This is a genomic window from Streptomyces sp. NPDC002795 (assembly GCF_042888725.1).
Classification (GTDB): Bacteria; Actinomycetota; Actinomycetes; order Streptomycetales; family Streptomycetaceae; genus Streptomyces.
The window spans coordinates 838,788-894,984 of record NZ_JBIAQB010000002.1; the positions used below are offsets into that span (position 1 = coordinate 838,788).

Annotated in this window: 50 protein-coding genes, 2 pseudogenes and 1 riboswitch (1 of these 53 running past the window's edge); of the genes and pseudogenes, 29 read left to right on the top strand and 23 right to left on the bottom strand. The window is 70.9% G+C overall.

Annotated elements, in window-relative coordinates; genetic code table 11:
- Positions 1–223 precede the first annotated feature (223 nt).
- From ACFYWS_RS08495 to ACFYWS_RS08505, 3 genes are all read left to right on the top strand, one after another.
- Positions 224–2,677 carry a helicase-associated domain-containing protein gene (locus tag ACFYWS_RS08495; RefSeq protein ID WP_389271253.1) on the top strand — a complete coding sequence of 818 codons (2,454 nt, stop codon included), beginning with the start codon at positions 224–226 and terminating at the stop codon, positions 2,675–2,677.
- Positions 2,678–2,776: 99 nt separating this feature from the next.
- Positions 2,777–3,130: a hypothetical protein gene (locus tag ACFYWS_RS08500; RefSeq protein ID WP_389271256.1), complete on the top strand. Its 354-nt coding sequence runs from the start codon at positions 2,777–2,779 to the stop codon at positions 3,128–3,130.
- Positions 3,127–5,532: a caspase domain-containing protein gene (locus ACFYWS_RS08505; RefSeq protein WP_389271259.1), complete on the top strand. Its 2,406-nt coding sequence runs from the start codon at positions 3,127–3,129 to the stop codon at positions 5,530–5,532. Before ACFYWS_RS08500 ends, ACFYWS_RS08505 begins: the two co-directional genes overlap by 4 nt.
- 212 nt (positions 5,533–5,744) lie before the next feature.
- Here ACFYWS_RS08505 and ACFYWS_RS08510 read toward each other — a convergent pair whose 3' ends face one another.
- Both ACFYWS_RS08510 and ACFYWS_RS08515 read right to left on the bottom strand, forming a co-directional pair.
- Positions 5,745–6,068 carry a helix-turn-helix domain-containing protein gene (locus ACFYWS_RS08510; RefSeq protein WP_389271262.1) on the bottom strand — a complete coding sequence of 108 codons (324 nt, stop codon included), beginning with the start codon at positions 6,066–6,068 and terminating at the stop codon, positions 5,745–5,747.
- Positions 6,068–6,435 (bottom strand): annotated as a pseudogene (locus ACFYWS_RS08515) (type II toxin-antitoxin system RelE/ParE family toxin). Before ACFYWS_RS08515 ends, ACFYWS_RS08510 begins: the two are co-directional and overlap by 1 nt.
- Positions 6,436–6,477: 42 nt before the next feature.
- Here ACFYWS_RS08515 and ACFYWS_RS08520 point away from each other — a divergent pair.
- Both ACFYWS_RS08520 and ACFYWS_RS08525 read left to right on the top strand, forming a co-directional pair.
- Positions 6,478–6,726, top strand: a pseudogene (locus ACFYWS_RS08520) (WYL domain-containing protein); the annotation flags it as partial.
- Between the two features lie 63 nt (positions 6,727–6,789).
- Positions 6,790–8,433 carry a DNA repair helicase XPB gene (locus ACFYWS_RS08525; RefSeq protein WP_389271265.1) on the top strand — a complete coding sequence of 548 codons (1,644 nt, stop codon included), beginning with the start codon at positions 6,790–6,792 and terminating at the stop codon, positions 8,431–8,433.
- Here ACFYWS_RS08525 and ACFYWS_RS08530 read toward each other — a convergent pair.
- On the bottom strand, positions 8,391–9,548 hold the full coding sequence (locus ACFYWS_RS08530; protein WP_389271268.1) for a glycosyltransferase 87 family protein: 1,158 nt from the start codon (positions 9,546–9,548) through the stop codon (positions 8,391–8,393). The genes ACFYWS_RS08525 and ACFYWS_RS08530 overlap by 43 nt on opposite strands.
- 140 nt (positions 9,549–9,688) lie before the next feature.
- Positions 9,689–11,944 carry a heavy metal translocating P-type ATPase gene (locus tag ACFYWS_RS08535; protein WP_389271271.1) on the bottom strand — a complete coding sequence of 752 codons (2,256 nt, stop codon included), beginning with the start codon at positions 11,942–11,944 and terminating at the stop codon, positions 9,689–9,691.
- A gap of 182 nt (positions 11,945–12,126) precedes the next feature.
- On the opposite strand from ACFYWS_RS08535, the gene ACFYWS_RS08540 reads away from it, so the two are divergent.
- Together ACFYWS_RS08540 and ACFYWS_RS08545 are read left to right on the top strand one after the other, a co-directional pair.
- Positions 12,127–12,990: a hypothetical protein gene (locus ACFYWS_RS08540; RefSeq protein WP_389271274.1), complete on the top strand. Its 864-nt coding sequence runs from the start codon at positions 12,127–12,129 to the stop codon at positions 12,988–12,990.
- A gap of 76 nt (positions 12,991–13,066) precedes the next feature.
- A complete protein-coding gene (locus ACFYWS_RS08545; protein WP_389271277.1) occupies positions 13,067–13,756 on the top strand; it encodes a copper homeostasis protein CutC in 690 nt (229 codons plus the stop codon).
- A 208-nt stretch (positions 13,757–13,964) separates the two neighbouring features.
- Here the strand turns inward: ACFYWS_RS08545 and ACFYWS_RS08550 are convergent, their stop codons facing one another.
- Positions 13,965–15,929, bottom strand: coding sequence for a HelD family protein (locus ACFYWS_RS08550; RefSeq protein ID WP_389271819.1), 1,965 nt, complete (start codon positions 15,927–15,929; stop codon positions 13,965–13,967).
- Between the two features lie 356 nt (positions 15,930–16,285).
- Here ACFYWS_RS08550 and ACFYWS_RS08555 point away from each other — a divergent pair, with 356 nt between their 5' ends.
- Positions 16,286–16,942, top strand: coding sequence for a hypothetical protein (locus ACFYWS_RS08555; protein WP_389271280.1), 657 nt, complete (start codon positions 16,286–16,288; stop codon positions 16,940–16,942).
- 112 nt (positions 16,943–17,054) lie between these two features.
- On the top strand, positions 17,055–18,293 hold the full coding sequence (locus ACFYWS_RS08560) for a Cmx/CmrA family chloramphenicol efflux MFS transporter (RefSeq protein WP_389271283.1): 1,239 nt from the start codon (positions 17,055–17,057) through the stop codon (positions 18,291–18,293).
- A gap of 2 nt (positions 18,294–18,295) precedes the next feature.
- On the opposite strand, the gene ACFYWS_RS08565 is transcribed toward ACFYWS_RS08560, so the two are convergent.
- Entirely contained in the window at positions 18,296–18,556 is a 261-nt protein-coding gene (locus ACFYWS_RS08565) for a DUF4031 domain-containing protein (protein ID WP_389271286.1), read from the bottom strand.
- Entirely contained in the window at positions 18,553–18,933 is a 381-nt protein-coding gene (locus tag ACFYWS_RS08570) for a hypothetical protein (RefSeq protein WP_389271290.1), read from the bottom strand. Before ACFYWS_RS08570 ends, ACFYWS_RS08565 begins: the two co-directional genes overlap by 4 nt.
- A 75-nt stretch (positions 18,934–19,008) precedes the next feature.
- On the opposite strand from ACFYWS_RS08570, the gene ACFYWS_RS08575 reads away from it, so the two are divergent.
- From ACFYWS_RS08575 to ACFYWS_RS08585, 3 genes are all read left to right on the top strand, one after another.
- Positions 19,009–19,929, top strand: coding sequence for a MurR/RpiR family transcriptional regulator (locus ACFYWS_RS08575; protein ID WP_389271293.1), 921 nt, complete (start codon positions 19,009–19,011; stop codon positions 19,927–19,929).
- Positions 19,930–20,039: 110 nt separating this feature from the next.
- On the top strand, positions 20,040–20,987 hold the full coding sequence (gene murQ / locus ACFYWS_RS08580; protein ID WP_389271296.1) for an N-acetylmuramic acid 6-phosphate etherase: 948 nt from the start codon (positions 20,040–20,042) through the stop codon (positions 20,985–20,987).
- 70 nt (positions 20,988–21,057) lie between these two features.
- Positions 21,058–22,617, top strand: a complete 1,560-nt coding sequence (locus tag ACFYWS_RS08585) for a PTS transporter subunit EIIC (RefSeq protein WP_389271299.1) — start codon at positions 21,058–21,060, stop codon at positions 22,615–22,617.
- 69 nt (positions 22,618–22,686) lie between these two features.
- Here the strand turns inward: ACFYWS_RS08585 and ACFYWS_RS08590 are convergent, their stop codons facing one another.
- On the bottom strand, positions 22,687–22,890 hold the full coding sequence (locus ACFYWS_RS08590) for a hypothetical protein (protein ID WP_389271302.1): 204 nt from the start codon (positions 22,888–22,890) through the stop codon (positions 22,687–22,689).
- 170 nt (positions 22,891–23,060) lie between these two features.
- Here ACFYWS_RS08590 and ACFYWS_RS08595 point away from each other — a divergent pair, with 170 nt between their 5' ends.
- Complete coding sequence (locus ACFYWS_RS08595) at positions 23,061–23,867, top strand: hypothetical protein (RefSeq protein ID WP_389271305.1); 807 nt, start codon at positions 23,061–23,063, stop codon at positions 23,865–23,867.
- A gap of 69 nt (positions 23,868–23,936) precedes the next feature.
- The gene (locus ACFYWS_RS08600; protein ID WP_389271309.1) at positions 23,937–24,227 is read left to right on the top strand and encodes a hypothetical protein; all 291 of its coding nucleotides are present in this window, start codon (positions 23,937–23,939) and stop codon (positions 24,225–24,227) included.
- 57 nt (positions 24,228–24,284) lie between these two features.
- Here the strand turns inward: ACFYWS_RS08600 and ACFYWS_RS08605 are convergent, their stop codons facing one another.
- On the bottom strand, positions 24,285–24,506 hold the full coding sequence (locus tag ACFYWS_RS08605) for a hypothetical protein (protein WP_389271312.1): 222 nt from the start codon (positions 24,504–24,506) through the stop codon (positions 24,285–24,287).
- Between the two features lie 116 nt (positions 24,507–24,622).
- On the opposite strand from ACFYWS_RS08605, the gene ACFYWS_RS08610 reads away from it, so the two are divergent.
- The 5 genes from ACFYWS_RS08610 to ACFYWS_RS08630 all read left to right on the top strand — a co-directional run bounded on the left by ACFYWS_RS08610 (position 24,623) and on the right by ACFYWS_RS08630 (position 29,209).
- Positions 24,623–25,462 carry a helix-turn-helix domain-containing protein gene (locus tag ACFYWS_RS08610; RefSeq protein WP_389271315.1) on the top strand — a complete coding sequence of 280 codons (840 nt, stop codon included), beginning with the start codon at positions 24,623–24,625 and terminating at the stop codon, positions 25,460–25,462.
- A complete protein-coding gene (locus ACFYWS_RS08615) occupies positions 25,443–25,673 on the top strand; it encodes a DUF397 domain-containing protein (protein WP_389271318.1) in 231 nt (76 codons plus the stop codon). Before ACFYWS_RS08610 ends, ACFYWS_RS08615 begins: the two co-directional genes overlap by 20 nt.
- A 269-nt stretch (positions 25,674–25,942) precedes the next feature.
- Positions 25,943–26,830, top strand: coding sequence for a hypothetical protein (locus ACFYWS_RS08620; RefSeq protein ID WP_389271321.1), 888 nt, complete (start codon positions 25,943–25,945; stop codon positions 26,828–26,830).
- 94 nt (positions 26,831–26,924) lie between these two features.
- Positions 26,925–28,463, top strand: coding sequence for an RNA-guided endonuclease IscB (gene iscB, locus ACFYWS_RS08625; RefSeq protein ID WP_389271324.1), 1,539 nt, complete (start codon positions 26,925–26,927; stop codon positions 28,461–28,463).
- Positions 28,464–28,531: 68 nt separating this feature from the next.
- Positions 28,532–29,209, top strand: a complete 678-nt coding sequence (locus ACFYWS_RS08630) for a Uma2 family endonuclease (RefSeq protein ID WP_389271327.1) — start codon at positions 28,532–28,534, stop codon at positions 29,207–29,209.
- Between the two features lie 98 nt (positions 29,210–29,307).
- On the opposite strand, the gene groL is transcribed toward ACFYWS_RS08630, so the two are convergent.
- The 4 genes from groL to thrC form a co-directional block, all read right to left on the bottom strand.
- Entirely contained in the window at positions 29,308–30,933 is a 1,626-nt protein-coding gene (groL, locus tag ACFYWS_RS08635; RefSeq protein ID WP_266712587.1) for a chaperonin GroEL, read from the bottom strand.
- Between the two features lie 313 nt (positions 30,934–31,246).
- The gene (locus ACFYWS_RS08640) at positions 31,247–31,453 is read right to left on the bottom strand and encodes a cold-shock protein (RefSeq protein WP_030576453.1); all 207 of its coding nucleotides are present in this window, start codon (positions 31,451–31,453) and stop codon (positions 31,247–31,249) included.
- 432 nt (positions 31,454–31,885) lie between these two features.
- On the bottom strand, positions 31,886–32,161 hold the full coding sequence (locus tag ACFYWS_RS08645) for a MoaD/ThiS family protein (RefSeq protein WP_389271331.1): 276 nt from the start codon (positions 32,159–32,161) through the stop codon (positions 31,886–31,888).
- Positions 32,162–32,197: 36 nt separating this feature from the next.
- Positions 32,198–33,499, bottom strand: coding sequence for a threonine synthase (thrC, locus tag ACFYWS_RS08650; protein WP_389271334.1), 1,302 nt, complete (start codon positions 33,497–33,499; stop codon positions 32,198–32,200).
- An 18-nt stretch (positions 33,500–33,517) separates the two neighbouring features.
- Positions 33,518–33,672, bottom strand: a riboswitch (SAM riboswitch).
- A gap of 161 nt (positions 33,673–33,833) precedes the next feature.
- Between thrC and ACFYWS_RS08655 the strand changes: the two genes are divergently transcribed.
- The 3 genes from ACFYWS_RS08655 to ACFYWS_RS08665 all read left to right on the top strand — a co-directional run bounded on the left by ACFYWS_RS08655 (position 33,834) and on the right by ACFYWS_RS08665 (position 38,094).
- A complete protein-coding gene (locus ACFYWS_RS08655) occupies positions 33,834–34,781 on the top strand; it encodes a glucosyl-3-phosphoglycerate synthase (RefSeq protein WP_389271336.1) in 948 nt (315 codons plus the stop codon).
- 37 nt (positions 34,782–34,818) lie between these two features.
- Entirely contained in the window at positions 34,819–36,621 is a 1,803-nt protein-coding gene (locus ACFYWS_RS08660; RefSeq protein WP_389271339.1) for a hypothetical protein, read from the top strand.
- Positions 36,622–36,708: 87 nt separating this feature from the next.
- Positions 36,709–38,094, top strand: coding sequence for a trehalose-6-phosphate synthase (locus tag ACFYWS_RS08665; RefSeq protein ID WP_389271342.1), 1,386 nt, complete (start codon positions 36,709–36,711; stop codon positions 38,092–38,094).
- Here ACFYWS_RS08665 and otsB read toward each other — a convergent pair.
- The 3 genes from otsB to ACFYWS_RS08680 all read right to left on the bottom strand — a co-directional run bounded on the left by otsB (position 38,071) and on the right by ACFYWS_RS08680 (position 40,553).
- The gene (gene otsB / locus ACFYWS_RS08670) at positions 38,071–38,901 is read right to left on the bottom strand and encodes a trehalose-phosphatase (protein WP_389271345.1); all 831 of its coding nucleotides are present in this window, start codon (positions 38,899–38,901) and stop codon (positions 38,071–38,073) included. The two genes, ACFYWS_RS08665 and otsB, sit on opposite strands and share 24 nt — an antisense overlap.
- 145 nt (positions 38,902–39,046) lie before the next feature.
- Positions 39,047–39,274 carry a DUF3263 domain-containing protein gene (locus ACFYWS_RS08675; RefSeq protein WP_389271348.1) on the bottom strand — a complete coding sequence of 76 codons (228 nt, stop codon included), beginning with the start codon at positions 39,272–39,274 and terminating at the stop codon, positions 39,047–39,049.
- 10 nt (positions 39,275–39,284) lie between these two features.
- On the bottom strand, positions 39,285–40,553 hold the full coding sequence (locus ACFYWS_RS08680) for an ABC transporter substrate-binding protein (RefSeq protein ID WP_389271351.1): 1,269 nt from the start codon (positions 40,551–40,553) through the stop codon (positions 39,285–39,287).
- Between the two features lie 140 nt (positions 40,554–40,693).
- Here ACFYWS_RS08680 and ACFYWS_RS08685 point away from each other — a divergent pair, with 140 nt between their 5' ends.
- The 3 genes from ACFYWS_RS08685 to ACFYWS_RS08695 all read left to right on the top strand — a co-directional run bounded on the left by ACFYWS_RS08685 (position 40,694) and on the right by ACFYWS_RS08695 (position 43,793).
- Complete coding sequence (locus tag ACFYWS_RS08685; RefSeq protein WP_389271354.1) at positions 40,694–41,635, top strand: ROK family protein; 942 nt, start codon at positions 40,694–40,696, stop codon at positions 41,633–41,635.
- Positions 41,635–42,771 (top strand): N-acetylglucosamine-6-phosphate deacetylase, encoded by a 1,137-nt coding sequence (gene nagA, locus ACFYWS_RS08690; protein ID WP_389271357.1) that lies wholly within the window; start codon positions 41,635–41,637, stop codon positions 42,769–42,771. Before ACFYWS_RS08685 ends, nagA begins: the two co-directional genes overlap by 1 nt.
- 104 nt (positions 42,772–42,875) lie before the next feature.
- Positions 42,876–43,793, top strand: a complete 918-nt coding sequence (locus ACFYWS_RS08695; protein WP_389271360.1) for a 1-phosphofructokinase family hexose kinase — start codon at positions 42,876–42,878, stop codon at positions 43,791–43,793.
- Positions 43,794–43,938: 145 nt separating this feature from the next.
- Here ACFYWS_RS08695 and ACFYWS_RS08700 read toward each other — a convergent pair whose 3' ends face one another.
- Positions 43,939–44,868 (bottom strand): carbohydrate-binding protein, encoded by a 930-nt coding sequence (locus ACFYWS_RS08700; RefSeq protein WP_389271363.1) that lies wholly within the window; start codon positions 44,866–44,868, stop codon positions 43,939–43,941.
- A gap of 111 nt (positions 44,869–44,979) precedes the next feature.
- Positions 44,980–46,671 (bottom strand): diguanylate cyclase CdgB, encoded by a 1,692-nt coding sequence (cdgB, locus tag ACFYWS_RS08705; protein ID WP_389271366.1) that lies wholly within the window; start codon positions 46,669–46,671, stop codon positions 44,980–44,982.
- Between the two features lie 303 nt (positions 46,672–46,974).
- Between cdgB and ACFYWS_RS08710 the strand changes: the two genes are divergently transcribed.
- Positions 46,975–47,559, top strand: a complete 585-nt coding sequence (locus ACFYWS_RS08710) for a flavin reductase family protein (protein WP_389271369.1) — start codon at positions 46,975–46,977, stop codon at positions 47,557–47,559.
- Positions 47,560–47,818: 259 nt separating this feature from the next.
- Here ACFYWS_RS08710 and arfB read toward each other — a convergent pair whose 3' ends face one another.
- Positions 47,819–48,244 (bottom strand): alternative ribosome rescue aminoacyl-tRNA hydrolase ArfB, encoded by a 426-nt coding sequence (arfB, locus tag ACFYWS_RS08715; protein ID WP_389271372.1) that lies wholly within the window; start codon positions 48,242–48,244, stop codon positions 47,819–47,821.
- 201 nt (positions 48,245–48,445) lie between these two features.
- Here arfB and ACFYWS_RS08720 point away from each other — a divergent pair, with 201 nt between their 5' ends.
- Positions 48,446–49,021, top strand: coding sequence for a TerD family protein (locus ACFYWS_RS08720; protein ID WP_389271375.1), 576 nt, complete (start codon positions 48,446–48,448; stop codon positions 49,019–49,021).
- Positions 49,022–49,300: 279 nt separating this feature from the next.
- Positions 49,301–50,869: a M4 family metallopeptidase gene (locus tag ACFYWS_RS08725; RefSeq protein ID WP_389271823.1), complete on the top strand. Its 1,569-nt coding sequence runs from the start codon at positions 49,301–49,303 to the stop codon at positions 50,867–50,869.
- Here ACFYWS_RS08725 and ACFYWS_RS08730 read toward each other — a convergent pair.
- The 4 genes from ACFYWS_RS08730 to ACFYWS_RS08745 form a co-directional block, all read right to left on the bottom strand.
- Positions 50,862–52,268 carry a M1 family metallopeptidase gene (locus ACFYWS_RS08730; RefSeq protein ID WP_389271378.1) on the bottom strand — a complete coding sequence of 469 codons (1,407 nt, stop codon included), beginning with the start codon at positions 52,266–52,268 and terminating at the stop codon, positions 50,862–50,864. The genes ACFYWS_RS08725 and ACFYWS_RS08730 overlap by 8 nt on opposite strands.
- 73 nt (positions 52,269–52,341) lie before the next feature.
- The gene (locus ACFYWS_RS08735; RefSeq protein WP_389271381.1) at positions 52,342–53,451 is read right to left on the bottom strand and encodes a YncE family protein; all 1,110 of its coding nucleotides are present in this window, start codon (positions 53,449–53,451) and stop codon (positions 52,342–52,344) included.
- Positions 53,448–54,056, bottom strand: a complete 609-nt coding sequence (locus tag ACFYWS_RS08740) for an ankyrin repeat domain-containing protein (RefSeq protein WP_389271384.1) — start codon at positions 54,054–54,056, stop codon at positions 53,448–53,450. Before ACFYWS_RS08740 ends, ACFYWS_RS08735 begins: the two co-directional genes overlap by 4 nt.
- A 172-nt stretch (positions 54,057–54,228) precedes the next feature.
- Positions 54,229–54,795 carry a heme-binding protein gene (locus tag ACFYWS_RS08745; protein WP_389271387.1) on the bottom strand — a complete coding sequence of 189 codons (567 nt, stop codon included), beginning with the start codon at positions 54,793–54,795 and terminating at the stop codon, positions 54,229–54,231.
- A gap of 323 nt (positions 54,796–55,118) precedes the next feature.
- Here ACFYWS_RS08745 and ACFYWS_RS08750 point away from each other — a divergent pair, with 323 nt between their 5' ends.
- Positions 55,119–56,197, top strand: partial view of a sensor histidine kinase gene (locus ACFYWS_RS08750; RefSeq protein ID WP_389271826.1) — the 5' portion only. It continues 175 nt past the right edge of the window; only the first 1,079 of its 1,254 coding nucleotides appear in the window; it begins with the start codon at positions 55,119–55,121; its stop codon lies beyond the right edge, outside the window.

Consider the following 56,197-nt stretch of genomic DNA (forward strand, 5'->3'; position numbering starts at 1 on the left):
TAGCCCCTGCGCCGATTGAGCAGCGCCGCAGGAGTTGAACCATCAAGCCCCTGCACCGATTGACCAGCGCCGCAGGGATTGAACTATCAGGCCCCTGCGGCGATTGAGCAGCGCCGCAGGGGTTGGTCTATCGAGCCCCTGCGGCGATTGAGCAGCGGGGTCCGGGGCGGAGCCCCGGGGCCGTAACGGCGGTGCCGCGCGGTGGGGCCGATAACGTGGGTGGATGAGCGACGAGCAGACGACCGCCGCAGCACCCCGCTCCCTCGCGGAAGCGCTCCGCGCACGCGACGACGGGTCCCTCGCGGCGCTCCTGCGCGCCCGCCCCGACCTGCTCGGCCCCGTGCCGAACGACATGACGCAGCTCGCCACCCGCGCCGGCACCCGCGCCTCGGTGATCCGCGCGCTCGAACGGCTCGACCGGTACACGCAGCAGGTGGCGCAGGCCCTCGCGGTGGCCCCCGACCCGACGACGTACGCAACGCTGCGGACCCTCCTTCCCGGTGAGGGCTCCGCCGCCGCGCTCCCCCGCGCCGTCGCCACGCTGCGCGGCCAGGCCCTCGCCTGGGGCGGCGACGACCAGCTGCGCCTCGTCCGCACCGCCCGCGAACTGCTCGCGCCCACCCCCCAGCACCCGTCGCCGACCGGCCTCGGCCCGACCGTCGCCGAGGTCACGTCCGGGATGTCGCCGGGGCGTGTGCAGGAGATCGTCGCGGCGGCGGGCCTGCCGTCGACGCACGACCCGGTGTCGGCCGTGGCCGCGCTGACCGGCCTGTTCACCGACCCGACCCGGATGTCGGCGCTGCTCGACGAGGCACCGGCCGAATCCATCGACGTGCTGAACCGGCTGGTCTGGGGCCCGCCGTACGGCCAGGTCACGGCCCAACCGGCGGCGCACCTGCGGTGGTTGCTCGACCGCGGTCTGCTCGTGCCGACGAACCCCGGCACCGTGGTGCTGCCGCGCGAGGTGGCGCTGCATCTGCGCGGCGGCCGCGCCCACCGCGCACTCGAACCGCTCGCGCCTCCCGTACGGGAGAAGGCGGCGCACCGTCCACAGGTTGTGGACGCCGCGGCCGCCGCCGAGGCGTACACGGCGGTGTCGACCGTCGAGGAGCTGCTGAAGGACTGGGACGAGGGCGGGCCCGCCGTGCTCCGCGCGGGCGGCCTCAGCGTCCGCGACCTCAAGCGCACCGCCGTGGCCCTCGACAGCACCGAGCAGACCACCGCGTTCTGGGTCGAACTCGCTTACGCGGCAGGCCTGTTGGCCCCCGACGGCGAGGCCGACGAGCGGTACTCCGCGACCCCCGCGTACGACGAGTGGGTGCTGCTGCCGCCCGCCGAGCGCTGGGAGCGGATCGCGGCGGCGTGGCTGCCCGCGACCCGCACCGCGGGCCTGGTGGGCGGCCGCGACAGCAAGGACAGAACGCTGTCCGCGCTCGGCCCGCACCTGGACCGTTCAGCCGCTCCCGAGGTACGGGGCCGGGTCCTCGCCCTGCTGCTCGACGAGCTGCCCGAGGGCGCCTCCCCCGAACCCGACTCCGTGATCGAGCGCCTCACCTGGGAGCGCCCTTCCCCGGCCGCCCTCGACCTGCGCACCCGCCTCGCCCAGTGGACGCTCGCCGAGGCCGAACTGCTGGGCGTCACCGGCCGCGGCGCCCTCTCGGCGCACGGCAGGGCGCTGCTCCAGGCCCCGGACGACGACCACGCCGCCCCGCACCCCCTCACCCCCGCCGAAGCGGCCCTCACCGCGGCCCGCGCCGCGAAGCTCCTCGCCCCGCTGCTCCCCGAGCCGCTCGACCACGTCCTCCTCCAGGCCGACCTCACGGCGGTCGCGCCCGGCCCCTTGGAGCGCCCGCTCGCGGACGCCCTCTCCGTCATCGCGGACGTCGAGTCAAAGGGCGGCGCCACCGTCTACCGCTTCACGCCGGGCTCGGTGCGCCGCGCGCTCGACTCCGGCCGCACGGCATCCGACCTGCAGACCTTCCTCACCGAGCACTCCCGTACGCCCGTCCCGCAGCCCCTCGCCTACCTCATCGACGACGTCGCCCGCCGCCACGGCCACCTGCGGATCGGCGCGGCCTCCGCGTACGTACGCTGCGACGACGACACCGTGCTCGGCGAGATCCTGGCGGACAGGCGGTCCGCGCCGCTGCGCCTGCGCCGCGTGGCACCGACCGTCCTCGCGGCCCAGGCCGACCCGGGCACGCTCCTCGAAGGCCTGCGCTCCATGGGCTTCGCCCCGGCCGCCGAGACCCCCGAGGGCGACGTCATGATCGCCCGCGCGCACGCCCACCGCACCCCGCCCCGCACCGCGCCCGCCCCGGTCCCCGACGGCCCGCCGCTGCCCGACGACACGCTCATCGACGCGGCGCTGCGGGCGATCCGCGCGGGCGACGCCGCCTCCACCGCCCCCCGCAAGCAGGCCCCCGCCCACCCCGGCAACGGCGAGCTGCCGCGCACCGGATCCGCCGAGACCCTCGCCACGATGCAGGCCGCGGTCCTCACCGGCGAGGCCCTCTGGATCGGCTACGTCAACGCGGAGGGCGCCGCGAGCCAGCGCGTCATCGCCCCCGTCCGCGTCGAGGGCGGCTTCGTCACGGCGTACGACCACACGGCCGACGAGGTCCGCACGTATCCGCTGCACCGGGTGACGGGGGTGGCGGAGCTCTCCGAGCAGTAGTCCCGCAAGTGATCCCAACTCCCTTTCCCACCACAGCTTTCCGTCTAAGGTAAGGGGAACGGTCGGCATGGGTGGCAGCGGTGGGCGGGGAGGGCTGCGATGCGGGTGCGCATCAGTTCCGAGAGCAACGAAACACTGCGTGATCTGTACGTCTGGCTGCGCCAGGACGACGACGTCAGACGGACCGCCGACGTACGCTTCGCACCCGTCCCTCCGGGCAGCGGGACCATGGGCGTCACCGATTACATCAACGTTGTCTGCTCAGCACTGAGTGCGCTGCTGACCGCCTACTCGACCTGGCGCGCCACCCGGCCGAGCGCCCCTCCTGTCCAACTCAACGTGAACGACAGCACGGTGGTGCTCGGCAACCTCTCCCCGCAGGAGCTGCGCCGGATTGCCGAGCGACTGGAGGCGGACGAGGCCGCTGGCACACCCCCCGAGCCCGGATCGTGACCGGGCCGTCCGGCCTCCCCTCGCCAGCGGCGTCACGCGCAGTACTGATCGGCGTCAGCGCATACGAACAGCTTGAGCCGCTGCCGGCCGTCGGCAACAACCTCAGAGACCTGAAGCACGCTCTCGGCGACGCCCGGCTGTGGGGGCTGCCGCGGGAGAACTGCACGGTCCTGCACAACCCGCGCTCCGTGGAACAGGTCCTGGACGCCGTGCACACGGCCGCAGCCAAGGCCGAGGACGCGCTCCTGGTGTACTTCGCGGGGCACGGCATCGTCTCCCCCAAGGGCGACCTATGCCTGGCGCTCCCATCGTCCAGTCACGAGCGTCTCTACAGCGCGGTCCGCTACGACCTGGTTCGCCATGAACTCGTGGACGAGTCCAGAGCCCGGCAGCGCCTGGTCGTCCTGGACTGCTGTTACAGCGGACGGGTACTCGAGGGCTACATGGGCGCGGACCTGGCGGAGCACACAGTCGTGGAGGGCGCGAGCGTCCTGACCGCCTCGTCCGCGACCCAACTGGCGCTCGCCCCATTGGGCGAGAAGCACACGGCCTTCACCGGCGAGTTGCTCCGCGCCCTGAGTGAGGGCGTTCCCCACGGGCCCGACCCGCTGACAACGCACGCCCTGTACCGACACCTGGACCTGGAACTGCGCGCACGGGGCTACCCCTCTCCCCAGTACCGGGCACGCAACGGCGGCGCGGACATCGCTCTGACGCACAACCGCTGGACCCCGCCCCCGGAGCGCGCCCAACCCGAGCCAGCGCGGGAGAGGCATTCCATGCGTGGGTGGGACGAGTGGGCACAGTGGCGATGGGCGCCGTCCGCCCGACGGTGGCGGCCGCCGTTGTGGGAACCTCTGGACCGGCTGCTGCCTCAGAACAGGCGCCTGAGGGTGGGCCTGGCGCTGTGCCTCCCCCTGGTCCTGGTGGCCACTCTGCTGACCGCCTACGGCCCGTTCCTGGGCGGACGGTCCTGTCCTGAGTCCATGGAGACCACATCCGGCGGATGCGTCGGCATCTCGGACGGCTCCTACGCCTTTCCCGGGCTGGAGGACATTTCGCGACGGATTCTGGAGGAGAACAAGCGGGTGTCAGTCGGCGCCACTTCCGCCACAGTTTCCCTCGCGCTCGTCACGCCCATGACCTTCGGCGCCGGCGAGAAGACAAACTCCTCGTCCGAGCCCCAGCTGGCGTCGGCCCGGCGCAAACTCGAGGCCGCGTACCTAGCCCAGCTGCGCGCCAACCGGGGCCCCGGAGACCTTCGGTTCCGCCTGCTCCTCGGCAATCCGGGCCCGTCCGCGACGAGCCTGCCCGCGCTGTTCGAGGACCTCACGAACTTGCCCAAGAGCAGGGAGGCCCTGCGCGCGGTCATCGGATTCGATGCGGGCACCTCTTCCGAGCAGGATGCGGTCCGGGCGCTTCTCGGGCGCGGAATCCCGGTGGTCAGCTCCGACCGCCACCCGCTGTACGAGCCGGTGAACACCATCACGCCGGACGGCTACGCCCGTGTACTGCCCAGCTTCGACGAACAGATGCGGGCCATGAGCAAGGCTCTCAACGGCATCCGCTCCGACCGCTCCGTCATGGTGACGGCGCAGGAGTCGCACGACTTGTACTCGGCGGGACTGCGGAAGACGTTCTCGGCGGCCGTGAAGGGCACACCCTTCCCCGAGCAGTTCTACGCTCCCTCCGCCGCCGACGCGTCGAAGGAGCTGGGGCGCCGTCTCGCGACGATCGCGGACTCCGTGTGCAGGCGCGACGACATCGAAACCGTCTACTTCGCGGGCCGGTCGGCACACCTGCGTACGTTCCTGAACTCCGTGGCCGACAGTGTGGAATGCGTGAGCCGGAAGATCCAGGTCGTCAGCGGGCCGAACGCCGCGGAGCTGGCCACGGATGAGCACCTCGACCGCTCCTCCCTGAACCGGCAGGGCACCATCAACGTGACGTACCCGGCGGGCTTCCACCCCGACTCCTGGCGGGGGCCGTCCGCGCCCGCAACCGGCGGGTCCACGGAGCCGCTGGACGGACTGCTCTCCTTCGCCCGTGAAACCTACGACCGGTCGTACAGCACGGCCGAGCTGGCCGACAGCACCTTGGCCGGCACGTACGACGCGGTGCTCACGGCGATCACAGGCATCGGCTCCGCCGAGGCACCCGCGGGCGGCCGGCCCCGGATCGACGCGGTCACCAGGGCCTGGACCCGCCTGCACGGTGCGTCGAAGGTCACCGGGGTCACCGGCTGGATCTGTCTCGACGCGCACGGCCTCCCGTGGAACAAGGCGGTCCCCGTGGTCCGCCTCGACTTCTCAAAAGGACGGCCGATGCCCCGCCTGACCACGGTGGCCTGGCCCGAGGGAAAGCCGCCCGCCGCGTCCTGTACTGCGCCCGCGCAGCGGTGAGCCGTGCGGAGCTTGAAGTGATGGACGCCCGGGTGTCCACCGAGCTGCGGCGTCCGCTGCGGGCGGGCACGGGTCGTGGTGCTGCGTCACCTCCTGGAGTTCGAAGCCGTCGGGAGGTACGGGAGTTGCTGCACGATCACGGGTACCTACTCAGCACATGACCGGGCGAGCGGTGAGTACCTCTGAGCCGACGCACGGAAACTGATCCAGCGCTACGCGGCGCGCGGCGTGAACGTGACGCGGGAGTCACTCTCGTCGATCGCAAGATTCAGCGAACCTTCCAGCGCCTTAGCCAGGCGCCGCAGGAGCGGAAGCGTGGGTACCGTGTCGCCGCCTTCCGTCCGGGACACCTGCGGCTGCGTCATCCCCGCCCGCTCGGCCAGCTCGGCCTGGGAGAGACCGAGCTCGACGCGGCGGTCGTAGACCGCCTGCCCCAGGTCGCCTGCCAGCCGCGCGTCGACGTACTCCTGGTCGAACTCCACCGCCTCTCCGGCAAGCTGCCGAGCCCGGCGCGTCTTCCACGTGCTGTGATTCATCAGATCTCCCTGCGCCGCTCGTAGGTGTGCTCTGCCCTGCCGTGCTCGTCCTCACAAACCTTCTGCGCATGGTGAGCTCGCTCGACTTCCGCGGCCTCGCGCATCTTCGTCTTCCGGAACACCGTCAACAACACGATCCGCTTCGCCGGAGCGAGCCAGTACGGGATCCGTACAGCCTCGCCGTCCAGTTCGAACCGCAGCTCGCGCAGCTTGCCGCCGAGGTGGCGGGAGTACGGCTCTCCCAGTGTCGTCGGGGCATCAAGCAGACGGTCCGTCTTGTCCTCCACCCGCCGGTACAGCCGGAACGGCAGCAGGTCCAACCAGCCCCTTACTTCGGCTCGATCTCGATCTCCCACTGCCCCGTCATGCAATCAAAGGTATATGCACTCGATTGCATGGGCAAGGCTCTCCCCCCGGCAACGGCGAGCTGCCGCGCACCGGATCCGCCGAGACCCTCGCCACGATGCAGGCCGCGGTCCTCACCGGCGAGGCCCTCTGGATCGGCTACGTCAACGCGGAGGGCGCCGCGAGCCAGCGCGTCATCGCCCCCGTCCGCGTCGAGGGCGGCTTCGTCACGGCGTACGACCACACGGCCGACGAGGTCCGCACGTATCCGCTGCACCGGGTGACGGGGGTGGCGGAGCTCTCCGAGCAGTGACGCCACCCGCCTGCCGGGATGCGGCACACTGGACGTTTGGCCCGTGCGGAAGGAAGTGCGTACGTGAACGGTCCACTCATCGTCCAGAGCGACAAGACCCTGCTCCTTGAGGTCGATCACGAGAAGGCCGACGCCTGCCGCCGGGCCATCGCCTCGTTCGCCGAGCTGGAGCGGGCTCCCGAGCACATCCACACCTACCGGGTGACGCCGCTCGGGCTGTGGAACGCGCGGGCCGCCGGGCACGACGCGGAGCAGGTCGTGGACGCGCTGGTGGAGTTCAGCCGGTACCCCGTGCCGCACGCGCTGCTCGTCGACATCGCCGAGACGATGGACCGCTACGGCCGCCTCACACTGAGCAAGCACCCGGCGCACGGGCTTGTGCTCACGTCCACGGACCGCCCGGTCCTTGAGGAGATCCTCCGCTCGAAGCGGGTCCAGCCGCTGGTCGGCGCCCGCCTCGACGCGGACACCGTCGCCGTGCACCCCTCCGAGCGCGGCCAGATCAAGCAGACGCTGCTGAAGCTGGGCTGGCCGGCCGAGGACCTCGCCGGGTACGTGGACGGCGAGGCGCACGAGATCGCGCTCGACGAGGCGGAGTGGTCCCTGCGCCCGTACCAGAAGCAGGCCGTGGAGAACTTCTGGCACGGCGGGTCCGGTGTCGTCGTCCTCCCCTGCGGCGCGGGCAAGACGCTCGTCGGCGCCGGGGCGATGGCCGAGGCGAAGGCGACCACGCTCATCCTCGTCACGAACACCGTCTCGGCCCGCCAGTGGAAGCACGAGCTGGTGAGGCGGACGTCGCTGACCGAGGAGGAGATCGGCGAGTACAGCGGTACGCGCAAGGAGATCCGCCCGGTCACCATCGCCACGTACCAGGTCCTGACGACGAAGCGGAAGGGTGTGTACCCGCACCTGGAGCTGTTCGACTCCCGCGACTGGGGCCTCGTCGTCTACGACGAGGTGCACCTGCTGCCCGCGCCGGTCTTCAAGTTCACCGCCGACCTTCAGGCGCGGCGGCGTCTCGGTCTGACCGCGACGCTGGTGCGCGAGGACGGGCGCGAGTCGGATGTCTTCTCGCTCATCGGCCCGAAGCGGTTCGACGCTCCGTGGAAGGAGATCGAGGCGCAGGGGTACATCGCGCCCGCGGACTGTGTCGAGGTCCGCGTGAACCTCACGGACTCCGAGCGGCTCGCGTACGCCACCGCGGAGGCCGAGGAGAAGTACCGCTTCTGCGCGACGACCGCGACGAAGCGGAAGGTCACGGAGGCGCTGGTCCGCAAGCACCAGGGCGAGCAGACCCTGGTCATCGGCCAGTACATCGACCAGCTCGACGAGCTGGGCGAGCACTTGGACGCGCCGGTCATCAAGGGCGAGACGACGAACGCGGTGCGCGAGAAGCTCTTCGAGGCGTTCCGGCAGGGCGAGATCAACGTTTTGGTCGTCTCCAAGGTCGCGAACTTCTCCATCGACCTGCCGGAGGCGACGGTCGCGATCCAGGTGTCCGGTACGTTCGGCTCGCGCCAGGAGGAGGCGCAGCGGCTCGGCCGGGTGCTGCGGCCGAAGGCGGACGGGCACGAGGCGCGCTTCTACTCGGTCGTCGCCCGGGACACCATCGACCAGGACTTCGCGGCGCACCGGCAGCGGTTTCTGGCGGAGCAGGGGTATGCCTACCGGATCGTCGACGCGGACGAGCTCCTGGCGGAGAGCTGACCCGTCGTCCTGCCGGGTACCGGTGCCGCGTGAGCATGGCCGTAGGCCCAGAGCATGGTGCAGGCGAGCAGGGCGTACGGGGCGGCCAGTGGCTGTTGCCACCAGGCGAGGTGGAGGTCCAGGTTCCCCTGGTGCGGCAGCAGCCACATGGTGCGGGCCGTGAAGAGGGCTCCGAGCAACCAGGCCGTACGGCGCCGCCCCTCCGCCCACACCACCGCGATCAGCGGCACGCACCACACCCAGTGGTGCGACCAGCTGATGGGTGAGACGAGCAGTGCCGTGAACGCCGTGAGCACCACCCCGTGGGACTCGCTGCGCGCCCGCCGCACCGCCACGTACAGCCCCGCCACCGCGACGAACCCGGCCAGCACGGCCCACAGCAACCCCGGTTCGGCGTCGTGCAGCACCCGCGCGATCAGCCCCTGCAAGGACTGGTTGTCGACGATCCACGCCTTGCCGACCCGCCCCGTCTCGTAGAGCCGCCGCGTCCAGAACTCCCCACTGGCGTACGGCAGTACGAGCGCGCCCACCACGACGGTGCCGACGAACCCGGCCACCGCGTGCGCCACCTCCCGGCGCCGGCCCGCCAGGAACAGGTACACGATGAAGACGGCGGGCGTGAGCTTGATGCCGGTCGCGATGCCGAGCGCGAGGCCCTTGCGGGACGCGCCGGGCGGCCGCCCCAGGTCCCACAGGATCAGGCACGCCAGCGCGAGGTTGATCTGCCCGAACAGCACCGTCTGGAAGACCGGTTCGAGCCACAGCGCGAGCGCGGCGACCACGCACACCGCCGCCCACGACACCCGCAGCCCCGCGAACCGGCACGACAGCCGGACCAGGACCACGACCAGCGCGAGGTTGCCGACGAGGAAGACACCCTTGAGCACGGCCACCGGCACCCACGCCGCCGGCACGAACAGCAGCGCCGCGAACGGCGGGTAGGTGGCCGGGAGTTGCCACTCAGTGACAGTGAACCCATACAGATCGCCTCCGCCGGCGAGCACGGCGGCGCCCTCGGCCCGATAGACGAGAACGTCCGCTATGGGAGCGGACTGGAGGCCACAGAGGGCGAGGAACGCGGTCACGGAGACGACGAGAAGGACACGGGCAGTCACGCCACATGACGCTACGTCACCCCCCTGCGCAACCACGCCATTCAAGCGCCTGCGGCGGGTGAGCCGATCAAGCCCCTGCGGCGATTGAGCAGCGGGGTCCGGGGCGGAGCCCCGTGGGTGTGACCCCGCTGCGGCGCAACTCAGAAACCCGCCCGGAACCCCCGTAGCCGCAGGCTGTTCCCCACCACGAACACCGACGAGAACGCCATCGCCGCCCCCGCGATCATCGGATTCAACAACCCCGCCGCGGCCAGCGGAACCGCCGCCACGTTGTACGCGAACGCCCAGAACAGGTTCGACCGAATCGTGCCCAGGGTCCTCCGCGACAAGCGGATCGCGTCGACCGCCGCCCGCAGATCACCCCGTACGAGCGTGAGGTCACCCGCCTCGATCGCCGCATCCGTCCCCGTGCCCATCGCGAGCCCGAGGTCCGCCTGCGCGAGCGCCGCCGCGTCGTTGACGCCGTCGCCGACCATGGCCACCGAACGCCCCTCGCCCTGAAGGCGCTTGACGACGTCGACCTTGTCCTGCGGAAGGACCTCCGCGATGACGTCCGCCGGATCCGTGATGCCGACCTCCGCCGCCACGGAACGGGCCACCGCCTCGTTGTCCCCGGTCAGCAGCACCGGCCGAAGGCCGAGTCCGCGCAGCCGCCGGACGGCCTCCGCACTGGTCTCCTTCACCGCGTCCGCGACCTCCAGAACCGCGCGCGCCTCACCGTCCCAGGCGACCGCGATCGCCGTACGCCCGGCCTCCTCGGCCTCGGCCTTCGCCTGCGCGAGCGCCTCCGGGAGGTGGATCTCCCACTCCTTGAGCAGCTGCTCCCGCCCGACCAGCACCGCGTGCCCGTCCACGACACCTTGGACGCCGAGCCCCGCGACGTTGACGAAGTCCTCGGGTGTCGGCAGCGCGCCGACCTCCTCCGCCGCCCCCGCCGCCACGGCCCGCGCGATCGGGTGCTCTGACGCGTGCTCCAACGCCCCGGCGAGGCGCAGCACTTCGGCCCGCTCCACGCCCTCCGCGGTGTGCGCGCCGAGCAGTGTCATACGTCCGGTGGTGACGGTCCCGGTCTTGTCGAGGACGATCGTGTCGACCTTGCGGGTGGTCTCCAGGACCTCCGGGCCCTTGATGAGGATGCCGAGCTGGGCCCCGCGGCCCGTGCCCACCATCAGCGCGGTCGGCGTCGCGAGGCCGAGGGCGCACGGGCAGGCAATGATCAGTACGGCGACGGCAGCGGTGAACGCGGCCGTCCACCCCTCCCCGTTGCCCAGCCAGAAGCCGAGCGTGGCGACGGCGAGGGCGATGACGACCGGGACGAAGACCGCGGAGATGCGGTCGGCGAGACGCTGCGCGGCGGCCTTGCCGTTCTGCGCGTCCTCCACCAGCCGTGCCATCCGGGCGAGTTGGGTGTCTGCGCCGACCCGGGTGGCCTCGACGACGAGGCGTCCGCCGACGTTCAGCGTGGCCCCGGTGACCGCGTCGCCCGCCGCGACCTCGACCGGCACGGACTCGCCGGTGAGCATGGAGGCGTCCACCGCGGAGGTGCCGTCGACGACGGTGCCGTCCGTGGCGATCTTCTCTCCGGGTCGTACGAGGAAGAGGTCGCCGGTCTTCAGCTCGGCCACGGGGACGGTCTCTTCGCGCTTGCCGTCACGGATGACAGTGACGTCCTTCGCGCCGAGTTCGAGGAGCGCCTTGAGCGCGGCGCCCGCCTTCCGCTTCGAGCGCGCCTCGAAGTAGCGGCCCGCGAGGATGAAGGCAGTCACTCCGGCGGCGGCCTCCAGGTAGATGTTCCCGGCTCCGTCGCTGCGCCCGATCGTCAGCTCGAAGGGGTGCGTCATGCCGGGCTCGCCGGCCGTGCCGAAGAACAGTGCCCACAGGGACCACAGGAACGCGGCCGACGTGCCGACCGAGATCAGCGTGTCCATCGTCGCGGCCCCGTGCCGCGCGTTCGTGAACGCCGCCTTGTGGAAGGGCCAGGCCGCGTACGTGACGACGGGCGCGGTGAGCGTCAGAGACAGCCACTGCCAGTACTCGAACTGGAGGGCGGGGATCATCGCCATGGCGACGACCGGGGCGGCGAGCACGACGGCGGTGATCAGCCGCTGGCGCAGCGGCCGGAGTTCGTCGTCCTCCTCGGGCGCCTTTGCCTCCTGGGCGGGCGGGGCGGGTTCTTGTGCCGTGTAGCCGGTGGCCTCGACGGTGGCGATCAGGTCCGCGACCTCGACGCCGCCGTCGAAGCTGACCTTGGCCTTCTCGGTCGCGTAGTTGACGGTCGCCTCGACGCCGTCCATCCGGTTCAGCTTCTTCTCGATGCGGGCGGCGCACGACGCGCAGGTCATGCCGCCGATGGCGAGTTCCACCTGCGCGGGTGGGGCGACGGTGTGCGCCGACATGATGCCTCCTCGGTGAACGGGTACCCGGGGCGGGTACCCCTCAATGAGATCCATTTATACCCCTAGGGGGTACCAATCGCAAGGTTGGTCCCGGCTTGACTTTATACCCCTCGGGGGTATGTTCATGAGCACGGAGACCTACGGAGACGCCTACAGGGCTCACGGAGACTCAAGGAGTCGTCATGCGTACCGGACTGAAGATCACCGCCTTCGCCGCCGCCGTCGCCGCCACGTTCGGGACCGCTTACGGAGTGGGCAGCGGCGTCTCGCCCGTGACCGCCGAGAAGCAGCCGGCTGCGGAGCACGGCGGGCACGCGGAGCCGGCGGAGGCACCGAAGACGGATGTCGTGCCCGGCGGGCTACAGGTGTCCGAGCGCGGCTACTCGCTCGACCTGGAGAAGGACCGGCTGCCCGGCAAGAGCGGCGAGCTGCGCTTCACCATCCGCAAGGACGCCACCGGCAAGCCCGTGACCTCGTACAAGGAGGAGAACACCAAGGAACTGCACCTGATCGTCGCCTCGCGGGACCTGACCGCGTACCGGCATCTGCATCCCGTGCGCGCCGCCGACGGGACGTGGTCCACACCCGTCTCGCTGCCGAAGGCGGGTGACTACCGCGTCTTCGCGGACTTCACGCCGCAGGGCGAGAAGAAGGGGCTCACGCTCGGCGCGGGCCTGGGGGTCGCCGGGACGTACGCGCCCGAGCCGCTGCCCGAGCACGCGGCGCGGGCGAGCGTGGACGGCGGCTACGAGGTGCGGATCGAGGGGGCGCTGCGGCCGGGCGCCTCGCGCGAGCTGACGCTCGACGTCTACAAGGACGGGCGGCCCGTCACCGATCTGGAGCCCTACCTCGGCGCGTACGGGCACCTGGTCGCGCTGCGCTCCGGCGACCTGGCGTACCTTCACGTTCACCCGCACGACGGCAGGCCGGGGCCGGAGATTTCCTTCACCGCGACCGCGCCGAGCGCGGGGACCTACCGGCTCTTCCTGGACTTCAAGCACGACGGGGAGGTCAGGACGGCTGCGTTCACGGTGCACGCGGCGTAAAGTGAGCCCGATATTGGACTAGACCTGTCTGGGCCCATCGCCGGGGCCCCGGGCAGGTCGATGGGACAGGAGCCTCATGAGCAAGCGTGCAGTCCTGGAGGTGATCGCCCTCGACGCCGAGGACGCGATCGCCGCTCAGGCCGGGGGTGCGGACCGCCTTGAGCTGGTCACCGACATGGCGGCGGACGGACTGACGCCGTCGGTGGACACGTTCACGGCGATCCGCCGCGCGGTCGACATCCGGCTGCGCGTGATGCTGCGGCTCGCGGACGGCTTCGACGCGGGCGACGTGTCGGCGCTCGTACGGGCGGCTCGGGAGATGCGGGCTGCCGGGGCGGACGAGTTCGTGCTCGGGTTCCTGGACGAGCACGGTGGCCCCGACCTCGCGGCCGTCGAACGGATCGTGGCGGAGCTCGACGGCTGCCGGTGGACGTTCCACCGGGCGATCGACCGGGCCGCGGACCGCGATGCGCTCCGCAAGCAGCTCGCCGATCTGCCGGGTCTCGACACGTACCTCACCGCCGGTTCGGCGGACGGGGTGGACGCCGGGCTCGACGTCCTGCTCGCGGAGGCGGCCGCCTCCGGCGAGCCGGGGTACGAGCAGCAGATCCTGGTCGGCGGGGGGCTCCGCCTGGACCATGTGCCGGGGTTGCGGGCGGCGGGGGTCTCGGCCTTCCACATCGGCGGGGCGAGTCGTCCCGAGGGGTGGGGGGCTCCGGTTTCGGCGGAGGCGGTGGGGGTGTGGCGGGCGGCGTTGGACGGTTAGCCCGCCGGTCCCTGGCCCCCCCGTCCTTACGCCACGGGGCTCCGCCCCGGACCCCGCGCCTCAATCGCCGGCGGGGCTTGATATGCCCACCCGCCGCCGGGGCATGCGGGCTGCCGCAACCGCCTTGGGCAATCTGCCGCCTTGGGCGGCAGGGTGGGCAAGGCGGCGCCCCGGTGCCGCGCGGCAGGTGCGGCGGCCCCTGCCACGGTTAGACCAGTTGCCCCGGCAGGGGTGTCGTGTGGGTCACCACGAGGCCGGACACCGCGCGGGTCAGTGTGACGTACAGGCGCCGCAGGCCCGTGCGCTCGTCCGGTTCCCCGTCGACCACGGCGGCCGGTTCGTCCAGGACCACGTAGTCGTATTCGAGACCCTTGGCGAGCGACGCCGGGACCAGCGTCAGCCGCGCCTCGGCCGTCGTCTCCTCGCCCGGGGCGAGATACGCGAGCCCTGCCCCCGCCAGCGCCGCGCCGAGCGCCCCGCACCGCGCGTCCGCCGCGATGAGCCCGACCGAACCCTCGCTGCGCAGCGCCTCGACGCACGCCGCCACCACGTCCCCGGCCCCGGCCACCGGCCGCACCTCGAACGCCCCCGGGTTCTCCCGGACCGACGCCACCGGCGTGAGCCCCGGCGCGATGTCCGGCAGCAGCAGGGACGCGTACGTGATGACATCCGTCGGTACGCGGAAGCCCGCCGTCAGCTCCTCCACCACCGCGTCCGACTTGCCGAGGTGGGACAGCGCCTCGTCCCAGCTCCGCGTCGCCCACGGCGTCGTACCCTGCGCGAGATCCCCGAGGACCGTCACCGAGCCCGTCGTCGCGCGCCGCCCGACCGCCCGGTACTGCATGGGTGACAGGTCCTGCGCCTCGTCGAGCACCACATGGCCCAGCGAGTGCGTCCGCTCGATCAGATCGATCGCCTCGTCGATCAACACCGTGTCCGCGGCAGCCCACTTGGCGCTCTTCACGCTGCGCGCCGGCTTCTCCCAGAGGATCGTCTTCTGCTCGTCGGCGTCGAGCAGCCCCTCCGCGTGCTCGGCCAGGAAGTCACCGTCCGACAGCAGGCGCAGCACCAGCTTCGCCGGATCGACGGCCGGCCAGACCTCCTTGACCACGGCCTTCACCGCGGCGTTGCGCGCCACCGCGTTCTGCACCCGGTCGTCGGGCGCCTCGCCCGCGCGCTCCATCTGGACGAGCACGGCGTGCGCGATCCGCTGCGGCAGCGCCTCCCGCGCCGCCCCGTACCGCATGTCGCGCGCCATCAACTCCCGGACCATCTCCTCCAGTTCGTACGACGGAACCCGCCAGCGGCGCGAGCCCCGCACCACCACGACCCCTTCGCCCGGCAGCGCGATGTGCGAGCGCAGCGCCCGCCGCAGCACCTCGGCCATGCGCGCGTCGCCCTTCACCAGGGCGGCGGCGGGGTCGTCGACGCCCCGCACCTCCACATGCGCGACAAGGTCGTCCACCGTCGCCTGCTTGACCTCCAACTCGCCCAACGCGGGCAGCACTTGCTCGATGTAGTGGAGGAAGGACGCGTTCGGCCCGATGACCAGCGTCCCGGTACGGGCGAGCCGCTCCCGGTGCGCGTACAGCAGATACGCGACACGGTGCAGGCCGACGGCCGTCTTCCCGGTCCCCGGACCGCCCTGTACGCATACGGACCCGGCGAGCCCGGCCCTGACGATCTCGTCCTGCTCCGGCTGAATGGTGGCGACGATGTCGCGCATCGGGCCGACGCGCGGCCGCTCGATCTCCTGCTGGAGCAACTGACTGGCCCGCTCGGCCTCTGACGGGTCGGTGAGGTGCTCGTCCTCGTACGCGGTGAGCTCGCCGGCCGTGTAACCGAAGCGGCGGCGCAGCGCGACGTCCATCGGGTTCTTCTTGGAGGCCCGGTAGAAGGGCTGGGACACGGGCGCACGCCAGTCGATGACCATCGGGTCGCCGTCGGCGTCGTGCACGTGCCGCCGCCCGATGTAGAACTTCTCGCCCTCGGCGCCCTCGGCGACGTCCGCCCCCGGGGCGTGCAGATAGTCGAGGCGACCGAAGAACAGCGGGGTGTGGCTGAGGTCGGCGAGCGCCTTGATCCGCTCGTCGATCTGGTGCTGGAGCACCTCGGCGTTCACCCAGTTCGCGGTGACGTCGCGGATGTCGAGCGCCTCCGCGTCCTCGCGCATCGCGCGCAGCGCGGAGCGGGAGGAGACCAGGTGCGTGCGCTCGCGCTCCAGCGGTGAGGACGGTGCGGACGAGGGCGCGGACGACGGCGGTGACGTGCTCACGGGGTTCTGCCTCCGGATCCAGGTACGTGTATAGAACGTTCCCGGCCGGTTTCCGTCCGGTCGGCGGCGCTCCGGCTGGCCGCCGGTGGGGGCGGGTACAGGGAGGCGGGCAGACGGGCGAGTGTACGGGACGGGTACCTGCCGGTGCCAACGGTTTTCCCCGGCCGCGCCGTCCACCGGCCACGGGGCTCCGCCCCGGACCCCGCTGCTCAATCGCCGCAGGGGCTCGGACGGACGGGGCTAGGGTCGACCCCATGACGTACGACGACCACACGGCCACCCCGGACCTTCGTGAGCGCTGGGCCCGCAGTCTGCGCGCCGCGACCGCGGACAAGGACCTCGACCCGTATCCGTACGCCGACAACCTCCTCGCCCGGTGGTCCGAGCCGCAGCGCAAGTACCACACGGTCGACCACCTCACGGCGGTGCTCGACCACATCGACGTGCTGGAGGAGCACGCGGAGCGTCCCGAGCTCGTCCGGCTCGCGGCCTGGTTCCACGACGCGGTGTACCGGCCCGACCGCTCGGAGAACGAGGAGCGGTCCGCAGCGCTGGCCGAACTCGCCCTGTCGGAAGCCGGGTTGAGCCCCGAGGACATCGCCGAGGTGGCCCGTCTCGTCCGCCTCACCGTCACCCACGACCCGGCCGAAGGCGACACCGACGGCGAGGCGCTCTGCGATGCCGACCTGGCGATCCTGGCCGCGCCGACACCCGCCTACGCCGCGTACACCAAGGCCGTCCGCGCGGAGTACGCCTTCGTGCCGGACGAGGCGTTCCGCGAGGGCCGGGCCGGGGTCCTGCGGCAACTCCTCGACCTGCCACGTCTGTTCCGGACCCCGCACGGCAGGTCCCACTGGGAGTCCGCCGCCCGCGAGAACCTGACGGCCGAACTGGACCTGCTCACACCCTGACCCGCCGGCCCGTCCGGGAATGCCACCCGTCACGCCCCGGTTGGCTCCTTACATGTCCCCACAGCCCAATCCGCCCAGCCCAGGCTCCCCGGTCCCCCGCTCCAACACCCGCATGCCCCTTGCCGTCTACATCCTCGGCCTCAGCGTCTTCGCCCTCGGCACCAGCGAGTTCATGCTCTCGGGCATCCTCCCCGCGGTCGCCGACGACATGGACGTCACGATCCCGCAGGCCGGGCTGCTGATCTCGGCCTTCGCGATCGGCATGGTCGTCGGCGCCCCGCTGCTCGCGGTGGCGACGCTGCGCCTGCCGCGCCGGACCACCCTGATCTCGCTCATCACGGTGTTCGGCCTGGGCCAGATCGCGGGCGCGCTCGCCCCGACCTACGCGATCCTGTTCGCCTCCCGCATCGTCTCGGCCCTCGCCTGCGCCGGCTTCTGGGCGGTCGGCGCGGCCGTCGCCATCGCGATGGTGCCGGTGAACCAGCGGGCCCGCGCCATGGCCGTCATGATCGGCGGCCTGTCCATCGCGAACGTGCTCGGCGTCCCGGCGGGCGCGTTCCTCGGTGAAGGGCTCGGCTGGCGCGCCGCGTTCTGGGCGGTCGGCGCCGCCTCCGCGATAGCCCTCGTCGGCATCGTGACGCTCGTGCCGAAGATCCCGCTGCCCGCCGAACGGCCGCGCCTCAAGCGGGAGTTGAGCATCTACGCCGACCGCCAGGTGTGGCTGTCCATCGCCGTCACCGCGCTCGCCGCGGGCGGCGTCTTCTGCGCGTTCAGCTACCTCTCACCGCTCCTGACGGACGTCGCGGGCCTGCCCGAGAGCTGGGTCCCGGCCGTGCTCGCCCTGTTCGGATTCGGCGCTCTCGCCGGTACGACGCTGGGCGGGCGGATCGCCGACGCGCACCTCTTCGGGGTCCTGCTGACCGGCATCACCGCGTCCACCGTCTTCCTCGCGGCGCTCGCCGTGCTCGGCCACTTCGCGGTCGCGGCGGTGGCCCTGTCGTTCCTGCTCGGCTTCTCCGCCTTCTTCACGGCGCCGGCCCTCAACGCCCGGATGTTCAACGTCGCGGGCGCCGCGCCCACCCTGGCGGGCGCCACCACGACCGCCGCCTTCAACCTCGGCAACACGGGTGGCCCCTGGCTCGGCGGCACGGTCATCGACGCGGATCTCGGCTATCCGGCGACGGCGTGGGCCGGCGGCGCGATGACGGTTATCGCCCTGGCGCTGACCGTGGTGTCGGTGCGGTTGCACCGGCGTACGACTTCTAGGGTCGTCGCAGGTTCCGGCGGTACCGTGCCCGACGTCGCGGGGCTCCGCCCCGAACCCCGCGCCTCAAACGCCGGCGGGGCTTAATATCACCGCCCCTTCCGCCTCCGCAGGCCCGCCTCCGTAAGCCTGCGCACCAGCTCCTTCGAGCCGATCTCGACCGCCCCCGCGCGCACCGCGTCCACGTACCGGTGCGACGGGAGGTCGTAATGGTCGCGCTCGAAGGCGCGCGGCGGGACGCCCAACCGCTCGGCGAACGCGTGGAGTTCGTCGTACGAGACATCGCTGACCAGGTGTGACCACATACGGCCGTGGCCCGGCCAGTCCGGCGGGTCTATGTAGACCGTCACCCCGTCACCGACCCGAGGCCACCGACCGGCGCCACGGTCACGCCCGCCTCCGAGCACACCCAGTGCGGATCCGCGCCCAGCTCCGGCTCGACGTCCAGCGCGTGCGGGGCCTGCGCGCCCGAGCCGGGTCCGCACACCGGGCACAGCGGCCAGCGGCCGTGCCGCTCCAGGATCCCGTCCTGGACGTCCTGGGCGACGAGCCCGGTCACGAACTCCACCCCCTCCGGCCACTGCTCCACCCACCAGCGCCGCGAGACGATCGACTCCTCCACCAGCGAGACGATGTCCGGATCCGCGACGTCGCCCGTCTTCAGGTCCGCGAGCACGAGCGCGCGGGCCGCGTGCAGGGCCTGCTCCAGGGGGCTGATGGTGTCCATGGACCCAATTGTGTGCCATACGGCACGGTCGAAGGACTCTTGACCGGACCCGCCCTCGAAAATATCTTTCATTACGTGAGCAATGACGTGAAGGAAAGTTTCGCCGGGGACGCGCCGCCGGCCCCCGCGGCCCTCGCCGCCAAGGTGCGCACCCTCGCGCCGTCCATGACCCGCTCCATGCAGCGGGTCGCCGAGGCGGTCGCAGCGGACCCGGCGGGCTGCGCCGCCCTGACCGTCACCGGACTCGCCGAGCTCACCGGCACCAGCGAGGCCACGGTGGTGCGCACCGCCCGCATCCTCGGCTACCCCGGCTACCGGGACCTGCGCCTGGCGCTCGCCGGGCTCGCCGCCCAGCAGCAGTCGGGCCGGGCGCCCGCCGTCACCGCGGACATCGCCGTCGACGACCCGCTGACCGACGTCGTCGCCAAGCTCGCCTACGACGAGCAGCAGACCCTCGCCGACACCGCCGCCGCGCTCGACATGACGCAGCTCGGCGCCGCCGTGACCGCCATGGCGGCCGCGGGCCGCGTCGAGATCTACGGCATGGCGGCCTCCGGCCTCGTGGCCCAGGACCTCGCGCAGAAGCTGCTGCGCATCGGGCGGCACGCGTACGCGCACTCCGACCCGCACCTGGCCGTCCACAACGCGGTGACGCTCCGCTCGGGGGACGTGGCGGTGGCGATCACCCACTCCGGCACCACCGGCGACGTGATCGAGCCCCTGCGGGTCGCCTTCGAGCGCGGCGCCACCACGATCGCGATCACCGGGCGGCCCGGCAGCCCGGTCTCCCAGTACGCGGACCACATACTGACCACGTCCATCGCCCGCGAGAGCGAGCTGCGCCCCGCGGCGATGTCCTCCCGCACCAGCCAGCTCCTGGTCGTGGACTGCCTGTTCGTAGGCATCGCCCAACGCACCTACGAAACGGCGGCGCCCGCGCTCTCCGCGTCCTACGAGGCCCTGGCCCACCGCCATCGAGCGACGCAACGCAAGTAGTTCAAGCCCCGCCGGCGATTGAGGCGCGGGGTCCGGGGCAGAGCCCCGCGACCGTAACGCCGCCCCAGCGCAACAGCACCCTCCCTCCCGCACAGAGAGCCGACCCCCTCATGACCGCCACCCCAGACGCCCCCTACGCCGACCTCCGCGCCCAACTGGCCACGCTCACGACGGAGGCGTTCCGTCCGGAACTCGCCGAGATCGACCAGCTCTCCACGCTGGAGATCGCGAAGCTGATGAACGGCGAGGACGCCTCCGTCCCCACCGCCGTCGCCGCCCAGCTCCCCCAGATCGCCGCCGCGATCGACGGCATCGCCGAGCGCATGGCCCGCGGCGGCCGCCTCATCTACGCGGGCGCCGGCACCGCGGGCCGGATGGGCGTCCTCGACGCCTCCGAGTGCCCGCCCACCTTCAACACGTGGGACGGCCAGGTCGTCGGCCTGATCGCGGGCGGCCCTCCCGCCATGGTCAAGGCCGTCGAGGGCGCCGAGGACTCCAAGGAGCTCGCGGCCGCCGACCTGGACGGCATCGACCTCACCGCGAACGACATCGTCGTCGGCATCTCGGCCTCGGGCCGCACCCCGTACGCGATCGGCGCCGTCGAGCACGCCCGCACCCGCTACGGCGCGCTCACCGTCGGCCTGTCCTGCAACGCGGACAGCGCGCTCGCGGGCGCCGCGGACCACGGCATCGAGGTCGTCGTCGGCCCCGAGCTGCTCACCGGCTCCACCCGCCTGAAGGCGGGCACCGCCCAGAAGCTCGTGCTCAACATGCTGTCGACGATCTCCATGATCCGGCTCGGCAAGACGTACGGAAACCTCATGGTCGACGTACGCGCCTCCAACGAGAAGCTGCGGGCCCGCTCCCGCCGCATCGTCTCCCTCGCCACCGGCGCCGACGACGCCGCCATCGAGGCCGCTCTCGCCGCGACCGACGGCGAGGTCAAGAGCGCCATCCTCGTCATCCTCGGTGACGTCGAAGGCCCCACCGCCGACCGCCTCCTCACGGAGTCCGACGGCCACCTGCGCGCCGCGCTCGCGGCCGCCGCCACCCAGTAAGCCCCCAGCCCCCACACCCCAGCACCCACCCGTCCCCGAGCACCACCTGCACAGCAAGGCAAGACGCACCATGGCCGATAACGCCGAGAACAAGAACCGCGCCGTCGCCGCCGCGATCCTCCCGCTCGTCGGCGGCGCAGCGAACGTCACCTCCGTGGTCCACTGCATGACCCGCCTCCGGCTGGGTCTCGCGGACCGTTCGCTCGTCCAGGACGAAGCGCTCAAGGCGCTGCCCGACGTCATGGGCGTCGTCGAGGACGACACGTACCAGATCGTCCTCGGGCCGGGGAAGGTCGCCCGGGTCACGCCCGAGTTCGAGACCCTGGTCGAGGAGGGCAAGGCCGCCGCCCCGGCGCCCGACCCCGCCTCGCCCGGCGCCTCCGCCGACGACCTCGCCGCCCAGGGCGCGGCGATCAGGGCGCAGCAGAAGGCGAAGAACGCCACCCCGTTCAAGCTGTTCCTGCGCAAGATCGCCAACATCTTCGTGCCGCTGATCCCGGCCCTGATCGGCTGCGGCATCATCGCCGGCCTCAACGGCCTGATGGTCAACCTGGGCTGGCTGCCGTCGGTCACCCCGGCGCTCGCCGCGATCGCCTCCGGCTTCATGGCGCTGATCGCCGTGTTCGTCGGCTACAACACCGCCAAGGAGTTCGGCGGTACGCCGATCATCGGCGGCGCCGTCGCGGCGATCATCGTGTACCCGGGGATCGCCGACATCTCGGCGTTCGGCCAGGACCTCTCCCCCGGTCAGGGCGGTGTCCTCGGCGCGCTGGGCGCGGCGGTGCTCGCGGTCTACATCGAGAAGTGGTGCCGCAAGTGGGTGCCCGAGTCGCTCGACGTGCTGGTCACTCCCACCCTCACCATCCTGATCTCCGGCCTGGTCACGATCTTCGGCCTGATGTTCGTGGCGGGCGAGGTGTCCACCGCCATCGGCACGGGCGCCAACTGGCTCCTGGAGAACACCGGCATCTTCGCCGGCGCGGTCCTCGGCGGCCTCTTCCTGCCCCTCGTCATGCTGGGCCTGCACCAGGCACTGATCCCGATCCACACCACGCTCATCGAGCAGCAGGGCTACACGGTCCTCCTCCCGATCCTGGCGATGGCGGGAGCGGGCCAGGTCGGCGCGGCGATCGCCGTCTTCAAGAAGCTCAAGCACAACAAGTCGATCCGCAACACCATCAAGTCGGCGCTCCCCGCGGGCTTCCTGGGCGTCGGCGAGCCCCTGATCTACGGCGTCTCGCTCCCCCTCGGCCGCCCCTTCATCACCGCGTGCGTCGGCGGCGCGGCGGGCGGCGCGTTCATCGGCCTCTTCTCGATGCTCGGCACCCAGGTCGGCTCGACGGCCATCGGCCCGTCCGGCTGGGCCCTGTTCCCGCTCCTCGACGGCAACAAGGGCCTGGGCCTGACCTGCGCGGTCTACCTGGGCGGCCTGCTCGTCGGCTACATCGTCGGCTTCCTGGCGACGTACTACTTCGGCTTCACCGACGAGATGATGGTGGAGTTCAACCAGGACGTCGACGCGGGCGAATCCCCCGAGGCCCGCGCCGAGGAGGGCCCCTCGGCCCCGGTCCTGGAGTCGGACTCCGCGGCCGATGACTCCTGCGAACCGAAGGAACCGGCGAAGGTCTGACCCCGGTCACCACGAAGGGCGGCACCCCACGGCACGGGGCGCCGCCCTTCGCGTACGTACTGCTGCTGCCTAGCCGAGCGGCTCGTAGGAGCCTCGGTGGTACACGCCCGGCTCCAGGGGCACCAGGCCCAGGCCGCTCAGCACCTGCAAGGTCTCCCACTCCTCGTCCGACATGATCACGGTTTTGGAGTCCGGAACCGGATCACGATCGGCGGCGGACGCCACAGGAGCCCCCGCCCCCGCCAGGGCCCCCACCGCGAGAACCGTCGTCATCACACGCATACGCAAGCTGTTCGTCATGCCCGCCCAACGAGCGGCGTCCTCCTCGGGTCACCGGCCCGGTGACGCCGCGGCTCGCCTCCCGTCATATAGTTCGAGCGCCGACATTTCTTTCACAGGCCGCACACATCCTTCGGCCGTTCGACGACCGGAGCACGACCTTCTTGCGCGCCACCGCCCTGCCCCTGATCTCTGTCCTCCTGACCGCCGCCGCCCTGTGCACCGCCTGCTCGGCAGGAACGCGGTCCGACACAGGGAAGAACGGCTCCGCCGAGTCCCCCGCCGATCACGCCGCAACGGTACGAGCCGCGGTCGGGGCCACCCGCTCGACCTCCGCGCACACGGCGCAGCAGGTGGACCTGTCCGCCGGCACCCGGACGTTCCGGATCTCCACGACCGGCGGCTTCGACATGGCCGCCGACCGCGGCGAGCTGACCGTACGAATGCGGGAGCAGCCCGCGATCGAGGTCCGCGAGGTCTTCGCGGGCGACGACGTCCACGTGCGCGGCGCCTCGGCCCTTGACGCAGGCTGGGGCACCGTCCCGCGTGCCAAGGCCACGGCCCACGCCCTGCTGCGCGCGCCGCTCAACGACCCCGAGTACCTCCTCGGTCAGATCGCCGACCTGCGCGAGGTCTCGGACGAGGGCGAGGAGACCGTCGGCGGCGTCCGCGCCACGCACTACCGCGGCACCCTGGACCACACCACGATCACCCGCCGTCTGGCGGCCGACACCCGCAAGAAGACGGACCAGCTCCGCGACTACCTGGGCGAGGACATCCCGGTCTTCGCCGACGTCTGGGTGGATGCCAAGGGCCGCGTCGTCCGCGCCCGTACCGCCCTCGATCTGCCGCAGGCCGGTGCCAAGATGAAGGTCACGCTGAACCTGTCGCGTCTGGGCGCGCCGGTAAAGGTGACCGTGCCCGAGTCGAGCACTCCGGCCGCCGACACCAACGGCACCTTCCTTGGCTGACCTGGCCGCCGTCACCCACTGGTCACCGCTCCACATGCGCCCCGCCCGGCCCTCCCGCATCCTGAGCGCATGGCTGACAGCACCCTTTCGAAGATCTCCTGGACCGAGTTCCGCCCGGACCGACGCCGGCTCGGAGCCGGTGCCGTACTCACCGGCATCGGCACGCTGACCGCGATGGCGGGTGTCGGCGTCCTCGTCTACGAGCTGGCCCGCGCGGGCCGCAGCTGGACCGGCACCTGGGACGTCCCCCCGTCCGAACTGGCCGCCCGCACCCTCCACCAGGCGCAGGCAGCAGCCACGAGCGCCACGCGCGCGGGCCGCGACACCTGGCAGAGCTTCTCCGAGCAGTCCTCGGCCTGACCCGTCCCTTCCGGTCGGCCGAAACCGCGCCCGAGGCTCCCCGCCTCGGGCGCGGCTTCACTCGCGGCCCCGCCCCTCATGCAGGACGGCGACGATCCGCATCGCCGTATCGAAGTTCACGCACCCGAGGTCGACGAGCGGATACCCGACCTCACCTGCGGCCGAGACCGGGTCGACCCTCAGTGACGGCAGCACGATACCCAACGCCCCGGTCTCCGCCCGCAGTTGAGCCACCACGTCCTCGACCACCCGCAACCGCCCCGCGTCCCGCACCGCCATCACGCACTCCTTCACTCCGAGTTTTGCTTTCGCCACACAGAGTGACCGCCCCGGCTCTACGCTGGCCAGGGGCATCGGCCCAACAGACGCCGCTGCTGGACCGGGAGTTGATGCACGTGACCGGACCGAAGGACCTCGACCCGTCATCCCGCCGCGTCATGATCGGCGAAGAGCTGCGCCACGCCCGCGAGAGAGCGAACCTCACTCAGCAGGCCCTGGGTGAGTTGCTGTTCGTCAGCGGTTCCTACGTCGGCCAGATGGAGGCGGGCACGCGACGCATCCTGCCGGACATGGCGGTTCGCCTGGACGAGGAGCTGAATACGGGTGGCTTCTTCGCCCGCAACTGCGAGAAGGCGAACAAGTCCAAGTTCCCCGACCACTTCGCGGAGGCGGCGGAGGCGGAGGCCATAGCGACGGCCATCCGCCAGTACGCCGCGCTGCTCATCCCCGGCCTGCTCCAGGCGCGGGCCTACGCGGAGGCGGTCTTCCGCGCCTACCAGCCCACCGCGCCGGACGAGCGGATCGACGGCCTCGTCGCCGACCGGCTGGCGCGGGCGCGCCTGCTCGAGGACCCAACAACGCCGTTGTTGTGGACGGTCCTCGACGAGGCGGCACTGCGCCGCACGGTCGGCGGACCACAGGTCATGGCGGAGGCGCTGCGCCACGTTGCCGACTTGGCGCAGCGGCATCGCGCGCTCGTGCAGGTCCTGCCGTTCGACGCGGGTGCGCACGCTTCGATGCACGGCCCCGTCAAGCTGATGGAGTTCGAGAACGCCCCGCCGCTCTCGTTCGTCGACGGGCCCGAGACGGGAAGGCTCACCGACGACCCGGCCACGGTCGCCCGCCACACCTTCACGTTCAACCTCCTTCAGGCAGCGGCCCTCTCACCCCGCGACTCCCTGGCCCTGCTCGACTCAGTGGCGCAGGATTACGCCCATGAGGAACCACACCCCTGAGTACGACCTGAACGACGCCGCCGCCTGGAGCTGGCGCAAGTCCAGCTACAGCGGCGGCGACGGCGGCGACTGCCTCGAAGTCGCCGACGCCCACACACCGGTGACGGGAATCGTGCCCGTCCGGGACTCCAAGAACCCGAACGGCCCGAAGCTCGCGCTCCGGGCGGCAGCCTGGTCCGCGTTCATCGCCGACCTGCGCCGCACCCCGTAACCAACGCCCCGAGGCTCAAGCCCCGAGCCACGAGCCCTGCTTTCAAGGATTGGGAGGTGGGTCTCAACCCACCCTCCCTCCCCGCGAGTTGGCGACGCCGACGCGCGTTCGGTAAACCCAGACACTTTCCGGCATCGGCTTGCCACGGAGGGTAATCACGCTCTAGCGTGCCCGATATACGAACGGCCCCCGCCGGTGCGCCAACACCTGCGAGGGCCTGTCCATCAAGATCCCGACCTAGGGAGATCTCGTGGCTGACGCCAACTCTAGTGCTGCCCCCGCCCCGACGCACGCAGCACCGCCCACCCCGCCCCACCCCCAAGGCGAGCCCGGGCTACGGCAAGCGCTCCGCACCGGACCAACTCCCCCGTACGCGCGCCGACTTCGCGGACCTTCCCGCCCGCGAGGCGCACATCGCCGGATACATCGACCGGCTGCCCGACGGTGCGGACATCTCGGTGAAGACGCTCGCCAACCACCTCCCGTACGGCCAGGCGGCGATGCGCACCGCCCTCAACAACCTGCACCGGGCGGGCCACTTGAGGCGCGACCGCGAACACGTACAGGGCTCTGGGAGCGCACGCTGGGTGACGCGCACCTGGTTCTCCCGCACGGCGCGTGGCGACGCGTGGTGGACGGCGTACGTGCGGGGCGACGTACCGGAGACGGGCCGGGACGCCCCGCCCGAAGAACCACCTCCACGCCCCACCCGCAGCCGCGCGCTGCTCCTCCTCACCGCCCTCGGCCGCACGGCGCCCTCGCTGGCCCTGTCCGCCGCCGAGTGCGACCGGCTCGCGCCGGAGGTGGAGCGCTGGTTCGAGCGGGACGCCACCGAGGACACCCTGCTGCACGCCCTGACGGCCGGTCTCCCCACACCTGTGCACAGCCCGGCCGCACTGCTGCTCCGCCGCCTGACCGACAAACTTCCACCGCCGCCCCCACCACCTGCGAACCGCCCGGTCCTGCGCCTTATCGAATGCGCGAACTGCGGCGCTCCCGGCCGCCCAGAAGCCCTGCCGGGCGGCTTCTGCGCCCCATGCAGCGGCACCCGCCCCGCCTCCCCACCCCCAGGCATCCTCACCCCGGAAGCCGTGCGCACCCGCGCCGCGGAGGCCCGCGCGGCGATGCTCCCCCGCTCCGAAAGGGCACGCGTGTAACGGGATCCCCCTCCTGAAGGAGGGGGCTTTGAGCCGTACTGGCTGAAGGCCGCCGTTACCAGCATCAGCCAACACCACATTGGAGGTGAACAAGTTGGCTACGTTCCGCTCACGACAGAAGACCGACCGGGCTGTGCTTCCTCAGCAGCTCGCTCTCGAATTCGAGTCAGCAGACACCCCCCGGATCGGGGACGAAACGGGGCTCGAACGCCGTGAGGCACCGGGTGCGGAACATGTGCGAGAGGAGACCGACAGTGCTTCACCAGGCACTGTCGGCGTCACCCTCCAGCTCTCCGGGGCCGGGGAGAAGCCGCGTGAGCGGCACCCCTGCGTTTTCGTGCTCGACAAGCACCACCGACCGTTGCAGCCCACCACGCCCGCCAGGGCGCGCAAGCTCCTCAAGAAGGGACGGGCAGTTGTCCACCGGCATACACCGTTCGTCATCCGCCTCAAAGACCGCACCACGGCCGAGTCGGAGATCGACGGTGTAGAACTGGGCGTCGATCCCGGCTCTAAGCACACGGGTATCGCCGTGTTCACCGCTTCCGCTGGTGAGCGTCGCGGCCGTTACAGCGTTCAGCTCGGCCATCGTGGCGTAACAATCCGCAAGAAGATGGAGCAGCGTGCCGCCTACCGGCGCGGACGCCGCACCCGAAACCTGCGCTATCGGGCCCCGCGCTTCAACAACCGCGCCCGCCCGGACGGCTGGCTCGCCCCGTCGTTGAAGCACCGGGTCGTCACCACCCTGTCGTGGGCCAGTCGGCTGGCACGGTGGGCCCCCGTACGGGCGGTGCATGTGGAGTGGGTCGCGTTCGACACCCATGCCATCTCCGCCGGGAAGCCGTTGATGGGCGTGGAGTACCAGAGGGGCACCCTCGCGGGGGCGGAGGTGCGCGAATATCTGCTCGCCAAGTTCGGACGGGCCTGTATCTACTGCGGCATCACCGGCGTACCGCTCAACATCGACCACGTCCGCCCCCGCTCGAAGGGCGGGTCGGACCGGGTGTCGAACCTCGTTTTGGCCTGCGTTAAGTGCAACGAGAAGAAGTCGAACCGGCCGGTTGAGGAGTTCGCACCCACGCAGGCTGCCGACATCCTCAAGAGGGCCAAGGCCCCGATGAGGGACGCCGCCGCCGTCAACTCGACTCGCTGGGCTCTATGGCGAGCCCTGGACGCCATGTTCCCCACCCGCACCGCCTCAGGTGGCCGTACAAAGTGGAACCGCACCAGGTGTGGCCTGCCTAAGACCCACACTCTCGACGCCCTCAACGTAGGCAAACTCGACCGCGTCACCGAAACCGTCACCACGGTCCTGGTCGCCGGATGCACCGGACGCGGAACCCACACCCGAACCCGTACGGACAAGCACGGATTCCCCCGCGTGCGCATGCCCAGGCAGAAGCAGTTCTTCGGCTACCAGACCGGAGACCTTGTCCGCGCTGTCGTCCCCACCGGCAAGAAGACTGGTACTCACACCGGCCGGGTCGCTGTCCGCAGCAGTGGCAGCTTCAACATCACCACCGCCCACGGCACCGTCCAGGGCATCCGTTACCAACGCTTCCGTCTGCTCCAGAGAGCAGACGGCTACGCCTACACCACCCAACCCGAAAGCCCGAGTACAGAACGTGGGTAGCGGACAGCGGTCCGCAGGCTTCTTTTCCTTCCCCACCTCAAGGTGGAGGTATCCACGAAGGAGTTCCGATGCCCCCTGGCACCGCCGACCGCCCTCAGATGAGCGTCGAGGACTTCGAGGAACTCAACCGAAGAGCTCCGGAGAACCTGTGCAACAAGCTTGAATTCCTGGACGGACGGCTGCTCGTGAAGCATGGCCCCATCGACGTCGAGGACTTCGAGGAACTGGCCCGCGTCGCCCCCGAGACGGTGACCTTGGACCTGCTCAACGGAAAGTTAGCGGTCAAGCCCATGTCGGACGGCGACCACGGTTCGATCATCATGTGGCTGATCCGCCAGTGCATGATGCAGCGCCCCGAACTGGCCCTTTACCCAGGGCAGGGTCTGCGGATCGACACGTACCGAAAGGGCTGCATCAAACCGGACGGCGCTCTCACCCCCATCGGCTACTTCGCCGGACAGGACGAGTGGGCCTCCCCCGACGGCGTCCTCATGGCTGTCGAAGTCACCTCCAAAGACCGCGACGCCGACCGCCGCGACCGCCAGGAGAAGCCCCGCGCCTACGCGTACGCCGGCATCCCCGTCTACCTCCTCGTCGACCGCGACAACGACACCGTAGTCGTCCACAGTTCCCCGGAGAACGGGGTCTATCAGAGCCGCCGCCCGTACCACTACGGAGCGACGATCCGCATCCCCGCCCCGGTCACCATCACCCTCGAAACAGAGCGGCTCAAGGAGTACGCGTAGCCAGGGCCCGGCCCAACGCCGAAACGCCCGAGGGCGGCACCATCTCGCGAAGAGATGGTGCCGCCCTCGGGTTACGGACGGGCTGAACCGCGAGCGGCTCAGAAGTCCATGTCACCGCCCGGCATGCCGCCACCGGCAGGCGCGGCGCCGGCCTTCTCGGGCTTGTCGGCGATGACGGCCTCGGTCGTGAGGAACAGCGCGGCGATCGACGCGGCGTTCTGCAGGGCAGAGCGCGTGACCTTCGCCGGGTCGATGATGCCCTCGGCGATCATGTCGACGTAGTCACCCGTGGCGGCGTTCAGACCGTGACCGACGGTCAGGTTGCGCACCTTCTCCACGACGACGCCACCCTCGAGACCACCGTTGACGGCGATCTGCTTGAGCGGGGCCTCCAGGGCGAGCTTCACGGCGTTGGCGCCGGTCGCCTCGTCACCCTCGAGCTCCAGCTTCTCGAAGACCGCGGAGGCCTGGAGGAGAGCGACGCCACCACCGGCGACGATGCCCTCTTCGACGGCCGCCTTCGCGTTGCGAACGGCGTCCTCGATGCGGTGCTTGCGCTCCTTGAGCTCGACCTCGGTGGCCGCGCCCGCCTTGATGACGGCCACGCCGCCGGCGAGCTTGGCGAGGCGCTCCTGGAGCTTCTCGCGGTCGTAGTCCGAGTCGCTGTTCTCGATCTCGGCACGGATCTGGTTGACGCGACCCTGGACCTGGTCGCTCTCACCGGAGCCGTCGACGATCGTCGTCTCGTCCTTGGTGATGACGACCTTGCGGGCACGGCCGAGCAGGTCGAGACCGGCGTTCTCCAGCTTGAGGCCGACCTCCTCGGAGATGACGGTGCCGCCCGTGAGGATGGCGATGTCGCCGAGCATGGCCTTGCGGCGGTCACCGAAGCCCGGGGCCTTGACGGCGACGGACTTGAAGGTGCCACGGATCTTGTTGACGACCAGGGTCGACAGGGCCTCGCCCTCGACGTCCTCGGCGATGATCAGCAGCGGCTTGCCGGACTGCATGACCTTCTCGAGCAGCGGAAGGAGGTCCTTCACGTTGCCGATCTTCGAGTTGACGATCAGGATGTACGGGTCCTCGAGCGAGGCCTCCATACGCTCCATGTCGGTGGCAAAGTACGCCGAGATGTAGCCCTTGTCGAAGCGCATACCCTCGGTGAGCTCAAGCTCCAGACCGAAGGTCTGGGACTCCTCGACGGTGATGACGCCTTCCTTGCCGACCTTGTCCATGGCCTCGGCGATGAGCTCGCCGATCTGGGTGTCGGCGGCCGAGATGGAGGCGGTGGAGGCGATCTGCTCCTTGGTCTCCACCTCCTTGGCCTGCTCGAGGAGGGCGGCGGAGACGGCCTCGGTGGCGCGCTCGATGCCGCGCTTGAGGGCCATCGGGTTGGCGCCGGCGGCTACGTTGCGAAGGCCTTCGCGAACGAGCGCCTGGGCCAGGACGGTCGCGGTCGTCGTGCCGTCACCGGCGACGTCGTCCGTCTTCTTCGCGACCTCCTTGACCAGCTCGGCGCCGATCTTCTCGTACGGGTCCTCGAGCTCGATCTCCTTGGCGATGGACACACCATCGTTGGTGATCGTGGGGGCGCCCCACTTCTTCTCGAGGACGACGTTGCGACCCTTGGGGCCCAGGGTCACCTTGACGGCGTCGGCGAGCTGGTTCATGCCGCGCTCGAGGCCGCGCCGTGCCTCCTCGTCGAACGCGATGATCTTGGCCATGTGAAGTGGTCCTCCCGGACGGGGTGGAAATGCAAGCAAACGGACCGTGCTGGTGCCCGCGACGGACGGCCTGCAGGCCGGGCGGTTCCTTGCACCACCCGACCCCCGGACCTCACCGACCCGATCCAAGTTCTGTCACTCTCACTGGGAGAGTGCTAAGCCCAATGATTAGCACTCGACCCCTGCGAGTGCAAGGCTGCACCCGAGAACCCCTGGTGGGCGCGGGCAGCACGAAGGGCCCGCCCCCCGGTCCAACCGGGAGACGAGCCCTCCACGACGTGCGACGTACAAGCGTGCAGTCTGACGCGCGCGTTCAGCCGGCGGCCACGCGGACCATGTCGGCCTGCGGCCCCTTCTGGCCCTGCGAGATCTCGAATTCAACTCGCTGACCCTCTTCGAGGGTGCGGTAGCCGTCCATCTGAATCGCGCTGTAGTGGACGAAAACATCCGCACCACCGTCGACCGCGATGAAGCCGTACCCCTTCTCCGCGTTGAACCACTTGACGGTGCCCTGAGCCATGCCTAACTCCCCTATTACTGGCCCTTGCGCAGGACCGCACTTCGCGGACCCGGGTCAGACCTCACGCCCCACGGGATATGGGGGTGTGCGCCGGAACGCGTCGACCGCGGCTGAATGTATCTGCCCGACTGCCGTCTGCAACAGGTCAATCGGACGAGAATTCTGGGCACGCCAGATCGGGGAAACCGGGCCAACTCACCGGATCCCAGGGCAAGTCGGGCCGCGTAAATGCCGTAAAAGGCCCGAAAGGGCAGAGCACTTTGGCTACTTCTTGTCGGGCCTCGGGCGAGAACTCATATGCGCCCGTCATGCACCGCACAGGGAAAGGCAGCAGCTTCCCCAACTGTACCGCGCTCAACCATGCAGAATTGCCCCCTCCGCTTCTCTTGCGGAGGGGGCAATTCAGGTAACTCCGGGTGGAACTACAAAGGATCAGCCGCCGGCGACGGCCGGAATGATCGAGACGCCGGCGCCGTCCGGCGTCGCCGTCCCGAGGCCCTGCTCGAAGCGGACGTCGTCGTCGTTCACGTAGACGTTCACGAAGCGGCGCAGCTTGCCCTGGTCGTCGAGGACGCGGGCGGCGATGCCGGTGTGGTTCTTCTCGAGGTCGGCGATGACATCGGCCAGGGTGGCGCCCTCGGCGGCCACCTCGGACTTTCCGCCGGTGTAGGTGCGCAGGATGGTGGGGATACGAACGTTGACGCTCATGGCGGTAACTCCTGTTGCTACAAGTGTCGGTCGGACTCAGAGGTCGGCGGCGAGGCCGGCCTCGCGGAACGCGTCCAGGCTCGGCCGGATGGTGGCCGTGGCCTGCGAGGAATCGGCAACCGCGTCCAGCGTCTTGAGCCCGTCACCGGTGTTCAGTACGACGGTGGTGAGCGACGGGTCGATGAGGCCCGCCTCGATGAGCTTCTTCGTGACGCCCAGCGTGACACCGCCCGCCGTCTCGGCGAAGATGCCCTCCGTCTGCGCGAGCAGCTTGATCGCGTCGACGACCTGCTCGTCGTTGACGTCCTCCACGGCGCCGCCGGTGCGGCGCGCGATGTCGAGGACGTACGGGCCGTCGGCCGGGTTGCCGATGGCGAGGGACTTGGCGATCGTCGTCGGCTTCTGCGGGCGGACCACGTCGTGGCCGCCCTTGTAGGCGACGGAGACCGGGGAGCAGCCCTCGGCCTGGGCGCCGAAGAGCTTGTAGGGCTTGTCCTCGACGAGGCCGAGCTTGATCAGCTCCTTCAGGCCCTTGTCGATCTTCGTGAACTGCGAGCCGGACGCGATCGGGATGACCAGCTGGTCCGGGAGCTGCCAGCCGAGCTGCTCGCAGATCTCGTACGCGAGCGTCTTGGAGCCCTCGCCGTAGTACGGGCGGAGGTTGACGTTGACGAAGCCCCAGCCCTCGCCCAGCGGGTCGCCGATGAGCTCGGAGCAGAAGCGGTTCACGTCGTCGTAGTTGCCCTCGATGGCGACGAGGTCACCGCCGTAGACACCGGCCATGACGACCTTGCCCTGCTCCAGGTCGTGCGGGATGAACACGCAGGACCGGAAGCCGGCACGGGCGGCGGCGGCGCCGACGGCGCCGGCCAGGTTGCCGGTGGAGGAGCAGGAGAGCGTGGTGAAGCCGAAGGCGCGGGCGGCCTCGATGGCCTGCGCGACGACGCGGTCCTTGAAGGAGTGCGTCGGGTTTCCGGAGTCGTCCTTGACGAACAACTTGCCCTCGGCGACGCCCAGTTCACGGCCCAGGTTGTCGGCCTTGACGAGCTTGGTCCAGCCGGGGTTCAGGTTCGGCTTCTCGGCGACGTCGGCCGGGACGGGCAGCAGCGGGGCGTAGCGCCAGATGTTGGCGGGACCGGACTCGATCTGCTTGCGGAGCGCCTCGGGGTCACCGACAGGCAGCTCGTACGCGACTTCGAGCGGTCCGAAACACTCGGCGCAGGCGAAGACGGGGCCGAGCGGGACGACGGCGCCGCACTCGCGACAAGAGAGGCCGGAAGCCGGACCGAGATCAACGGTCTTCGCGGTCGTTTCGGTGGCGACAGTCTGTACAGCCATGAGAGGCGAGGCCCTTTCTCCTCATCTTCCTCGCGGCGCATCTCGCCACGAGACGGATTTGGCACCTTCACTAGCCGGGAGCCTCGCGGGCGCACTGCGGTGTGCGGACGAGACCGGCTGGAGGGTTGCCGGGGCTTCAACGGGCCGTATCCCTCTGCCCCTCTGGATGAGCGGTATTCGATTGTGTGGATTCAGTTGTGTACTGCAGGCGACCCCCGACATGCGATGGTCACCGGCCTTGTTCAAGACTGTAACCGAAGGCCCGGGCTCGTGAGACAGGGGTCCGAACCGCGAGATGGATCACATATGGATCCTTAGGGAAGGAACCCAGACCGTGCTGGAAGAGGTCGAGCGCTGGCTGAACAGGCGCTCCTGGTCCGTGACCGAGCACCCCTTGCACCGGCTGGTCGCCGCCAAGCACGCGTCGGGGCAGACGGTGAGTGTCGTGCTGCCCGCGCTGAACGAGGAGGAGACGGTCGGCGAGATCGTCTCCGAGATCCGGCGGACGCTGATGACGGAGGCGGTGCCGCTCGTCGACGAGCTCGTGGTGATCGACTCCGGCTCCACCGACCGCACCTCCGAGGTCGCGGCGGCGGCCGGGGCGCGCGTCGTGCACCGGGACGCGGTCCTGCCGCGGATACCGGTCCGGCCCGGCAAGGGCGAGGTGCTGTGGCGCTCCCTGTTCGTCACGTCCGGTGACATCGTGTGCTTCGTCGACGCCGATCTGCGTGAGTTCTCCGCGGACTTCGTCTCCGGGATCGTCGGCCCGCTGCTCACCGAGCCGGGCGTGGACTTCGTGAAGGCGATGTACGACCGTCCGCTGGCCGGGACCGCCGGGCAGGGCGGCCGGGTGACGGAGCTGATGGCGCGGCCGATACTCAATCTGCACTGGCCCCAACTGGCCGGATTCGTCCAGCCGTTGGGCGGCGAGTACGCGGCCCGGCGCTCGCTGCTCGAACGTCTCCCGTTCCCCGTCGGATACGGCGTGGAGCTCGGCCTGCTCGTGGACGCGCTGCACACCGTGGGCCTCGACGCGCTCGCCCAGGTCGACGTCGGCGTGCGCAAGCACCGGCACCAGGACGGGCAGGCGCTGGGCCGGATGGCGGCGGCGATCTACCGCACCGCCCAGCTCCGTCTCGCGCGCGGGCACCTGATCAGGCCGGTGCTCACACAGTTCGAGCGCGGCGAGGACGGCTTCGAACCGCACACCCACCCGGTGGACACGGAGGAGCGCCCGCCGATGATCGAGATCGGTGAGTACGCGGAGCGCCGCGTGGCGTAAACGCCCCATAATCGTATGTTTGCCTAGATTGCCCTTTATGCTGCTCAGACATCTCAAGGGCAAGGCGGCCTGCGCCGTCACAGCCGCCCTCGCCGCCTGCCTGACGGGCCTGGCACCGGCTCCCGCCTCCGCGGACGTGGTCTCCCCCTTCGCCAAGCGCTACGACGAATCGATCTACGGCGACTTCAAGACCATCGGCAACACGGTCATGGGCTGCCCGACGGACGACGCGAACATGGCCGCGCGCTGCGCCGTCGCCGCGAACGGCGAGGGGAGGGACAACAACAACACCTTTGTCATGCAGCGGATCAACACCGCGGGGACGACGGACGGCTACGGCTCCAGCACCGGCCAGGTCTCCGTCCCGCCCGGCGCCGAGGTCGCCTACGCCCGCCTCTTCTACGGCGGCAACGACGGCACGTTCAAGGGGCCGAGCGGGGCCCAGCTGAAGCGCTGCGACATCTCCGGCGCCGATGTGGACCCCTCGCCCGGCGACCCGCTGGACGCGACCCCCGTGGTCGGCGTGAACGGCGCGGCCCCGGCCAAGGTCTCCCCCGAGAACCTGGTCCAGGACCCCGCCTCCACCAACGGCCCGCACTTCTACACGGGCGAGGCCGACGTGACGAGCCTCTTCAGCGGGGTCACCGGCACGGGCACCCCGGTGCCGGTCTCGGTCGGCGACATCTGGGCGCCCACCGGCAAGGGCTGCGTGGGCGGCTGGTCGATGACGGTCGTCTACAAGTACGACAGCCCGAACGAGACCTACGCGCCGGACCGCCGCAACGTCTACATCTACGGCGGCCACGTCCTGCAGCGCTCCACCTCCCCGGCCACCCGGGTCACCGTGGACGGCTTCTACCGGACCTCGGGCACCCCGCGGGCCAGCGTCACCGCGTACGAGGGCGACTGGAACACGTCGGGCGACAAGTTCACCGTCGGCGGCCAGAACATCACCGAGTCGCACACCGGCAACACCAACAACTTCTTCGTCTCCGAGGACGACGGCGCCCTCGACCCGAGGATGGTCAACAACCTGAGCATCGACGCGAAGGAGTTCGACGTCACGGGCGGCGGCTCCACGCGGGCCGCCGGGGACGAGCCGATCCCGGTCGGCTCGACCTCCACCACGCTCGACTTCTCCACCAAGGGCGACACCTACGTCCCCTCGGCGCTCGCCCTGTCCGTCCCCGTGCCCGACCTGGAGATCACCAAGACGGCGAGCCCTGCGGAGGTGCAGCCCGGCGACACGGTGACGTACACGGTGAAGGCGAAGAACGTCAGCCGACTGCCGTACCCCAACGCCAAGTTCACCGACGACCTCACCGAGAACCTCGACGACGCGACGTACAACAACGACGCGCAGGCGAGCATCGGCGACGTCTCCTACACCGAGCCGAAGGTCGGCTACACCGGTGACATCCCGGCCGGCGAGACGGCGACCGTGACGTACTCCGTGAAGGTCAACGACCCGGTGAGCGGCGACGGGAAGCTCACGAACAGCGTCACCGCCGACACTCCGCGCACCAACTGCGAGGAGGGCTCCACGGACGCGCGGTGCGGCATCTCGCCCACCATCGAGCGGGAGGCGCCGACGCCGACGCCGACGAAGCAGCCGGTCGACCAGCCGTCCGAGACCTCGCCGACCCCACCGGCCCCGTCGACCCCCTCGACGAGCAGCCACAACCCGCAGGCCCGGCCCACCCCGCCCAACCCGCCGAGCGCGGGCGAGATGGCCGAGACCGGCACCGGCTCGAACCTGCCGCTGTACGGCGGGCTCGCCGTCACGCTGTGCGGGCTCGGCGCGCTGGTCCTCGCCGCCGTCCGCGGCCGCAAGCACTGACCTGACCGCAGGTCTTCGTATACGGCCGGGCCCCGGCGGGGCCCGGCCTCACGTTTGAACGTTTCCGGGCCGGGCTAGCGTGCCCGTATGAGTTCCACGACGCATGGTGCTGCTGAGGTTCTCGTCGCGTCCAACCGCGGCCCGGTCTCGTACGCGGTCGACGACACGGGAGGGATCGCGGCGAAGCGCGGCGGGGGCGGTCTGGTGTCGGCGCTGAGCGTCGTCGAGGACAAGCTGTGGGTGTGCTCGGCGCTGAGCGAGGGCGACCGGGAGGCGGTGCGGCGCGGGGTCACCGAGCCGGGTGTGCGGATGCTCGACATCGACGCCGGCGTGCACACGGACGCGTACAACGGGATCGCGAACTCCGTGCTGTGGTTCGTGCACCACATGCTGTACCAGACACCTCTTGAGCCGTCGTTCGGTCCGGAGTTCCGCAGGCAGTGGGCGTCGTACGAGGCGTACAACCGGGCCTTCGCCGAGGCGCTCGCCGAGGAGGCGGCGCCGGGCGCGACGGTGGTCGTGCAGGACTATCACCTGACGTTGGTGCCGGGGATGCTCCGCGAGCTCCGCGGCGACCTGCGCATCGGGCACTTCTCGCACACGCCGTGGGCGCCCGTCGACTACTTCCGGATGCTGCCCGACGACATCGCCGAGCAGGTGCTCAGGGGCATGCTCGGCGCCGACCGCTGTGCGTTCCTGACCCGGCGCTGGGCGGACGCCTTCACCGACTGCTGTACGCATCTCGTCGGCGGCACGTCCGGGACCCGGATCGGGGTGCACGGGCTCGGCGCGGACGCGGACTTCCTGCGCGAGCGGGCCCACCGTGACGACGTGGAGGAGCGGCTCGCGGCGCTGCGCGCGCAGATCGGCGCGGACCGCAAGGTGATCGTGCGGGTGGACAGGACCGAGCTGTCCAAGAACATCGTGCGGGGGCTGCGGGCGTACGAGCTGCTCCTTGAGTCCTCGCCCGAGTGGCGGGAGCGGGTCGTGCACGTCGCGTTCGCCTATCCGTCGCGGCAGGACCTGGCCGTGTACCGGGATTACACGGACGAGGTCCAGCGGGTCGCCGATGCCATCAACTCTCGTTTCGCTACGGAGAGTTGGACGCCGGTCGTACTGCACGTGAAGGACGACTTCGCGCGCTCGCTCGCCGCGTACCGGATCGCCGACGTGGCGCTGGTGAACCCGATCAGGGACGGGATGAACCTGGTCGCCAAGGAGGTGCCGGTCGTCTCCGACGAGGGGTGCGTGCTGGTGCTCTCGCGGGAGGCGGGGGCGTACGAGGAGCTGGCCGAGGACGCGCTGACCGTCAACCCCTATGACGTGAGCGGCACTTCACGGGCCCTCGCGGAGGCGCTCGCCATGCCTCAGGACGAGCGGGCGGAGCGCACGAAGCGGCTCGCCGCGGCGGCGACGGCGCTGCCGCCAGGGGCGTGGTTCCTGGAGCAGCTAGAGGCGCTGCGCCAGGACTGAGAAGAAGGCGGCCAGCTCTGCGGGGCCCTCCACCAACAGATCGGCCCTGTCGGCGAGTTCGGGCACCACCGTGTCCGCGGCCACCAGGAGGCCCGGCACTCCGTCGGAGCGCAGCTTCTCCACCGCCGCGAAGGCCGGGAGGTCGCCGAGGTCGTCGCCCGCGTAGAGGACGGACTCCGCGCCCACCTCCCGTACGTACTCGGTGAGCGCCACGCCCTTGTCGACGCCGGGCGGCCGCAGCTCCAGGACCAGGCGGCCCGGCTCCACGATGAGGCCGTGCCGGGCGGCGAGCTCCGACAGGGGGTCGCGGAGGGTTTCGAAGGCGGCCTGCGGGTCGCGCGCGCGGCGCGTGTGGACCGCGACGGCGCGGCCCTTCTCCTCGATGTACGTGTCGTTCCAGAGGTCGAACCCGGCCAGTACGCCCGGGAGTTCGGCCCTCACGGTGGCCACGCCCGGGTGCGGGGCGGGGGCGCTGACCGTGCCGGTGGCGGCGTCCCAGCGTTCGGCGCCGTAGTGCCCGAGGACGACGAGGTGCTCCAGGCCGGGCACGCCCGCGAAGCCGCCGTGGCGGACCGCGGTGCCCGCCGGGCGGCCCGTGATGACCGCGATCGCGGCGACCTTCGGGGCGAGGGCGGCGAGGGCCGGGACCACGTCGGGGTGGGCGCGGGCGGTGTCGGGGTCCGGGACGATGGGGGCGAGGGTGCCGTCGAAGTCGATGGCGACGACTGCGCTCCGCGGGTGGGCCAGGAGGGCGTCCAGGCCGTCGCGTCCTGCGGTCGTCCGGGGGGCGTACTCATGGCTGACCATACGATTGACGATAGCCGGGGTCGACGCCTCGGGGCTCTGCCCCGGACCCCGCGCCTCAATCGCCGGCGGGGCTTGAAATATCAAGCCCCTGCGGCGATTGAGCAGCGGGGTATGGGGCAGAGCCCCAAGCCCAGCCACGGTGGGGCTAGCGCTCGCCGCGCCGCGCGTCGCGGACCCGCCGCAGGCGGTTCACCGTCACCGGGGCGAACTCCAGGGCCCGAGGGTCGTCGAGGAGCGCGTTGAGGAGCTGGTAGTAGCGGACCGGCGCCAGGTCCAGCTCCTCGCGGATCGCCCGCTCTTTGGCCCCCGGCGAGAGCCACCCACGGCCCTCGAACACAAGCACCGCACGCTCACGGTCACCGAGAGGCTCCATACCGGTCACGCTACTCCGCGGATTCCGCGGCCGCCGCCTCGTTCTGGATCGCGCCGAGGGTGCCCGCCGCGCTGCCCTGCGGCGTGACGGTGGAGCCGATCTGCTTCTTGATCTCGGCGCTGACCTCGGGCCAGGACGTCTTGTTGGCGGGGTAGTACGTGGCGCCCGCGAGTTCGTCGATGAACGGGCGCAGGGCCTTGTCCTTGGCCGAGGACGTCATGGCGTTCGACGCGGAGACCGTGACGGGCGCGACGGTGTACTTGCGGGAGAAGTCGAGGACGTTCTTCTTGTTGTAGGCGTAGTCGAGGAACGCCCCGGTCTCCTTGGGGTGGCCGCCCTGCTTGAACGCCATCATCCAGTCGGTGACGCCCATCGTGGACCTGGGCGTGCCGTCCGGTCCGGGGATCGCCACGTCACCGTAGGAGACGCCCTTCGCCTTGGCCATGTTCATCAGCGTGGGGTGGCCGGACAACATGCCGACCTGGCCCTTGGCGAAGGCCTGGAAGGCGGGCGTGCGGTTGAGCTCGCCGGGGGCGGTCGGGCCGGTGAGGCCCTTGGTGACCAGGTTGTTCTTGAGCCAGGACAGGGCCTCGACGTTCTTCTTGTCGTCGAGGGCGTAGCTGCCGACGTTGTCGGTGTAGCCGCCGCCGTTGCTGAGCATCCAGATCAGCGTCTCGGCCTGCGCCTCTTCGGTGCCGAGCGGCAGCGCGAAGGGGTAGCGCACGCCCTGCGCCTTGAGCGCCTTGGCGGCGGTGACGAGACCGGCCCAGGTCTTCGGCGGCGTGATCCCGGCCTGGGTGAAGAGCTTCTTGTTGTAGAAGAGGCGGCGCGTGGAGGCGGCGAACGGCATGCCGTACTGCGCGCCCTTGATCTCGCCCGCCTGGCTCATCTGGCCGACGAAATCGGCCTGGACCGGCACGGAGAGCAGCTTGTCGACGGAGTACAGCTTGCCCGCCGCCGCGTAGTCGGCGTACGCGCCGATCTGCGCCATGTCGGGCGCGTTGCCCGCGGCGACCATGTCCTTGACCTTCTTGTCGACGACGTCCCAGGAGTGGACGTCGACGTCGACCTTGATGCCCGGGTGCTGCTTCTCGAAGCCGGCGGCGACGTCGTCCCAGTACTCCTGGGAGCTGTTGGCCTCGGAGTCGCCGTAGTCGGCCGCGACCAGCTTCAGCGTGACGTCGTCCGAGTCACCGCTCCCACAGGCCGTGAGCAGCGACGACGCGGCCACCACCCCGAGCGCGGCCGCCACGGTCAGAGCCGTCCTCCCCTTGCGCACGTGCCGCACTCCAACTGTGTCTTCCACGCCACAGGCCTGTCCCATGGTCCCCCGAAGGTCTACACCACATGGCCACCGGAGCGGAAACGAGGGGAGACTGGACTAGACCTCTCGCGGGTGGACGCGCGAGACTGTCCCCCGTGAAACATGTCATCGCCCTGGACGTGGGCGGCACCGGGATGAAGGCCGCCCTGGTCGGGACCGACGGCAACCTGCTGCACCAGGCGCGCCGGGCCACCCGGCGCGAGCGCGGCGCCGACGCGGTCGTGGAGTCGATCCTCGACTTCGCCGCCGAACTGCGCGCGTACGGCGAGCGGCACCTCGGCGAACCCGCGCGGGCCGCCGGGGTCGCGGTGCCCGGCGTCGTGGACGAGACGGACGGCATCGCCCTGTTCGCCGCCAACCTCGGCTGGCGCGACGTCCCCATGCGGGCCCTGCTCAGCGAGCGGCTCGGCGGCATCCCCGTGGCGCTCGGCCACGACGTGCGCACCGGCGGGCTCGGCGAGGGGCGGCTCGGGGCGGGCAAGGACGCCGACCGGTTCCTGTTCATGCCGCTCGGCACCGGGATCGCGGGCGCCATCGGCATCGACGGGCGCATCGAACCCGGCGCGCACGGCTCCGCGGGCGAGATCGGCCATGTGGTCGTACGCCCCGGCGGCGTGGCCTGCGGCTGCGGTCAGCGCGGCTGCCTGGAGCGGTACGCCTCCGCCTCCGCGGTCACCCTGGCCTGGCAGGAGGCGAGCGGCGACGAGAAGGCGACCGCGGCGGACTGCGCGAAGGCCGTCGACGCGGGCGACCCGAGGGCGGCCCAGGTCTGGCGGGACGCGGTGGACGCGCTCGCCGACGGTCTCGTGCTCGCGCTCACTCTGCTGGACCCCCGCACGCTCATCATCGGTGGCGGGCTCGCCGAGGCCGGGGAAACCTTGTTCACACCCCTGCGTGCGGCCGTCGCGGAGCGCGTCACCTTCCAGGCGCTCCCCACGATCGTCCCGGCCGTCCTCGGGGACAGCGCCGGATGCCTGGGCGCGGGACTGCTCGCCTGGGACCTGCTCGCCGTCGACAACACGGAGGTAACCGCCTGATGGCCACAGCAAAGGTGCTCACCGGCGCCAAGGTGGTACTCCCCACCGGGACCGTCACCGACGGCCGCGTCATCGTCGACGGCACGAAGATCGCCGGTGCCGTCCCCGACGGCGCCGAGACCGTCGACCTGACCGGCCACTGGGTGGTGCCCGGCTTCGTCGACATGCACAACCACGGCGGCGGCGGCGCGTCCTTCACCTCCGGAGCGATCGACGAGATCCTCACGGGGGTGCGCACGCACCAGCAGCACGGCACGACCACGGCCGTCGCGTCCTTCGTCACCGGCGACATGGACTTCCTCGTCCAGCGCGCGGGGCTGCTCTCCGAGCTGGCCGAGCACGGCGAGATCGCGGGCATCCACTTCGAGGGCCCCTTCATCTCGCCGTGCCGCAAGGGCGCCCACGACGAGACGCTGCTGCGCGACCCCGACCCGGCCGAGGTCCGCAAGCTGATCGACGCCGCCCGCGGCCAGGCCAGGATGGTCACCCTCGCCACCGAGCGGCCCGGCGGCATCGACTCCGTACGGCTGCTCGCGGAGCACGGCATCATCGCCGCGATCGGCCACACCGACGCGACGTACGAGCAGACGGTGGAGGCCGTCGACGCGGGCGCCACGGTCGCCACGCACCTGTTCAACGCGATGCCCCCGCTCGGCCACCGCGACCCGGGGCCGATCGCGGCGCTCCTGGAGGACGACCGCGTCACCGTCGAGCTGATCAACGACGGCACGCATCTGCACCCGGCCGCCCTGGAGCTGGCGTTCCATCACAAGGGCGCGGACAAGGTCGCGTTCATCACCGACGCGATGGACGCGGCCGGGTTCGGCGACGGGCGTTACATGCTCGGCCCGCTGGAGGTCGAGGTGAGGGACAGCGTGGCGCGGCTCGTGGAGGGCGGCTCCATCGCGGGCTCGACGCTGACCCTCGACCGGGCGTTCAAGCGCGCCGTGACGATCGACGAACTCCCCGTCGAGGACGTCGTCCGCGCCATCTCCGCCAACCCGGCCAGGCTCCTCGGCCTGTACGACAAGGTGGGCTCGCTGGAGCCCGGCAAGGACGCCGACCTGGTGGTCCTGGACGCGGAGTTCGAGGTCAAGGGCGTACTGCGCAAGGGCGAGTGGCTGGTCAAGCCGTAACCCCCGGCACGTCCAAGGCGGTTGGCCCGCGGTCTGGGCCAACCGCCTTGACTTTGACATGATCAGGCCCCGTTACTGGAAGTACGCAAGGGGGGTGGGGTCCTGTGATCCTCACGGTCACGCTGAACACCGCACTCGACATCACGTACCGGGTGCCGTCCCTGCGCCCGCACGCCACGCACCGCGTCACCGAGGTCACCGAGCGGCCCGGCGGCAAGGGTCTCAACGTGGCGCGGGTGCTGGCCGCGCTCGGTCACGAGGTGGCCGTGACGGGATTCGTGGGAGGTGCGACGGGCCGCACGCTCCAGGGCCAGCTGCTCGACACCCCGGGCGTCGCGGACGCGCTGGTGCCCGTCTCCGGCGCGACCCGCCGCACGATCGCCGTCGTCGACGCGTCGAGCGGCGACACGACGCAGCTCAACGAGCCGGGCCCGACCATCACACCCGCCGAGTGGACGGCCTTCCAGGAGGCGTACGCGGATCTGCTGCGCTCGGCGTCCGCGGTGGCCCTGTGCGGCAGCCTCCCGCCGGGGGTGCCGGTGGGTGCCTACGCGACGCTCGTACGGGCCGCGAGGGCCGCCTCGGTGCCCGTCCTCCTCGACACCAGCGGCGAACCGCTGCGCCGCGGCGTCGCGGCCCGCCCCGACCTGGTGAAGCCGAACGCGGACGAGCTGGCCGAACTCACCGGCTCCCACGAGCCGTTGCAGGCCATGAAGGACACACGCCGCCGCGGCGCCCACGCGGTGGTCGCCTCACTCGGCGCGGACGGGCTGTGCGCCCTGACGGCGGACGGCGAGTGGCGCGCGCCTGCCCCCGGACGCCTGCGCGGCAACCCCACGGGGGCGGGCGACTCGGCGGTGGCGGGCCTGCTCTCCGGCCAGGTCGACCACCTGCCGTGGCCCCAGCGGCTCGCTCGCGCGGTGGCGCTGTCCGCGGCGACGGTGGTGGCACCAGTGGCGGGCGAGTTCGACCGCGGCACGTATGAGGACCTGGTGGGCCGGGTCACGGTCGCGGCCGCCTGACCCATTAAGCCTTTCAAGCCCCGCCGGCGATTGAGGCGCGGGGTCCGGGGCAGAGCCCCGAGGCGTCACGACCGGCGCGGGCGTTGCGGTCCTGGGGCGCTGCCCCAGACCCCGCTGCTCAATCGCCGCAGGGGCTTAAACAGGCTCAGCCCTGGGTGAGCCACATCCGGTCGAAGTTGGCATCGCACTTGTTGCCCTGCTCACAGGAGACCGTAATCGCGTTGGTCCCCTTCGTGAGCTGGACGATGGCCCACGTGTTCGTCCAGCCCTTCTCCCAGTCGCCTTCCTCGGCACCGGCGAAGTTCTGCATGTTCAGCGGGCGGGACTGCTTCTTGCCGTTCACGTCGATCGTGGCGTCGGAGTCCTTGCCGGGCACCCCGTAGTCGACGTGCAGCTTGTACGCGCCGTCCTTCGGAATGTTGTTGACGGTCCAGGTCAGGCTCGCGCCCACCTTGTTGAACCCGGCGACGTACACCCCGCCGTCGCCCTTCGCGCCCTGCACGTCCGACGCGGTGGACGTGCCACCCGCCAGCTTCAGCGTCTTCGCGTCGGTCTTGGGCAGGTCGACCTTCGCGGGGGACGCCGACTTCGAGGCCGACTCGCTCGGCTGCACCGACTCCGAGCCACCGGCGGGCTTGCCGCCTGCCTCGCCCTTGTCGTCGCCCGAGTCGTTACTGAGCATGGCGACGCCGATGCCGATGACGACGGCCGCGACCACGGCGACCGCGCCGATCAGCAGCGCCTTCGTGTTGGGGCCCCGGCCCCGGCCGCCACCGCGCATGGGCGCCGTCGGCGGACCCGGCTGGTTGGGAACGCCGCCGGGCATCGTCTCGGGCGCCTGGTAGTGCGCGTTCGGCTGCTGGTACGCCTGGGTCGGCTGGGTCTGCCCGTACTGGCGCTCGCCGACCGTGCGGATCTGGTTGCCCCGGTAGGAGGACCGCGAGCTCGGGTAGCCGTAGCCGTAGCCACCGCCCTCGGGCGGGGTCGCCCCGGCCGCCTGCCCGTCGGCGTACAGATAGCCGAACGGATCGTCGCCCTCGGGCGTGGTGCTCCCGCTGTCGTTGCCGGGCGCCATCCCAGATCACTCCCTACACGTTGCTTACCTCGGCGAGGGTACCCGCTGCGAGTGACCCCACGGCGTGGCCTTGACCTCACCGGGACCGCGGAACCGCGCCCAATGTAGGGGCTAGCCGGCCCGCCTGTGCTGCTTACTACGCGATCTTTTCTCTACGTACATGCGCTGGTCAGCGGATTGCAGCACTTCCTCGGCCGTCATACCGCAGTGGGCCCAGCCGATGCCGAAACTGGCCCCTACCCGGACCGCCCTGCCATCCACTCGAATCGGCGGAATGATGGCGTTCCGCAACCTGACGGCGAGGTCCTGGGCGTCCTCGCGGCCGAGCCCGTCGGCGAGCACCACGAACTCGTCACCGCCGAGCCGGGCGACCGTGTCCCCGTCCCGTACGACGCTGGTCAGCCGGCGGGCGACCTCGATGAGGACGGCGTCGCCCGCGTTGTGCCCGAACCTGTCGTTGATCGACTTGAAGCCGTCGAGGTCGCAGAAGAGGACGGCGAGGCCCTTCGTGCCGTTGTCGGCGCCGGCGTGCTCGGGAGCGGCGACGTGCACATGGTGGTCGAAGCCGTCGAACCCCTCGTAGAGATTCGACTGGTGCGGGACGGGCGCGCCGAAGTCGAAGCCGACCCCGGCCCCGTCATCGCCCGTGGCGGCGGCGCCGCGGTGGTCGCCGTAGGCCGCGTCGAGGGAGTCGATGGCGCTGGGCCCGGGCTCGTACGGGCGACGGCACAGGCGGGCGGAGAGGCGGGCGCGCAGCTCCGCCGAGTTCGGCAGGCCAGTGAGCGAGTCGTGCGAGGCGCGGTGGGCGAGGTGCAGCTCGCGGCGCTTGCGCTCCTCGATGTCCTCGACGTGGGTGAGCAGGAAGCGCGGCCCGTCGGCGGCGTCGGCCACCACCGAGTTCCGCAGGGACACCCAGACGTACGTGCCGTCGCGGCGGGCGAGCCGCAGCTCCGCGCGGCCGCCCTCGGCGGAGGTGCGCAGCAGGGTGCCGATGTCCTCGGGGTGCACGAGGTCGGAGAACGAGTAGCGGCGCATGGCCGACGCCGGGCGGCCGAGGAGGCGGCACAGCGCGTCGTTGGTGCGCAGGAGCCGGCCGTGCTGGTCGCCGCCCATCTCGGCGATGGCCATGCCGGAGGGGGCGTACTCGAAGGCCTGCCGGAAGCTTTCCTCACTGGCCCGCAGCGCCTGCTGCTCGCGCTCCAGGCGGACCAGGGCGCGCTGCATGTTGGACCTGAGGCGTGCGTTGCTGATCGCGATGGCGGCCTGGAAGGCGTACATCTGCAGGGCCTCGCGGCCCCAGGCGCCGGGGATGCGGCCGCCGCGCGGACGGTCGACGGAGATCACGCCGAGGAGTTCGCCGCCGGAGGAGCTCGTCGACCGCATCGGGGCGAAGAGCCGGTCGGCGGGGTGCCACTCGTCCTCGAAGCGGGGCGGCGGTCCCGCGGTGAACCACTGCGGCACGTCGTCCTCGTCGAGCACCCAGCCCTCGGTGTGCGGTATGAAGCGCAGCTCGCCCCACTGCGTTCCCATGGCGAGGCGGCGGTCCCAGGCGGCGCGGGAGCCCACGCGCCCGGTGATCAGGGCCTCGGCCGCGGAGTTGCCCGCGAAGGCGGCGACGACCAGATCACCGTCGGGACGTACGAGGTTCACGCACGCCAGTTCGTAGCCGAGCCCGTTCACGACTCCGTCCGCGACGGTCTGCAGAGTGTCGGCCAGACTGCGGGCGGTGTTCATGTCCGCCATCACCTCGTGCAGCTGACGCAGGGTCGCAAGACGGACGTACGGCTCCGACTCGGTCTCCATGCTCAGTTCTCCCCGAGACCTCGACAGCACTCCAGAATTCGGATCGGTTCGCTTCGCACGTGCAGCAGCACGTTCATTCGCAGTGTCGACGCCACTGAATCACAGCGAGCTGTGCACCCGGTACACAGGGTCAACAAATTATGGCTCCTGTGACTCAAGTCACAGCAGGAGATGAAGGATTGGGGCACCTCAGCGGGTGGGTTCTGTGCGTTTCCTGAACACGAACCGCGACCGTGGTCCTAGGACCGGCCTCGGCCATCGGCCCGATGCGGGGCGCGTGGGAGCGAAGTTAGCGTTAAAGGCGTGTTGAAGACGTCCCCCGCCACTTCGGTCCCTCCCATCCCCTCCCCCTCGACCCCCTCCGGGCATGCTGAGGGGGTGAGCAACGACGAGTTCCGCGCCGCCCTGTCCCGCCTGGCCGCAGGCGTCGTCCTGCTGACCTCGCACGAGCCGCAGCTCGACCCCGACGGGCCGGCCGGCGAGGACGCGGGCATGACGGCGACGGCCTTCATGTCCGTCTCCCTCGACCCGCCCCTGGTGATGGTGTCGCTGCGCAACAGCTCCCGCATGGACGACCTCCTGGACGAGCAGCCGCTGTGGGCGGTCTCGGTCCTCTCCGAGTCCCAGAGCCACATCGCGGGCCGCTTCGCCATGAAGGGCCGGCTCAGCGACCGCCTCCTGTTCCAGGACATCCCGTACGTACGAGGTGAGCACACGGGTGCGCCGCTGGTGGGTGGGGCGCTGGCGACGCTGGAGTGCCGCACGGAGAACGTGGTCGTGGCGGGGGACCACACGTTGGTCATTGGGCGGGTGCTGTCGGCGTCCCTGCCGAGTGCGGAGGGCGGACCGCTGATGTACTTCCGGGGGCGTTATCGGAGCCTGAGCTAACTCAATCCGCCGACCTATCGATCCCTTGCGGCGGGCATTTCAAGCCCCCGATCTGTCGATCCCTTGCGGCGAGCATTTCAAGCCCCTGACCTGTCGATCCCTTGCGGCGGGCATTTCAAGCCCCTGCGGCGATTGAGCAGCGGGGTCTGGGGCAGCGCCCCAGGACCGCAACACCGGCGCCGTGGTTGACGCCTCGGGGCTCCGCCCCGGACCCCGCGCCTCAATCGCCGACGGGGCTGGAATGGCGGGACCGGGATACCTACCAGTCCCGCCCGGAGCGGCCCCGTTTCGTGTCGGAGCGGGCCTTCTTCTGGCGGAGGCGCCGCTCGTTGACGCCACGCGACACCCGCGTAGGACGCCTCGGCTTCGGCGGCGGCGCGGTCGCCTCCGCCAACAGCGCCGCGAGCCGCACCAGGGCCACCTCCCGGTTGCGCCACTGCGACCTGTGCTCCGAAGCCCGTACGGAGATCACGCCGCCCACGAGCCGCGGAGCGAGCCGCTCCAGAGCCCGCTCCTTCCAGACACGCGGCAGCGCCTCCGTCGACGCGAGGTCGAAGCGCACCTCCGCCGCCGAGTCGGACGTGTTCACATGCTGCCCGCCCGGACCGGACGACCGCGAGAAACGCCAAAGGAGCTCGGCCTCCGGGAGGACGACCGAACCGCGGATGGGATGGGGACCGGACATGCGTCCATGGTCGCGCGTCCGTACGGTCCGCGTCACCCGTATTTACCGGGCCCGCGGGCGCCTCGTGGCGTCCGGGTAAAGAAAGTAAAGAGACCTGGAACCTTCCCCACCCCTCACGACGTTCCTACGGATACGAGTAGCTTCGGCTGCACACGTACAACCATGTACGTCCGTATTTCACGAGGGAAGGACTCCCGAACCATGGCTGTAAGCCTGTCCAAGGGTGGCAACGTCTCGCTCACCAAGGAGGCTCCGGGCCTGACCGCTGTCACCGTGGGCCTCGGCTGGGACGTCCGCACCACCACGGGTACCGACTTCGACCTCGACGCCTCGGCCATCGCGGTCAACCCCGAGGGCAAGGTCTACTCGGACGGTCACTTCGTCTTCTTCAACAACAAGGCGACGCCGGACCAGTCCATCGTCCACACCGGCGACAACCGCTCCGGCGAAGGCGCGGGCGACGACGAGGCGATCAACGTCAACCTGGCGACCCTGCCGGCCGACGTCGACAAGATCGTCTTCCCGGTCTCGATCTACGACGCCGAGAACCGCACGCAGAACTTCGGCCAGGTCCGCAACGCGTACATCCGCATTGTGAACCAGACCGGCGGCACCGAGATCGCGCGCTACGACCTCTCCGAGGACGCCGCGACCGAGACGGCGATGGTCTTCGGCGAGCTGTACCGCAACGGCGCGGAGTGGAAGTTCCGCGCCGTGGGCCAGGGCTACGCCTCGGGCCTGGTCGGCATCGCGCAGGACTTCGGCGTGAACGTCTGACGTTCACCCAGCAGTTGGGGCCGGGCCTCGGCGCGCCGCGTACAGCGGTGTGCCGGGGCCCGTTCCTTTCGGCCACAGCCATCGATTAACGGACAATCACCGGCGGCATTCGGACACGAACCGGCAAAGTTTTGACAGGTCTCTGTCACTGGGCTGATCGCAGGTGCCACTCTCCCTCCGAACCCCCCACGCACCCATCCCCACACGGGTACCTAAGGAGTCCGAGTGAGAATCCGCTCTACCGCTCCCCGCCTCGCCGCTCTCGCCGCGTCCGCCGCCATGGTGGTCGTCGGTGTCACGGCCGGCACCTCGGCCAACGCCGCCACGGATCGTGCGGACGGCGCCACGGCGCTCCCGCTCAGCGCCTCCCAGCGGGCCACCGCCCTCAAGGACGCGCAGGCCGAATCCCCCACAACCGCCAAGAAGTTGAAGCTCGCCGACGGCGAGAAGCTGGTGGCCCGCGACGTCGTCAAGGACGCCGACGGAACCACCCACACCCGCTACGAGCGCACCTTCGACGGGCTGCCCGTCCTCGGCGGCGACCTCGTCGTGCACACCGCCAAGGGTGGCGACCTCAAGGGCACCACCAAGGCGCGCGAGGGCTCCATAACCGTGGCGTCCACGGACGCCGCCACCGGCACCGCCGCCGCGAAGAAGTCCGCGAAATCCGCCGCCGGCGACTCGGTCAAGGGCGCCACCGCCGACTCCGCGCACAAGGTCGTCTGGGCCGCCGACGCGGGCAAGGCACCCACCCTCGCGTACGAGACCGCCGTCAAGGGCACCCAACGCGACGGCACCCCCAGCGAGTTGCACGTCGTCACCGACGCCGACAGCGGCAAGGTGCTCTACAAGTACCAGGCCATCGAGAACGGCACCGGCGCCGGCGAGTACAACGGCACCGTCACCGTCGGCTCCACCGCCGCGTCCGGCGGCTACGACCTGGTCGACGGCGAGCGCGGCGGCCACAAGACGTACGACCTGAAGGGCGGCACGTCCGGCACCGGCACCCTCTTCCACGACGCCGACGACAAATGGGGCGACGGCACCGCCGCCGACCCGCAGACCGCCGCCGTCGACGCCGCCTACGGGGCCGCCGAGACCTGGGACTTCTACCAGGAGTCCCTGAACCGCAGCGGCATCGCCGGGGACGGCAAGGCCGCGTACTCCCGCGTCCACTACGGCAACGCGTACGTCAACGCGTTCTGGGACGACAGCTGCTTCTGCATGACGTACGGCGACGGGATCGACAACAAGAACCCGCTCACCTCGCTCGACGTCGCCGCGCACGAGATGAGCCACGGCCTGACCGCCGCCACGGCGAACCTCAACTACAGCAAGGAGTCCGGCGGCCTCAACGAGGCGACGTCCGACATCCTCGGCACGGCGGTGGAGTTCCACGCCGCCAACTCCGCAGACGCCGGCGACTACCTCATCGGCGAGAAGATCGACATCAACGGCGACGGCACCCCGCTGCGCTACATGGACAAGCCCAGCAAGGACGGCAACTCCGTCGACTCCTGGTCGCGCTCCACGGGCGGCCTCGACGTGCACTACTCGTCCGGCGTCGCCAACCACTTCTTCTACCTGCTCAGCGAGGGCAGCGGGAAGAAGACCATCAACGGGGTGGACTACGACTCGCCCACGTCCGACGGCTCCACCGTCACCGGCATCGGCCGGGACAAGGCCGTGCAGATCTGGTACAAGGCGCTCTCGACGTACATGACGTCCACGACCGACTACGCGGCGGCGCGCGCGGCCACGCTCAAGGCGGCCGCCGACCTGTACGGCGCGAGCGGCGCGGAGTCCACCGCGGTCGCCGCCGCCTGGAAGGCCGTGAACGTCAACTAGCCTTCTCCGGCTTGCCGTTCCCGTACAGCCAGGTCTCCCAGACCCCGGCGAGGGCCTCGCCCTTGCCGGGGTTCTGGCGTTCCACGTAGGACGTGAAGTCCTCCGTGTCGGCGCATCCGTACTTGTGGTCCGTCGGCCAACTCTTCAGCAGGGCGAAGAAGTTGGTGTCGCCGATCGTTCTGCGGATCCGGTGCAGCACCATCGCGCCGCGCTCGTAGACCGGGGTGTCGGAGAGGTGTGCGGCGTTCGGCGGCCGCGCGGGCGGGAAGGACCAGACGCCGTCGCTCGCGGGCCGCTTCATGACCGCCTCGAAGGTCCGCTGCGCCGTGTCCCCGCCGTGGCCCTCGTCCCACAGCCACTGCGCGTACGTCGCGAACCCTTCGTTGAGCCACATGTCGCGCCATGACTTCGGGGTGACCGAGTCGCCGTACCACTGGTGCGCCAGCTCGTGGACGAGCAGGCCGAGATCGGGGGCGCCGGGGAAGACGGGCCGGCTCTGCGTCTCCAGGGCGTACCCCACGTCTCCACCGCGGTCGACGATCGCGCCCGTCGACGAGAACGGGTACGCGCCGAACCTCTTCACCTCCCAGTCGACGACCTCCGGCAGCCGGTCGAGAACCTTCGCGCTCGCCTTCGCCTCGGCCGGGTCGACGGCGGTGTACACGGGAATCCCGGCGGCCGTGCGGCCCCGCTCCGTCTCGAACTCTCCGACGGCGACGGTCGCCAGATAGCTCGCCATCGGCTGCCGCATCCGCCAGTCGTACGCGGTGCGCCGCCCGTCGGGCGACCGCTTCGTGCCGCTCAGCTCGCCGTTGGACACCGCCTGTACGCCGGTGGGGACCGTGATCCGGATGTCGTACGTCGCCTTGTCCGAGGGGTGGTGGTTGCCGGGGAACCAGGCCATGGAGCCGGTCGGTTCGCCGAGGGCGAGAGCGCCGTCGGCGGTGCGCAGCCAGCCCTCGCCCGTGCCGTCCGGGTCGGTGATCGTGACGGGTTCGCCGTCGTAGCGGACGGTGGCGCGGAAGGTGTGCCCCTTGCGGAGCTCGTCGTGCGGCCGCACGGTCACCTCGTGCCCGGCGCGGCTGGCCACGGCCTTCTCTCCGTCGACGGTGACCCTCCGCACCGTCAGACCCTTCAGGTCCAGGTTGAACGCGCTGAGCGCCTGGCGCGCCGTCGCGGTGATCTCGGCGGTGCCGGAGAGGTGGTGCGTGTCCGGGTCGTAGGAGAGGTCGAGGGCGTAGTGGCCGACGTCGTAGCCGCCGTTCCCGAGCTTGGGGAAGTACGGATCGCGCAGGCCCGAGGCGCCGGGCGTGCCGTGGACGCCGCCGTCGCACGCGGTGACGGCGACGGTGGCGAGGACGCTGAGGAGGGCGGCGGGGAGGCGGAGTCGGCGGCGCACGCCGAGATCCTATGACCCCAATGTCCCGGTACGGCCGCCACACTGCCCTCCTGCCGCGGCGCCCGCAGAACCGCTACAGAACCGCGATCCCCAACGGCCGCTCCCCCGCGGCCAGTCGGCGGGTGTCGCCGCTGTCGATGTCGACGACGGTGATGCCGTCCCAGAAGCCGTCGCGGGTGAAGCCACCGGTGACGTACGCGGTCCCGCCGTCCTCGGAGACGGCGACGTCCTCGTGCGGCCCGTCGAGCGGCACGACCTTCTCCTTGCCGCCGGGCGTACGGATGGTGAGCGAGGGCCCCTCGTCCGTGGACGGGTCGATGGGCCCCGTGCCGACCGCGAGAAGCGTCCCGTCGGGGGTGATCGTGACGCCGTGCTGGTGGGTGTTGGCGGTCATCCGCTGGACGGTCGAGCGGCCGGTGTCCGGGTCGACCACGACGAGCTTCTCGCCCTCGAAGGGGAGGAGCAGCTTGCCGTCGGAGGGCCGCACGGCGGCGTAGTGCGGCTTCAGCCACGAGCCGAGACCGCCCTCGGTGCCGTACGGGGCGACCTCGATGCGGCGGGTGTCGCCGCTGCGGGTGTCGAGGACGGTGACGTCGAAGGAGTCGTGATCGGTGGCGTACACCTGCCGCCCGTCGCGCGACACGTCGACGTCGAAGGGCCGCCGGCCGACGGAGGTCGTGTCGGTGACCTTCTTGGTCGTGGTGTCGATGGTCTCCAACGTCCCGTTGCCATCAGGGACGTTGACGCCCACGTACGCGTGCTTGCCGTCGGGCGCGAGGGCGATGCCCATGCCGCCGCCGCGGTACTCGCCGTCGGTGACCGGGCCGAGGTCCCTGGCCTCGCCGGTCTCGTACGGGATGAGGGCCTCGCGCTCACGGCTGTCCGTGTCGACGACGGCGACGCCCTCGGCGGTGGCGACCCAGGCCCGGCCGTCGTCACCGACGACGAGCCCGTACAGGGCGTGGCCGACCTTCACCGAGTCGAAGGCGCCCTTGCCGGGGTCCGGATCGACGAAGGAGACCGTGTCGGAGTCGAAGTCGGCGACGAGGAGGGTGCCGCCGGGGGCCTTCTGTGCTGGCGAACTGGCGTTACTGGGAGGGGAGTTGGTGTCCGCCTGCGGCGTCGCACCGCACCCGGTCGCGAGGACCGCGACGGCGACCGCCCCGAGGACCGCGCGCCTCACCGTACGGCCCGCAACAGGCCGGCGATCTCGGCGAAGCCGCGGCGTTCGGCGTGCTCCAGGGGCGTCATGCCGTCGCCGTCGGGCAGCTCCGGGCTGGCGCCCGCCGTGATGAGCAGCTCGACGATCTCCTGGTGCGCGCGCCCGCCGTCGCCGAGGATCACGGCCTCCAACAGGGCGGTCCAGCCCAGCCGGTTGACGTGGTCGACGTCGATGTCGGTCTCGCGGAGCACGGCACGCACGTAGTCGACGTGACCGCGTTCGGAGGCCGGGATGACGGAGATCCCGCCGAACCGGTTGGTGACCTTCAGGTCGGGCCGGGCGGGCAGCAGGGCGCGCATCATCTCCACGGAGCCGGTGACACCGGTGGCGAGCCACGCGCTGTCGTCCCGGTCGTCCTGGGCGTTCGCGTCGGCACCCGCCGCGACGAGTGCCTCCGCGGCGGCGACGTGATCGTTGAGGGAGGCCAGGAGGAGCGGCGTACGCCGGTGCGCGTCCCGGGCCTCGACGTCGGCACCCGCCGCGAGGGCGGCCCGGACGCCGTCGGCGTCGCCCTGAGCGGCGGCGGCGAGGAGCGTGCGGTTGTTGTTGTTCTCGGTGTGCTGCATGGTGCGGCTCCGTTCGAAATAAGCCCCGCCGGCGATTGAGGCGCGGGGTATGGGGCAGAGCCCCAAGCCCAGCCCCGGCTACCCGGCGAGCGCCCCGGGGCTCCGCCCCGGACCCCGCCGCTCAATCGCCGCGGGGGCTTGATCGGCTCAATCGCCGCAGGGCTTGAATGAACTAGCCGAGCTCGGCGACGCCCGCCTGGGCGAACTTCTCGTCCAGGTCCCCCGAAGGCGCACCGGCAACACCGATACCCGCGATGGGCGCACCGCCGGAGGCAACCGGCGCCCCACCCGCGAGGAACAGCGTGCCGGGAATGTCCTTCAGGTTCGGCGCCTGCTCAAGACGCTTCGTCAGCTCGGACGTCGGCGCGTTCCAGGAGACCGCGGTGTACGCCTTCTTCACGGCGGACTCCGGCGACTGCGGACCCGCACCGTCACCGCGCAGCTCGACGATCGTGTTGCCGTTGCGGTCGACGACGGCGACGGAGACCTTCTGGTTCTCCTTCTTCGCGGCCTTCAGGACGGCCTCGGCGGCGTCGGTGGCGGCGCCCACGGTGAGGTGCTTGGACTCGAAGGTGTTGCCGGCCTTCGCGGCGGCGGGCTTGGCGGCGGCCTGGGTGGCCGGCTCCGAGTCCGCGGCGCTCGCCGAGTACGCGCCGAACCCGCCGAGGGCGATGGCGGCGGCGAGCGTGGTGCCGGTGACGACGCGAGTGCGCTTCGAGATCTTCTTGGCGTGCTGCATGGGGAACTCCTGAGTGGGTGATGCAGAGGAAAAGGAGGAGGTCGACCGGGAGGCCGTTTTGCCGTTCCTGCCGTCCCGCTCTGCCTTCAATCCTGGGTCCGGATCCGGGCCCCGCCCGTCGACGGACCGGCTGGAGGCGGCGCGCCGTGCGGTCGACACCGGGGTCATCCGATCGGTTGACCCCAGGGGCGTACAACCCGGCGAGAATGGGATTGTTTGCCCAGGTCGACGCCGTGAAGGAGGTGCAGGGAACCGTGCCGAGCAGCCGGGTCGCGCAGAACGCCGACGACTACGACACCGACATCCGCCGCCTCACCGCGGTCATGCACGCCTCGTTCTTCCTGCTTCTGGCCGTGGCCCTGGCGCGCTTCCTGCTGCGCCACTCGCACGACGGGCGCACCCCGTGGATCGTCGCGCTCTCCGCGGTCGTGGCGCTGCTGTACGGGGCCGGGCTCGTGCGGGGTCTCGCGGGGCGGGCGACGGTCGGGCAGCGGGTGTGGCTGACGCTGGTCGTCGTGGTGTGGGTGGTGCTCGTGGTGCTCGCGCCGAGCTTCGCGTGGTGCGCCGTGCCGCTCTTCTACACGGGCCTGCGCACACTGCCGACGCGCGCCGCGCTCGTCCTGGTGGGGCTCCTGACGGTGCTCGTCATCCTCGCCCAGCTGCGGCTCGCCGGCCGTCTCGACCCGGACCTGCTGCTCGGCCCGCCGGCCGTCGTGGTGATCGCCACCGCCGTGTTCCTTCAGATGAAACGGCAGGCAGCACGGCAGCGCACGCTCATCGACGACCTGATCCGCACCCGCCGCGAACTGGCCGCTTCCGAACGCCGCGAGGGCACGCTCGCCGAGCGGCAACGGCTGTCCATGGAGATCCACGACACCCTGGCGCAGGGCCTGTCCAGCCAGCAGATGCTGTTGCAGGCGGCGCAGCGGGTGTGGGAGGCCGACCCCGGCAAGGCCCGCGCCCATGTCGGCACGGCCGCGTCGATCGCCGAGCACAACCTCACCGAGGCGCGCCGCTTCGTGCACGATCTGGCCCCCGCCGACCTGGCCAGTGGTCTGGCGGAGGCGCTGCGGGCGGTGGCCGCGCGGGAGTCCGGCGACCGGCTCACCGTCCAGGTCCGCGTCGACGACGACGGGCGCGCGGACCGGCTGCCCGACCGGGTGCAGTCGGCCCTGCTGCGGATCGCGCAGGGCGCGCTGGCCAACGTACGGGAGCACTCCGGGGCCGGTAGCGCCGCGCTCACGCTGACGTTGCTCGACGACCAGGTCGTGCTTGACGTCGCCGATGACGGGTGCGGGTTCGATCCGGCCGCTCTGCCGGCGGCGGCCTCCGGTGTGCGGGGGCACGGGATCCCGGCGATCCGGGCGCGGGTGCGGCAGCTGGGTGGGACGTTGTCGCTCGA

Excerpts from the sequence above, each read along its gene's own strand:
- ACFYWS_RS08495 (WP_389271253.1), top strand. The coding sequence starts at position 224 with ATGAGCGACGAGCAGACGACCGCCGCAGCACCCCGCTCCCTCGCGGAA.
- ACFYWS_RS08500 (WP_389271256.1), top strand. The coding sequence starts at position 2,777 with ATGCGGGTGCGCATCAGTTCCGAGAGCAACGAAACACTGCGTGATCTG.
- ACFYWS_RS08510 (WP_389271262.1), bottom strand. The coding sequence starts at position 6,068 with ATGAATCACAGCACGTGGAAGACGCGCCGGGCTCGGCAGCTTGCCGGA.
- ACFYWS_RS08535 (WP_389271271.1), bottom strand. The coding sequence starts at position 11,944 with ATGTCGGCGCACACCGTCGCCCCACCCGCGCAGGTGGAACTCGCCATC.
- ACFYWS_RS08540 (WP_389271274.1), top strand. The coding sequence starts at position 12,127 with ATGCGTACCGGACTGAAGATCACCGCCTTCGCCGCCGCCGTCGCCGCC.
- ACFYWS_RS08545 (WP_389271277.1), top strand. The coding sequence starts at position 13,067 with ATGAGCAAGCGTGCAGTCCTGGAGGTGATCGCCCTCGACGCCGAGGAC.
- ACFYWS_RS08550 (WP_389271819.1), bottom strand. The coding sequence starts at position 15,929 with ATGCGCGAGGACGCGGAGGCGCTCGACATCCGCGACGTCACCGCGAAC.
- ACFYWS_RS08555 (WP_389271280.1), top strand. The coding sequence starts at position 16,286 with ATGACGTACGACGACCACACGGCCACCCCGGACCTTCGTGAGCGCTGG.
- ACFYWS_RS08560 (WP_389271283.1), top strand. The coding sequence starts at position 17,055 with ATGCCCCTTGCCGTCTACATCCTCGGCCTCAGCGTCTTCGCCCTCGGC.
- ACFYWS_RS08570 (WP_389271290.1), bottom strand. The coding sequence starts at position 18,933 with ATGGACACCATCAGCCCCCTGGAGCAGGCCCTGCACGCGGCCCGCGCG.
- murQ (WP_389271296.1), top strand. The coding sequence starts at position 20,040 with ATGACCGCCACCCCAGACGCCCCCTACGCCGACCTCCGCGCCCAACTG.
- ACFYWS_RS08585 (WP_389271299.1), top strand. The coding sequence starts at position 21,058 with ATGGCCGATAACGCCGAGAACAAGAACCGCGCCGTCGCCGCCGCGATC.
- ACFYWS_RS08590 (WP_389271302.1), bottom strand. The coding sequence starts at position 22,890 with ATGACGACGGTTCTCGCGGTGGGGGCCCTGGCGGGGGCGGGGGCTCCT.
- ACFYWS_RS08600 (WP_389271309.1), top strand. The coding sequence starts at position 23,937 with ATGGCTGACAGCACCCTTTCGAAGATCTCCTGGACCGAGTTCCGCCCG.
- ACFYWS_RS08605 (WP_389271312.1), bottom strand. The coding sequence starts at position 24,506 with ATGGCGGTGCGGGACGCGGGGCGGTTGCGGGTGGTCGAGGACGTGGTG.
- ACFYWS_RS08615 (WP_389271318.1), top strand. The coding sequence starts at position 25,443 with ATGAGGAACCACACCCCTGAGTACGACCTGAACGACGCCGCCGCCTGG.
- ACFYWS_RS08630 (WP_389271327.1), top strand. The coding sequence starts at position 28,532 with ATGCCCCCTGGCACCGCCGACCGCCCTCAGATGAGCGTCGAGGACTTC.
- groL (WP_266712587.1), bottom strand. The coding sequence starts at position 30,933 with ATGGCCAAGATCATCGCGTTCGACGAGGAGGCACGGCGCGGCCTCGAG.
- ACFYWS_RS08640 (WP_030576453.1), bottom strand. The coding sequence starts at position 31,453 with ATGGCTCAGGGCACCGTCAAGTGGTTCAACGCGGAGAAGGGGTACGGC.
- ACFYWS_RS08645 (WP_389271331.1), bottom strand. The coding sequence starts at position 32,161 with ATGAGCGTCAACGTTCGTATCCCCACCATCCTGCGCACCTACACCGGC.
- thrC (WP_389271334.1), bottom strand. The coding sequence starts at position 33,499 with ATGGCTGTACAGACTGTCGCCACCGAAACGACCGCGAAGACCGTTGAT.
- ACFYWS_RS08660 (WP_389271339.1), top strand. The coding sequence starts at position 34,819 with ATGCTGCTCAGACATCTCAAGGGCAAGGCGGCCTGCGCCGTCACAGCC.
- ACFYWS_RS08665 (WP_389271342.1), top strand. The coding sequence starts at position 36,709 with ATGAGTTCCACGACGCATGGTGCTGCTGAGGTTCTCGTCGCGTCCAAC.
- otsB (WP_389271345.1), bottom strand. The coding sequence starts at position 38,901 with ATGGTCAGCCATGAGTACGCCCCCCGGACGACCGCAGGACGCGACGGC.
- ACFYWS_RS08675 (WP_389271348.1), bottom strand. The coding sequence starts at position 39,274 with ATGGAGCCTCTCGGTGACCGTGAGCGTGCGGTGCTTGTGTTCGAGGGC.
- nagA (WP_389271357.1), top strand. The coding sequence starts at position 41,635 with ATGGCCACAGCAAAGGTGCTCACCGGCGCCAAGGTGGTACTCCCCACC.
- ACFYWS_RS08700 (WP_389271363.1), bottom strand. The coding sequence starts at position 44,868 with ATGGCGCCCGGCAACGACAGCGGGAGCACCACGCCCGAGGGCGACGAT.
- cdgB (WP_389271366.1), bottom strand. The coding sequence starts at position 46,671 with ATGGAGACCGAGTCGGAGCCGTACGTCCGTCTTGCGACCCTGCGTCAG.
- arfB (WP_389271372.1), bottom strand. The coding sequence starts at position 48,244 with ATGTCCGGTCCCCATCCCATCCGCGGTTCGGTCGTCCTCCCGGAGGCC.
- ACFYWS_RS08720 (WP_389271375.1), top strand. The coding sequence starts at position 48,446 with ATGGCTGTAAGCCTGTCCAAGGGTGGCAACGTCTCGCTCACCAAGGAG.
- ACFYWS_RS08725 (WP_389271823.1), top strand. The coding sequence starts at position 49,301 with ATGGTGGTCGTCGGTGTCACGGCCGGCACCTCGGCCAACGCCGCCACG.
- ACFYWS_RS08740 (WP_389271384.1), bottom strand. The coding sequence starts at position 54,056 with ATGCAGCACACCGAGAACAACAACAACCGCACGCTCCTCGCCGCCGCC.
- ACFYWS_RS08745 (WP_389271387.1), bottom strand. The coding sequence starts at position 54,795 with ATGCAGCACGCCAAGAAGATCTCGAAGCGCACTCGCGTCGTCACCGGC.